This window comes from Povalibacter sp., from assembly GCF_036520495.1.
Lineage (GTDB): Bacteria > Pseudomonadota > Gammaproteobacteria > Steroidobacterales > Steroidobacteraceae > Steroidobacter.
In genome coordinates, this window is record NZ_DATDJO010000066.1 from 1 (window position 1) to 56322 (window position 56322).

General features: G+C 62.0%; 57 protein-coding genes and 1 pseudogene (1 of these 58 only partly in view). 44 read left to right on the forward strand and 14 right to left on the reverse strand.

The genetic code is table 11. The annotated features are described in order from the left end of the window. Nucleotides 1–59 precede the first annotated feature (59 nt). A complete protein-coding gene (lysS, locus tag VIZ63_RS22280; protein ID WP_331612017.1) occupies nt 60–1556 on the forward strand; it encodes a lysine--tRNA ligase in 1497 nt (498 codons plus the stop codon). 73 nt (nt 1557–1629) lie between these two features. Here the strand turns inward: lysS and VIZ63_RS22285 are convergent, their stop codons facing one another. Then, complete coding sequence (locus VIZ63_RS22285) at nt 1630–2496, reverse strand: hypothetical protein (RefSeq protein ID WP_331612018.1); 867 nt, start codon at nt 2494–2496, stop codon at nt 1630–1632. A gap of 84 nt (nt 2497–2580) precedes the next feature. Between VIZ63_RS22285 and VIZ63_RS22290 the strand changes: the two genes are divergently transcribed. The 24 genes from VIZ63_RS22290 to VIZ63_RS22405 all read left to right on the forward strand — a co-directional run bounded on the left by VIZ63_RS22290 (nt 2581) and on the right by VIZ63_RS22405 (nt 21614). Continuing rightward, complete coding sequence (locus VIZ63_RS22290; protein ID WP_331612019.1) at nt 2581–2799, forward strand: DUF1674 domain-containing protein; 219 nt, start codon at nt 2581–2583, stop codon at nt 2797–2799. A gap of 34 nt (nt 2800–2833) precedes the next feature. Continuing rightward, the gene (gene sdhC, locus VIZ63_RS22295) at nt 2834–3241 is read left to right on the forward strand and encodes a succinate dehydrogenase, cytochrome b556 subunit (RefSeq protein ID WP_331612020.1); all 408 of its coding nucleotides are present in this window, start codon (nt 2834–2836) and stop codon (nt 3239–3241) included. After that, nucleotides 3238–3624, forward strand: a complete 387-nt coding sequence (sdhD, locus tag VIZ63_RS22300; RefSeq protein WP_331612021.1) for a succinate dehydrogenase, hydrophobic membrane anchor protein — start codon at nt 3238–3240, stop codon at nt 3622–3624. The genes sdhC and sdhD overlap by 4 nt, the downstream gene beginning before the upstream one ends. After that, nucleotides 3621–5405, forward strand: coding sequence for a succinate dehydrogenase flavoprotein subunit (sdhA, locus tag VIZ63_RS22305; protein WP_331612022.1), 1785 nt, complete (start codon nt 3621–3623; stop codon nt 5403–5405). Before sdhD ends, sdhA begins: the two co-directional genes overlap by 4 nt. A 132-nt stretch (nt 5406–5537) precedes the next feature. After that, entirely contained in the window at nt 5538–6320 is a 783-nt protein-coding gene (locus VIZ63_RS22310) for a succinate dehydrogenase iron-sulfur subunit (RefSeq protein ID WP_331612023.1), read from the forward strand. 10 nt (nt 6321–6330) lie between these two features. Next, the gene (locus VIZ63_RS22315) at nt 6331–6576 is read left to right on the forward strand and encodes a succinate dehydrogenase assembly factor 2 (RefSeq protein WP_331612024.1); all 246 of its coding nucleotides are present in this window, start codon (nt 6331–6333) and stop codon (nt 6574–6576) included. After that, on the forward strand, nt 6542–7057 hold the full coding sequence (locus tag VIZ63_RS22320) for a hypothetical protein (RefSeq protein ID WP_331612025.1): 516 nt from the start codon (nt 6542–6544) through the stop codon (nt 7055–7057). Before VIZ63_RS22315 ends, VIZ63_RS22320 begins: the two co-directional genes overlap by 35 nt. Before the next feature lie 157 nt (nt 7058–7214). Further along, a complete protein-coding gene (gene rpoE, locus VIZ63_RS22325; RefSeq protein WP_331612026.1) occupies nt 7215–7790 on the forward strand; it encodes an RNA polymerase sigma factor RpoE in 576 nt (191 codons plus the stop codon). Between the two features lie 67 nt (nt 7791–7857). Further along, nucleotides 7858–8481 carry a sigma-E factor negative regulatory protein gene (locus VIZ63_RS22330; protein WP_331612027.1) on the forward strand — a complete coding sequence of 208 codons (624 nt, stop codon included), beginning with the start codon at nt 7858–7860 and terminating at the stop codon, nt 8479–8481. Then, the gene (locus VIZ63_RS22335) at nt 8481–9509 is read left to right on the forward strand and encodes a MucB/RseB C-terminal domain-containing protein (protein ID WP_331612028.1); all 1029 of its coding nucleotides are present in this window, start codon (nt 8481–8483) and stop codon (nt 9507–9509) included. The genes VIZ63_RS22330 and VIZ63_RS22335 overlap by 1 nt, the downstream gene beginning before the upstream one ends. Before the next feature lie 24 nt (nt 9510–9533). Then, nucleotides 9534–9770 (forward strand): glutaredoxin family protein, encoded by a 237-nt coding sequence (locus VIZ63_RS22340; RefSeq protein ID WP_331612029.1) that lies wholly within the window; start codon nt 9534–9536, stop codon nt 9768–9770. A gap of 89 nt (nt 9771–9859) precedes the next feature. After that, nucleotides 9860–11656, forward strand: a complete 1797-nt coding sequence (lepA, locus tag VIZ63_RS22345) for a translation elongation factor 4 (RefSeq protein ID WP_331612030.1) — start codon at nt 9860–9862, stop codon at nt 11654–11656. Nucleotides 11657–11663: 7 nt separating this feature from the next. Then, the gene (gene lepB, locus VIZ63_RS22350; protein ID WP_349261253.1) at nt 11664–12467 is read left to right on the forward strand and encodes a signal peptidase I; all 804 of its coding nucleotides are present in this window, start codon (nt 11664–11666) and stop codon (nt 12465–12467) included. A 51-nt stretch (nt 12468–12518) separates the two neighbouring features. Beyond that, nucleotides 12519–12887 carry a DUF4845 domain-containing protein gene (locus tag VIZ63_RS22355; protein WP_331612031.1) on the forward strand — a complete coding sequence of 123 codons (369 nt, stop codon included), beginning with the start codon at nt 12519–12521 and terminating at the stop codon, nt 12885–12887. Nucleotides 12888–12986: 99 nt separating this feature from the next. Continuing rightward, nucleotides 12987–13724, forward strand: coding sequence for a ribonuclease III (gene rnc, locus VIZ63_RS22360; RefSeq protein ID WP_331612032.1), 738 nt, complete (start codon nt 12987–12989; stop codon nt 13722–13724). Beyond that, nucleotides 13721–14659 (forward strand): GTPase Era, encoded by a 939-nt coding sequence (era, locus tag VIZ63_RS22365; protein WP_331612033.1) that lies wholly within the window; start codon nt 13721–13723, stop codon nt 14657–14659. The genes rnc and era overlap by 4 nt, the downstream gene beginning before the upstream one ends. 91 nt (nt 14660–14750) lie before the next feature. Further along, on the forward strand, nt 14751–15482 hold the full coding sequence (recO, locus tag VIZ63_RS22370; RefSeq protein ID WP_331612034.1) for a DNA repair protein RecO: 732 nt from the start codon (nt 14751–14753) through the stop codon (nt 15480–15482). Nucleotides 15483–15564: 82 nt separating this feature from the next. Continuing rightward, nucleotides 15565–16299: a pyridoxine 5'-phosphate synthase gene (gene pdxJ / locus VIZ63_RS22375; protein ID WP_331612035.1), complete on the forward strand. Its 735-nt coding sequence runs from the start codon at nt 15565–15567 to the stop codon at nt 16297–16299. Beyond that, a complete protein-coding gene (gene acpS / locus VIZ63_RS22380; RefSeq protein ID WP_331612036.1) occupies nt 16296–16691 on the forward strand; it encodes a holo-ACP synthase in 396 nt (131 codons plus the stop codon). Before pdxJ ends, acpS begins: the two co-directional genes overlap by 4 nt. Nucleotides 16692–16762: 71 nt before the next feature. Next, complete coding sequence (locus VIZ63_RS22385; protein WP_331612037.1) at nt 16763–17542, forward strand: 3'-5' exonuclease; 780 nt, start codon at nt 16763–16765, stop codon at nt 17540–17542. Next, the gene (gene rlmD, locus VIZ63_RS22390; protein WP_331612038.1) at nt 17539–18885 is read left to right on the forward strand and encodes a 23S rRNA (uracil(1939)-C(5))-methyltransferase RlmD; all 1347 of its coding nucleotides are present in this window, start codon (nt 17539–17541) and stop codon (nt 18883–18885) included. Before VIZ63_RS22385 ends, rlmD begins: the two co-directional genes overlap by 4 nt. A gap of 127 nt (nt 18886–19012) precedes the next feature. Then, entirely contained in the window at nt 19013–19480 is a 468-nt protein-coding gene (locus tag VIZ63_RS22395; RefSeq protein ID WP_331612039.1) for a CYTH domain-containing protein, read from the forward strand. Nucleotides 19481–19597: 117 nt separating this feature from the next. Then, complete coding sequence (nagZ, locus tag VIZ63_RS22400; RefSeq protein ID WP_349261254.1) at nt 19598–20641, forward strand: beta-N-acetylhexosaminidase; 1044 nt, start codon at nt 19598–19600, stop codon at nt 20639–20641. 31 nt (nt 20642–20672) lie between these two features. Next, nucleotides 20673–21614: a diguanylate cyclase domain-containing protein gene (locus VIZ63_RS22405; protein ID WP_331612041.1), complete on the forward strand. Its 942-nt coding sequence runs from the start codon at nt 20673–20675 to the stop codon at nt 21612–21614. Nucleotides 21615–21687: 73 nt separating this feature from the next. Here VIZ63_RS22405 and VIZ63_RS22410 read toward each other — a convergent pair whose 3' ends face one another. The 3 genes from VIZ63_RS22410 to VIZ63_RS22420 form a co-directional block, all read right to left on the reverse strand. Next, the gene (locus tag VIZ63_RS22410) at nt 21688–22308 is read right to left on the reverse strand and encodes a CsiV family protein (RefSeq protein ID WP_331612042.1); all 621 of its coding nucleotides are present in this window, start codon (nt 22306–22308) and stop codon (nt 21688–21690) included. Nucleotides 22309–22514: 206 nt separating this feature from the next. After that, a complete protein-coding gene (gene mfd / locus VIZ63_RS22415; RefSeq protein WP_331612043.1) occupies nt 22515–26009 on the reverse strand; it encodes a transcription-repair coupling factor in 3495 nt (1164 codons plus the stop codon). Between the two features lie 698 nt (nt 26010–26707). Next, complete coding sequence (locus VIZ63_RS22420) at nt 26708–26983, reverse strand: hypothetical protein (protein ID WP_331612044.1); 276 nt, start codon at nt 26981–26983, stop codon at nt 26708–26710. A 209-nt stretch (nt 26984–27192) separates the two neighbouring features. On the opposite strand from VIZ63_RS22420, the gene VIZ63_RS22425 reads away from it, so the two are divergent. From VIZ63_RS22425 to lolD, 4 genes are all read left to right on the forward strand, one after another. After that, complete coding sequence (locus VIZ63_RS22425; protein ID WP_331612045.1) at nt 27193–28122, forward strand: sulfite exporter TauE/SafE family protein; 930 nt, start codon at nt 27193–27195, stop codon at nt 28120–28122. Between the two features lie 83 nt (nt 28123–28205). Beyond that, entirely contained in the window at nt 28206–29471 is a 1266-nt protein-coding gene (locus VIZ63_RS22430) for a lipoprotein-releasing ABC transporter permease subunit (RefSeq protein ID WP_331612046.1), read from the forward strand. Continuing rightward, entirely contained in the window at nt 29464–30708 is a 1245-nt protein-coding gene (locus tag VIZ63_RS22435) for a lipoprotein-releasing ABC transporter permease subunit (RefSeq protein WP_331612047.1), read from the forward strand. Before VIZ63_RS22430 ends, VIZ63_RS22435 begins: the two co-directional genes overlap by 8 nt. 139 nt (nt 30709–30847) lie before the next feature. Beyond that, on the forward strand, nt 30848–31522 hold the full coding sequence (gene lolD, locus VIZ63_RS22440) for a lipoprotein-releasing ABC transporter ATP-binding protein LolD (protein ID WP_331612048.1): 675 nt from the start codon (nt 30848–30850) through the stop codon (nt 31520–31522). Between the two features lie 182 nt (nt 31523–31704). Here the strand turns inward: lolD and VIZ63_RS22445 are convergent, their stop codons facing one another. After that, nucleotides 31705–32229 (reverse strand): DUF2062 domain-containing protein, encoded by a 525-nt coding sequence (locus VIZ63_RS22445; RefSeq protein WP_331612049.1) that lies wholly within the window; start codon nt 32227–32229, stop codon nt 31705–31707. Nucleotides 32230–32380: 151 nt separating this feature from the next. On the opposite strand from VIZ63_RS22445, the gene VIZ63_RS22450 reads away from it, so the two are divergent. From VIZ63_RS22450 to VIZ63_RS25715, 9 genes are all read left to right on the forward strand, one after another. Next, nucleotides 32381–34660, forward strand: coding sequence for a DNA internalization-related competence protein ComEC/Rec2 (locus VIZ63_RS22450; protein WP_331612050.1), 2280 nt, complete (start codon nt 32381–32383; stop codon nt 34658–34660). A 121-nt stretch (nt 34661–34781) separates the two neighbouring features. Next, complete coding sequence (locus VIZ63_RS22455) at nt 34782–35399, forward strand: MotA/TolQ/ExbB proton channel family protein (protein WP_331612051.1); 618 nt, start codon at nt 34782–34784, stop codon at nt 35397–35399. Between the two features lie 7 nt (nt 35400–35406). After that, nucleotides 35407–35841, forward strand: a complete 435-nt coding sequence (locus tag VIZ63_RS22460) for a biopolymer transporter ExbD (RefSeq protein WP_331612052.1) — start codon at nt 35407–35409, stop codon at nt 35839–35841. Between the two features lie 13 nt (nt 35842–35854). Continuing rightward, complete coding sequence (gene msbA / locus VIZ63_RS22465; RefSeq protein ID WP_331612053.1) at nt 35855–37609, forward strand: lipid A export permease/ATP-binding protein MsbA; 1755 nt, start codon at nt 35855–35857, stop codon at nt 37607–37609. A 3-nt stretch (nt 37610–37612) separates the two neighbouring features. Beyond that, nucleotides 37613–38644, forward strand: a complete 1032-nt coding sequence (gene lpxK, locus VIZ63_RS22470; RefSeq protein WP_331612054.1) for a tetraacyldisaccharide 4'-kinase — start codon at nt 37613–37615, stop codon at nt 38642–38644. Between the two features lie 9 nt (nt 38645–38653). Continuing rightward, on the forward strand, nt 38654–38842 hold the full coding sequence (locus VIZ63_RS22475) for a Trm112 family protein (RefSeq protein ID WP_331612055.1): 189 nt from the start codon (nt 38654–38656) through the stop codon (nt 38840–38842). A gap of 3 nt (nt 38843–38845) precedes the next feature. Next, nucleotides 38846–39613: a 3-deoxy-manno-octulosonate cytidylyltransferase gene (gene kdsB, locus VIZ63_RS22480; RefSeq protein ID WP_331612056.1), complete on the forward strand. Its 768-nt coding sequence runs from the start codon at nt 38846–38848 to the stop codon at nt 39611–39613. Between the two features lie 340 nt (nt 39614–39953). Then, entirely contained in the window at nt 39954–40433 is a 480-nt protein-coding gene (locus VIZ63_RS22485) for a low molecular weight protein-tyrosine-phosphatase (RefSeq protein WP_331612057.1), read from the forward strand. Between the two features lie 124 nt (nt 40434–40557). Next, nucleotides 40558–40821: a pentapeptide repeat-containing protein gene (locus VIZ63_RS25715; RefSeq protein WP_414703829.1), complete on the forward strand. Its 264-nt coding sequence runs from the start codon at nt 40558–40560 to the stop codon at nt 40819–40821. A gap of 863 nt (nt 40822–41684) precedes the next feature. Here the strand turns inward: VIZ63_RS25715 and VIZ63_RS25720 are convergent. Further along, a pseudogene (locus VIZ63_RS25720) lies at nt 41685–43127 on the reverse strand (Rne/Rng family ribonuclease); the annotation flags it as partial. Nucleotides 43128–43760: 633 nt separating this feature from the next. Here VIZ63_RS25720 and VIZ63_RS22495 point away from each other — a divergent pair. Further along, nucleotides 43761–44750, forward strand: coding sequence for an RluA family pseudouridine synthase (locus VIZ63_RS22495; RefSeq protein WP_331612059.1), 990 nt, complete (start codon nt 43761–43763; stop codon nt 44748–44750). Here the strand turns inward: VIZ63_RS22495 and VIZ63_RS22500 are convergent. Beyond that, nucleotides 44747–45352 carry a Maf family protein gene (locus VIZ63_RS22500; RefSeq protein WP_331612060.1) on the reverse strand — a complete coding sequence of 202 codons (606 nt, stop codon included), beginning with the start codon at nt 45350–45352 and terminating at the stop codon, nt 44747–44749. The two genes, VIZ63_RS22495 and VIZ63_RS22500, sit on opposite strands and share 4 nt — an antisense overlap. Before the next feature lie 127 nt (nt 45353–45479). Here VIZ63_RS22500 and VIZ63_RS22505 point away from each other — a divergent pair, with 127 nt between their 5' ends. The 4 genes from VIZ63_RS22505 to VIZ63_RS22520 all read left to right on the forward strand — a co-directional run bounded on the left by VIZ63_RS22505 (nt 45480) and on the right by VIZ63_RS22520 (nt 48378). Beyond that, entirely contained in the window at nt 45480–46019 is a 540-nt protein-coding gene (locus VIZ63_RS22505) for a DUF177 domain-containing protein (protein ID WP_331612061.1), read from the forward strand. A gap of 46 nt (nt 46020–46065) precedes the next feature. Next, the gene (gene rpmF / locus VIZ63_RS22510; RefSeq protein ID WP_331612062.1) at nt 46066–46257 is read left to right on the forward strand and encodes a 50S ribosomal protein L32; all 192 of its coding nucleotides are present in this window, start codon (nt 46066–46068) and stop codon (nt 46255–46257) included. Between the two features lie 45 nt (nt 46258–46302). Beyond that, complete coding sequence (gene plsX / locus VIZ63_RS22515) at nt 46303–47325, forward strand: phosphate acyltransferase PlsX (RefSeq protein ID WP_349261255.1); 1023 nt, start codon at nt 46303–46305, stop codon at nt 47323–47325. A gap of 90 nt (nt 47326–47415) precedes the next feature. Then, nucleotides 47416–48378 carry a L,D-transpeptidase family protein gene (locus VIZ63_RS22520; protein ID WP_331612063.1) on the forward strand — a complete coding sequence of 321 codons (963 nt, stop codon included), beginning with the start codon at nt 47416–47418 and terminating at the stop codon, nt 48376–48378. Nucleotides 48379–48739: 361 nt separating this feature from the next. Here the strand turns inward: VIZ63_RS22520 and VIZ63_RS22525 are convergent, their stop codons facing one another. From VIZ63_RS22525 to VIZ63_RS22555, 7 genes are all read right to left on the reverse strand, one after another. Next, complete coding sequence (locus tag VIZ63_RS22525; RefSeq protein ID WP_331612064.1) at nt 48740–49051, reverse strand: alanine-zipper protein; 312 nt, start codon at nt 49049–49051, stop codon at nt 48740–48742. Nucleotides 49052–49290: 239 nt separating this feature from the next. Then, nucleotides 49291–49785 carry a type IV pilin protein gene (locus VIZ63_RS22530; protein ID WP_331612065.1) on the reverse strand — a complete coding sequence of 165 codons (495 nt, stop codon included), beginning with the start codon at nt 49783–49785 and terminating at the stop codon, nt 49291–49293. Then, on the reverse strand, nt 49775–53332 hold the full coding sequence (locus tag VIZ63_RS22535) for a pilus assembly protein (protein ID WP_331612066.1): 3558 nt from the start codon (nt 53330–53332) through the stop codon (nt 49775–49777). The genes VIZ63_RS22530 and VIZ63_RS22535 overlap by 11 nt, the downstream gene beginning before the upstream one ends. Nucleotides 53333–53372: 40 nt before the next feature. Further along, nucleotides 53373–53852, reverse strand: coding sequence for a pilus assembly PilX N-terminal domain-containing protein (locus VIZ63_RS22540; protein WP_331612067.1), 480 nt, complete (start codon nt 53850–53852; stop codon nt 53373–53375). A 10-nt stretch (nt 53853–53862) separates the two neighbouring features. After that, a complete protein-coding gene (locus VIZ63_RS22545; RefSeq protein ID WP_331612068.1) occupies nt 53863–54870 on the reverse strand; it encodes a PilW family protein in 1008 nt (335 codons plus the stop codon). Beyond that, nucleotides 54867–55352 (reverse strand): type IV pilus modification protein PilV, encoded by a 486-nt coding sequence (gene pilV / locus VIZ63_RS22550; RefSeq protein WP_331612069.1) that lies wholly within the window; start codon nt 55350–55352, stop codon nt 54867–54869. Before pilV ends, VIZ63_RS22545 begins: the two co-directional genes overlap by 4 nt. After that, nucleotides 55349–55945: a GspH/FimT family pseudopilin gene (locus VIZ63_RS22555; protein WP_331612070.1), complete on the reverse strand. Its 597-nt coding sequence runs from the start codon at nt 55943–55945 to the stop codon at nt 55349–55351. The genes pilV and VIZ63_RS22555 overlap by 4 nt, the downstream gene beginning before the upstream one ends. Before the next feature lie 253 nt (nt 55946–56198). On the opposite strand from VIZ63_RS22555, the gene lexA reads away from it, so the two are divergent. Continuing rightward, nucleotides 56199–56322 carry the 5' end (the start) of a transcriptional repressor LexA gene (gene lexA, locus VIZ63_RS22560; RefSeq protein ID WP_331612071.1) on the forward strand. 503 nt of this gene lie beyond the right edge of the window, so 124 of the gene's 627 nt are visible here — the first part of the coding sequence; it begins with the start codon at nt 56199–56201; its stop codon lies off the right edge, out of view.

The following is a 56322-nucleotide window of genomic DNA, read 5'->3' on the forward strand; positions in this document are numbered from 1 at the left end:
GATCTCTTTGATGCGGTCTGTCGCGGCGCCCCCACGTTCTTCCTACACGAATCAAACCTATGACCGACCAGACGCTGCCACCCGACGAGAACAAACTCATCGCCGAACGCCGGGCGAAGCTCGACAAGCTGCGCGCCACCGGTGCTATCGCTTTTCCGAACGACTTTCGTCGCGACGCGCTGGCGGATCAGCTGCTGACCGCTTACGGCGACCGCGCGCCGGAGTGGTTCGATCAGAACGTCGTGCCAGTGAAGGTGGGCGGCCGCATGATGGCCAAGCGCATCATGGGCAAGGCGAGCTTCGCCAAGATCATGGATCGCTCGGGACAGATCCAGCTGTTCCTGCAGCGCGATCCGCTCGGCGATGTCTACGAAGAATTCAAGGGCTGGGACGTCGGCGATGTGCTCGGCGCCGAAGGCGTGCTGTTCAAGACCAAGACCGGCGAACTGTCGGTGCGCGTGGACAAAGTGCGTCTGCTGACCAAGTCGCTGCGGCCTTTGCCGGACAAATGGCACGGCCTGTCGGATCAGGAAACGCGCTATCGGCAGCGCTACGTCGATCTGATCATCAGTCCGGAAAGCCGCGCGGTGTTCCAGACCCGCACGCGCATCATCAAGCATCTGCGTGCCTTCCTGGATTCCATGGGTTTTCTCGAAGTCGAAACGCCGATGATGCAGCAGATCGCTGGCGGCGCAGCGGCAAAGCCCTTCGTCACGCACCACAACGCGCTCGACATGGATCTGTACCTGCGCATTGCGCCGGAGCTTTATCTGAAGCGCCTGGTCGTCGGCGGCTTCGAGCGTGTGTACGAGATCAATCGCAACTTCCGCAACGAGGGCGTTTCCACCCGGCACAACCCCGAGTTCACGATGCTCGAGCTCTATCAGGCCTACGCCGACTGCGACGACATCATGAATCTGCTGGAGCAGATGTGTCAGGGCATCTGCGATGCCGTTCATGGCTCGCGTCAGGTGACGTACCAGGACGAGACTTTCGACTTCTCCCAGCCGTTCCGCCGCGCGACGATCGAAGACCTGGTCGTGCAATTCAACAGCGATATCGATCGCACGAAGATTCGCGATATCGACTATCTGCGTGCTTATTCCGACCGACTGGGCATTCCCTATGTCCCGGGCGACGGCGCCGGAAAGCTGCAGATGGGGATTTTCGACAAGACAGTCGAACACCATCTGCGTTCGCCCACCTTTGCCTGCGCCTACCCGGCGGAAGTGTCGCCGCTGGCGCGTCGCAACGATGCCGACCCTTTCATCACCGATCGTTTCGAGTTCTTCGTCGGTGGTAGGGAACTGGCGAACGGCTTCTCCGAATTGAACGATCCGGAAGATCAGGCCGCGCGCTTTCGCGAGCAGCTGGCGCGTAAGAGCGCGGGGGATGAGGAGGCCATGCAGTACGACGCCGACTACATTCGCGCGCTGGAGTACGGGCTGCCGCCGACCGGCGGTCTGGGCATCGGCATCGATCGGCTGGTGATGCTGTTCACCAACTCACCCTCGATCCGCGATGTACTGCTGTTTCCGTACATGCGGCCGGAATAAAGGCAAGTCACGAAGGTGACGAGGGTTAGGAGCGCGCTGTCTTGACCCTTGTGTCTTTCGTGACCTTCGTGACTTACGTCACCTCATACGGCATCTCGAGACGCTGCAACACCACACCGGAATCGGCCAGTCGTAACTCCTTCTGCAATTCCGCCAGGCTGACCACTGCCAGCAACTCGCATCCCTGTGGCGTCGCCACGGAGTCCACCACGTCGCCTGCGTGTGAGTCGCCGCTGAGAATGCGCGCAGCAGGCGAGGGCGGTGCACCGTCAGCTCGAAACGCGACCATGCGGCGCTTCACGGTGCCGCGGAAGTGTGTCCGCGCAATGATTTCCTGGCCGGTGTAGCAGCCCTTCTCGAAGCTGATGCCCCCCAGAAGGTCGACGTTGAGCATCTGTGCGACGAACAGTTCGTGCGTCTGCAAATAGACCTGCGGCAGCCCGGCGCGGATATCTGCCTGCTGCCAATCGGTGGCGAACTGTGCGTCGTTCTGCATGGGCGTGCCATGAGGAGCAACGATCAGCATTCGGTCTGGATCGGTCGGCCATTGGATCAGGCTGATACCGTCGCGTTCGAGATGTGATCGCGACGCCTGGGGTTCGCCGGTGGCGCGAACTCCGCCGATGACAAAGCGGTCCACGCCGGATTCGACCTTGATCCTGGCGCGCAATGCGTATTTGCGCAGCCGGATTACGACCGCATCGACGAGTTCGGCAGGAAGAATCAGCAGAATGGCGTCGCTGCGCTGGATCATCCACAGAACCGCCTGCACCCGGCCCTGAGGGGAACTGCAACTCGCCAGTTCCAGTCGCTGCGGCGTCAGTCGCTGCATGTCGAAGCTGAGCTGGCCCTGCAGGAATTCGCGGGCATCCGGACCGGCGACGAACACGCAGCCGAGGCTAGGCAGGAGATAAGGAGGAAAGGGGAGAAGCTCGCTCATTCGCTAAATCCGAAACGACCCATCGTGACTTGAGATACCGCTTTAGGTTCCTCGGTTTCAACCCTTCTGGCAGACTACGATGCCATGCCCATCAGCCGCCAGGAAACCACTTCCGACGTCGTCAGTACGCCTGCCGTTTCTCCAACGCACGCTTCGACATCGCAAGTCTCCCACATTGCGACCGAGCCCGTCGCAGTGAGCGGCCAGGCGTCTGCACCTGCCATTGAAATCGGCGGACGCGACGGTCCCGAACCGACGCGTTTCGGCGACTGGGAAAAACGCGGCCGCTGCATCGATTTCTGATCGGCCCCACGAACTCGCTTCAGGCAAACAAGTCATGAGTAGTCCAACACGATACGTCCGACCACTGTCGCCGTTCCTTTCGTACCGGTGGCAGTACACGATGGCGCTGTCGTTCCTGCATCGCGCGACCGGGTGCGCGATGAGCGTGGGGCTGCTGTTGCTGACGTACTGGCTGGTGGCAGCTGCGACCGGCGCCGATGCTTACGCGGAAGCGCAGCAGTGCTTCGCAAGTCCGCTGGTTCGCGTGCTGCTGATCGCATTCTCTTTCAGCTTCTTTTTTCACCTGCTCAATGGTGTCCGGCACCTGGTCTGGGACGCCGGTCATGGCTTCGAGAAAAAGACCGCGCGCATGAGCGGATGGGTCGCCTTTCTCGGAGCGGTCGTGCTGACGGCCTACTTCTGGTTCCTTGTCCTGGGTCGCAGCGCCGGAGGTGCAGCATGAGCTTGCGCAGCCCGATGGGGCGCGTGCTCGGCCTGGGATCGGCGAAGGACGGCGTGTCCCACTGGTGGATGCAGCGGGTCAGCGCCGTCGCGCTGGTCGTGCTCGGTTTGTGGTTCGCCAGTGCGCTGCTGCGTCTTGGCGATTTCAGCCACGCAGCGATCCTCGCCTGGATCGCCCTGCCGCTCAACGCAGTGCTGTTGTCCCTGCTGATCGGCACGGCTGTCTATCACTCGTATCTCGGCGTGCAGGTGGTCGTCGAAGACTACGTATCGAAGCACGGCCTGAAGATCGTGGCGATGCTGCTGGTGACCTTCGTTCACATCGTTCTGGCGGCACTGGGTGTTTTCTCCGTGCTGCGCATCGCTTTCGGAGCCGTGGCATGAGTGCGTATCAGTTCATCGATCATTACTACGACGTCGTGGTCGTAGGCGCCGGCGGCGCAGGCTTGCGTGCCACCTTCGGTCTGGCGCATTCCGGGCTGTCGACCGCGTGTCTCACGAAAGTATTTCCCACGCGCAGCCACACGGTTGCGGCGCAGGGCGGCATCAGCGCAGCGCTTGGCAACATGGGCGAAGACGACTGGCGCTGGCACATGTACGACACGATCAAGGGTTCCGACTGGCTCGGCGACCAGGACGCGATCGAATTCATGTGCAAGGAAGCGCCGGGCGCCGTGATCGAGCTCGAGCACTACGGTGTGCCGTTCTCGCGCACTGAAGACGGTCGCATCTATCAGCGGCCGTTCGGTGGCATGACCACTCGGTTCGGTGAGGGCACGGCACAGCGCACCTGCGCCGCCGCCGATCGTACCGGCCACGCCATGCTGCATACGCTTTACCAGCAGGCACTGCGTCACGAAGCTCAGTTCTTCATCGAATACTTCGCCGTCGACCTGATCATGGAAAACGGCGAATGCCGTGGCGTCGTCGCCATCGACATGGCAGACGGCACCGTGCACCGTTTCTTCGGGCATCAGACCGTACTGGCCACCGGCGGTTACGGCCGCGCCTATTTCTCCTGCACCTCGGCGCATACATGCACCGGCGACGGCGGCGGCATGGTGCTGCGCGCAGGCTTGCCGATGCAGGACATGGAATTCGTGCAGTTCCATCCGACCGGTATCTACGGCGCAGGTTGCCTGATCACCGAAGGCGTGCGCGGCGAAGGCGGCATCCTGCGCAATTCCGCCGGCGAGCGCTTCATGGAGCGCTACGCCCCCAACGCGAAGGATCTCGCCTCGCGCGACGTCGTCAGCCGTGCCATGACCATCGAGATACGCGAAGGTCGCGGTGTCGGCGCGCACAAGGACCACATTTTCCTGCATCTCGAACACCTCGGCGGCGAGACGATCAACGAAAAGCTGCCGGGCATTGCCGAGACGGCGAAGATTTTCGCGGGCGTCGATGTCACGAAGCAGCCGATTCCCGTCCTGCCGACGGTTCACTACAACATGGGCGGTGTGCCGGCGAACTATCACGGCGAAGTCGTGACCATGAAGGACGGCAATCCCGACACCGTGGTGCCGGGCCTGATGGCCGTCGGCGAAGCTGCCTGTGTATCCGTGCACGGCGCGAACCGCCTCGGTTCGAACTCGCTGCTGGATCTGGTGGTGTTCGGTCGCGAAGCGGCGCGCCATTGCGCCGAAATCGTCAAGCCAGGCACCAGGCATCGCGCGATTGCCAAGGACGCCGGGGACTTCGCGCTGAGCCGCATCGACAAGTTCCGCAACGCCAAGGGCTCGCTGCGTACCGCCGATATCCGCCTGAGCATGCAGAAGGTCATGCAGGGCCACGCCGCGGTGTTCCGCACGGGCGAGTCGTTGCAGGAAGGCGTGCAGAAGCTGTCGGAAGTATTCAACTCGTTTGCCGACGTCAACGTGACGGATCGTGGCATGGTCTGGAACACCGACCTGATCGAAACCCTGGAACTCGACAATCTGCTCGGCCAGGCCGTCGCGACCATGCACTCGGCGAGCAATCGCCAGGAGAGCCGTGGCGCGCATGCCCGCGAGGATTTCCCGAATCGCGACGACCAGACCTGGATGAAGCACACGCTTTCCTGGGTCAGCCAGCATGGCGATGTGCAGCTCGACTACCGTCCGGTGCACACCAATACGCTGACCAGCGATGTCGAGCCGGTGCCGCCGAAGGCGAGAGTGTATTGAGATGGCCAACTGGCTGACTGGCCAACCGGCAAGCTGGCCAGAGGGAAATCTGCAACTTTCCGTAACGTCTGGCCAGTTAGCCGGTTGGCCAGTTGACCAGTCGGCCCAGCGAACATTTGTGAGCGTTTAGACATGGCCCAATTCCGCTTACCTGCAAATTCCAAGATCAAACCCGGCAAGGCTTTCAAGGCCGCTGCGGGTGCGAAGGACGTGCGTTCGTTCCGCATCTACCGTTTCGATCCGGAGTCGGGCGAGAACCCGCGGGTCGATACCTACGAAGTGGACATGGCAACGTGCGGGCCGATGGTTCTCGACGCTCTGATCAAGATCAAGAACGAGATCGATCCCACACTGACGTTCCGTCGTTCGTGCCGCGAAGGTATCTGCGGCTCGTGCGCGATGAACATCGACGGCGTCAACACGCTGGCATGTACGCGCGCCTGCGATGACGTGAAGGGCGATGTGAAGATCTATCCGCTGCCGCACATGCCGGTGGTGAAGGATCTGGTGCCCGATCTCACGAATTTCTATGCGCAGTACGCTTCCGTGAAGCCATGGCTGCAGACCCGCACGCCGGCTCCGCCCGATCGCGAGCGTCTGCAGTCGAAGGAAGATCAGGAAAAGATCGATCGTCCGTCGGCCTGTATTCTCTGTGCGTGCTGCTCGACGTCCTGCCCGAGCTACTGGTGGAACGGCGATCGCTACCTGGGTCCGGCGGCACTGCTGGCGGCCTATCGCTGGATCATCGATACGCGCGATGAAGCGACGGGCGAGCGCCTCGATGCACTCGAGGATCCGTTCAAGCTCTATCGCTGCCATACGATCATGAACTGCACGGAAGCGTGCCCGAAGGATCTGAATCCGGCGCGCGCGATTGCCGAAATCAAGAAATTGATCGCCGAACGGCGTCACTGAGCGTAACGCCATGGAAGGTACGAATCTTTCCCGCCTGCGCTGGCGCTGCCGTCGGGGCATGCGGGAACTCGATGTCGTCCTGCAGCGGTATCTGGATCAACGCTACGCTCTGGCACCGGAAGCGGAGCAGCGCGCATTCGAATCATTGCTCGACGCGCAGGACCCTGTGCTGCTCGACTACCTGATCGGCAGGGACCATCCACAGGATCCGCAGCAGGCCAATGTCATCGCACGGCTCGCCCACGCTGGTACTTGAATTGCGCCGCTGGCCCAGCGAGCAGGTGCTCACGCTGGGCCTGTTGCTGGCGGTAGGTCTGGCTGCGGCGCTGCTGTTTCGCAGCATGAATCCCCTCGTGCTGTTCCTGGCCTGCGCCATCTCGCTGGCCGGGTTGGCCGGTGCGTTTCGCAGCGCGGGTTGGCTCGGTGGCGCGTATTCCGTCACGCGCGTGACGTGGCGGGCGGACGGGGTCTGGCGGCTGACCTTTGCCGGGGGTACCGAGCTCGAAGGGCTGCTACTGCCCGAATCGAGAATGAGTCCAGCTGCTATCTGGTTGCGCTGGTCCCTGGAATCCCCCGCACCCACGGATGCCGGCCGTCGTGACAGGCGATGCCCCAGAACGCGGACCCTCCTGGTGGTCCCCCGCGATCTTTCCCGGGCGGATTTCCGTCGGTTGCTGGTCCGTCTGCGGCTGGATCGGTCAGAATGCGTGCCGACTGCGACGCAGGCGAATTCATGACTCTGTTGGCCATCCCCAGGTTCCGTGATCCGATTCACGTTGCATTTCGTTACGAAATGCAACGGTCGCCGAACTTTCCCCGGACCTGTCAGTCTATCCGTGCAGCCTTGGCCGGGTGGTCCGTTATCGGTGATGCGCCTGGTGGGGTCGTTGGTCAATGATCGAGGACGATACTGACCAGCAACTGGTGGAGCGGGTTCAGAAGGGCGACAAGCGCGCCTTCGACCTGCTGGTTCGCAAGTACCAGCATCGGGTGCTGAAGCTGGTCGGTCGGTTCGTCAATGATGCCGCGGAGGCTGAAGACGTCGCCCAGGAAGCATTCCTGAAAGCGTACCGGGCGTTGCCCGCTTTTCGGGGTGACAGCGCGTTCTACACCTGGCTGTACCGCATAGCGATCAATACGGCCAAGAACACGCTGGTCTCGAATCGTCGTCGCCCGGTGGATTTCGATCTCGATCTGCAGGATCCGGATCAGCACGACCGGCAGGCGAGACTCCGGGAGGGCGATACACCGGAAGGCGTGTTGCTCACGGAGGAGATTCGCGGTGTCGTGGAAGATGCATTGGCACAGTTGCCCGAGGATCTGCGCACAGCCATCGTCCTGCGCGAACTCGAGGGGCTCTCGTACGAGGAGATTGCAGAGGCCATGGATTGCCCGGTCGGTACGGTCCGTTCGCGCATTTTCCGCGCGCGCGAGGCCATCGACAAAAAGCTGAAACCGTTGTTGGATTAGCGGTGTCGGCGCGGTTGTATGTGGTGTCGAAAGTAGTGTTCGGGATCAAGAGTGCGGTGATGCAGATATGACCGATCCGGTGAAAGAGCAGCTGTCGGCTTGCCTGGATGGCGAACTACCCGAGACTGAACTCGATCTGCTGTTGAGGCAGGTGCAGCGGGATGTGCAGGTGCTGCAATCGCTGGACCGCTATTCGTTGATCAGCGAAGCGCTCCGCGGACCCGCCCCGGTAGCAGTTTCCCGGGGATTCGCCGATCGTATCGCCGCCGCTATCGAGGCCGAGCCATTCGCCCGGACGGCTGTCCAGCGCCCGTCGCAGGCAGCCTTCATGCGCTGGATGCGGCCCGCAGCCGGGATCGCGATTGCTGCAGGCGTGGCCGCCGTCGCGGTGATTGCCCTGCAGCCTGTCGCCACTGATTCCCCGCAGCTTGCCCTGGTGGCAGACAACTCTGCGGTGAGCGAATCCGCTCCGAGCTATACGGTTCCCACCAATGTCGCCACCCGGGACAACGGCTTCATTCCCGCGGCACGTCTGACCAATTACGTCGTGGCACACAGCGAATATTCCTCGCCGTTGGGCCGTCGCACCGTACTGAGCGGTGTGCTTTCCGACGATCAGGACCAGGATCAGGACCAGGATGTGGCCGTGAACGTGTCATCCACGGGTGGCTCTGCGGAGCCGCAACGCTGATGTCATTGCCCCGGCTCTGGCTCGTTGCACTGTGCTGCGCCGTCATCCTGCCGGTGCACGCCAGCGACCCTGAAGCGCGCGAATGGCTCGAGCGCATGTCCCGGGCCCTGTCCACTCAGAACTACGACGGCCGTTTCTTCCACCTGCGGGACTCGCGCTCGGAATCGATGCGCATCATCCATCGGGTCGACAAGGGCAAGATCACCGAACGGCTGGTCTCGCTCGACGGCAGCGGTCGCGAGATCGTGCGCAATGCCACCGAGGTAATCTGCTTCCTGCCGGACAGACGCGTCGTACTGGTCGAGAAGCGCACTGACGACAATTCGCTGGTATCGGCGCTCCCGGTCTACAACGAATCGCTGGAATCGCTTTACCAGATCGAGCGCTCGGGCGGCATCGTCAAGGCGCATGGCCGCAAGGCCCAGATCATCGAGGTCAAACCGCGCGACCAGTACCGGTATGGCTACAAATTGTGGCTGGATCAGGAAACGGCCATGCCGCTCAAGTCCCAGCTCTGCGACCAGGACGGCAAGGTCATCGAGCAGATCCTGTTCTCGGAACTCAATCTGCGTGAACGGATCCCGGCCGATGAACTGAAGGCGTCAATTTCTGGCGATGGCTACAAATGGCTGCGACAGGAAGACACCCTGCCGCCCCGCATGGCCAATGCCGTGATGGGCTGGAGCGTAGCCCGACTGCCGGCCGGCTTTCGCCTGACCACCTGGCGTATCCAGCTCATCGCAGGCTCGCCGACGCCGGTCAGGCACCTGGTGTATTCGGACGGCCTGGCGTCGGTGTCGGTCTTCATCGAGCCGCGCGATTCGCAGTCGGCGCCGATGCACGGCCTGGCCAAAGTCGGGGCCGCATTCGCCTATTCGCTCGATCTCGACGGACACCAGGTGACGGCTGTCGGTGAGGTGCCGGCTGCCACCGTCGAAGCGATTGCCGCAGGCGTCAAGCGCGAAGCCGACACTCCTGAGCAAGTGCAGCCGCAGGCCGCCGATGCGGCCCAGCGGATCACGCGCTGACCTCCCGGGTCAGCCTGCCTCTGCATGACGACCTGGACGGTCTACACACGGTCTGGCTGTTCGCTTTGCGAGCAGCTCATGGCCGAACTCGCCGATCTTCTTGGCCCGGCGGCAGCCGACGTTGCGGTGGTCGACATTGCCGATAACCCCGAACTCGAAGGCAAGTACGGCCGTCGCATTCCTGTGCTGCTGGCGGACGGCGACTTCGTTTGCGCCTATCGCCTCGATCACGAACGCGTCCAGGCCTACCTGACGGCCTGATCCTGTTCGCGGCACACTGTGGCTGTGCGGCATTCCGCTATAATCCGCCGCCGTTCGCCGTCGCCCCCCCTCCTTAAAGTCCCCCCCTGATGAAGCTGATCCGCAACTTTTCCATCATCGCGCACGTCGATCACGGCAAATCCACGCTCGCCGACCGCTTCATCCAGTCGTGTGGCGGCCTGGAGCTTCGTGAAATGGAAGCCCAGGTGCTGGACTCGATGGCCCTGGAGCGGGAGCGGGGCATCACCATCAAGGCCCAGAGCGTGTCGCTGCGCTTCCGTTCGCGCGATGGCGAGACCTACCAGCTCAATCTGATCGACACGCCGGGACACGTCGATTTTTCCTACGAAGTGTCACGGTCGCTTGCTGCCTGCGAGGGGGCGCTGCTGGTCGTCGACGCGGCGCAGGGCGTCGAGGCGCAGAGCGTGGCGAATTGCTATACCGCGCTGGAGCAGGGACTCGAAGTCGTTCCGGTGCTGAACAAGATCGATCTGCCGTCAGCCGAACCTGAGCGAGTGATCAAGGAGATCGAGGAGATCATCGGTATCGAGGCGGAGGACGCGCTGCGCGTGAGCGCGAAAACGGGTGAGGGTGTCCAGGACCTGCTGGAAGAACTCGTCCGCCGGGTGCCTGCCCCCAAAGGCGATCCGGACGGTCCGCTGCAGGCATTGATCATCGATTCCTGGTTCGACAACTACGTCGGCGTCGTGTCGCTGGTGCGGGTGATGAATGGGTCGCTGCGTTCCGGCGCCAAGATCCGCATCTGGTCGACCGGACGCGCCCACTCGGTGGACAAGCTCGGTCGGTTCACGCCCAAGTCGCTGGCCGCCGAGGCGCTCTACACCGGCGAGGTCGGGTTCATCATCGCCGGCATCAAGGAAATCAACGGCGCACCGGTCGGTGACACGATCACCCTGGACTCGCGTCCCTGTGATGCGCCGCTGGCGGGTTTCAAGCAGGTTCAGCCGCGCGTGTTCGCGGGCGTGTTTCCAGTCAACACCGAAGACTACGAATCGTTTCGCGATGCGCTGTCCAAACTGAAGCTCAACGATTCGGCGCTGCACTACGAGCCGGAAGTGTCGACTGCGCTCGGTTTCGGATTCCGCTGCGGCTTTCTCGGGCTGCTGCACATGGACATCGTCCAGGAGCGTCTGGAACGCGAATACAACCTCGATCTGATCACCAGCGCACCCACGGTCGTCTATGAGGTCGAGCGTACCAATGGCGAAGTCGAATACGTCGACAATCCCGCCAAGCTGCCGCCGAGCAATGAGATCGCCGATCTGCGCGAACCCATCATCACGGCCAATCTCCTGTTGCCGCCCGAATATGTTGGCGCGGTGATCAAGCTCTGTACGGACAAGCGCGGCAAGCAGACCAAGATGCTGTACGTCGGCAACCAGGTGTCGATGCAGTATGAAATGCCAATGGCGGAAGTCGTGCTCGATTTCTTCGACCGGCTGAAGTCGGTGAGTCGCGGCTATGCCTCGTTCGATTACGAGTTCAACCGCTTCGAGACGGCGCCGCTGGTGCGGCTCGACGTGCTCATCAACGGTGATCGCGTCGATGCGCTGTCGATCATCGTTCACCGCGACAATGCCTACTCGCGCGGTCGCGAACTCGTCGACAAGATGCAGGAGCTGATTCCGCGGCAGATGTTCGACATCGCCGTGCAGGCCGCCATCGGCAGCCAGGTCGTCGCGCGGGCATCGGTAAAGGCGCTACGCAAGAACGTGCTGGCCAAGTGCTACGGCGGCGACGCGTCGCGCAAGCGCAAGCTTCTTGAGAAACAGAAAGAAGGCAAGAAGCGCATGAAGCAGATTGGCTCGGTGGAAATTCCGCAGGAAGCCTTCCTCGCGGTGCTGAAGATCGGCAAGGACAAGTGAGCAGCTCATGATCTTTGATTTTTCGTTCATTCTGTCGGTGGCGACACTCGTGACGGGCGTGATCTGGGGCCTGGATGCGTGGCTCTGGAGACCGTCCCGACTGCAGCGGGCGGCAGCAGCGGGGACTGCACCGGAAAACGTGCGTGAGCCGGTCATCGTCGAGTACGCGCGCTCGTTCTTTCCCGTCATCCTGATCGTGCTGGTGATCCGCTCGTTCCTGTTCGAGCCGTTCCGGATCCCTTCCGATTCCATGATGCCGACCCTGCTGGACGGCGATTTCATATTTGTGAACAAGTTCGCCTACGGACTGCGCCTGCCTGTGCTCAATTCGAAGTTTCTGGACATCGGGCAACCCAAACGTGGCGACGTCATCGTTTTTCGTTTGCCGAGCGATCCCTCGGTGAACTACATCAAGCGGTTGATTGGCATGCCCGGCGATCATGTGTCGGTGCGTAACCAGCGCGTCTTCATCAACGGCGAGCCGATGACGGTGACGCTCGATGGGCGCTATATGGGGCCCAGAAATACCGGAGCGCAGGCGGATGCCCAGCAGGGAGTCGAAGATCTCCTGGGGGTGCAGCATCGCGTGCTGTTCATTCCGGAACGCCACTCCGACGACTACGATCAGGTCGTTCCGGCGGATCACTACTTCTTCATGGGCGACAATCGCGACAACAGCCGCGACAGCCGTTTTTTCGAAGTGGGCTTCGTGCCGGAGAAGAATCTGGTCGGCAAGGCGGTGCGGATCTGGCTCAACTGGGACCTGCCGGCTGCGCCGATCTGGAGCCGGATCGGCGATGCGATCAAATAGACGGTTGCGGCAACACTAATTACAACTCACCGGACAGTCAGGAGAACTCCAATGTTCGCTCGTCAGCGCGGCGCGACGTTTCTCGGCATGGTCATCATCCTGGCAATCCTGGGTTTCGCGCTGTATGCCGGAATTCGCCTCACGCCGCTGTACTTCGAATACATGGCCGTCGTGCGTGCCATGGACCAGACCGCGAAGGAAAGCGAGGGCGATCCCACTTCGCCACAGCAGCTGCGCAGCGCGCTGGATCGCCGCTGGACCATCGAGGACATCAAGAGCCTCGATCCCAAGGACATCGAAATCAAGAAGAGCGCGGGCGGATTCACGATGCGCGCGTACTACCGCGCCGAGGCCCCGTTCGTCGCCAACGTCTCGCTGGTCGTCGATTTCGACAAGAGTGTGGATGTCAAAGGCCCTTAGCGCACCGGCAGTCAGACGGCTGGCGTCGACAGGCCCGGAAGCGCAGAGTGCGGCCCACAGCCCGCTACCGGGTGTGGACCTCTCTGTACGGAATCTGCATTGAAAACCGCTGCTGCCTGGCTTCTCGAAGCGCTCGACTACGAATGCCGCGATCCCACCTTGCTCGAGGCCGCGCTGACGCACCGCAGCGCCGGCGGGCCGCATAACGAGCGCCTGGAGTTTCTCGGCGATGCCATCCTCAACTGCGTCGTTGCGCAACTCGTATTCCAGGAGTTCGCGGCCGCCGATGAGGGCGATCTGTCGCGTTTCCGCGCAAGCCTGGTCAGTGGCGAAGCCCTGGCCGTAATCGCCCTGGAGATCGACCTGGGGCATCACGTCCGCCTGGGGTCGGGTGAACTCAAGTCCGGCGGCTTTCGCCGCAAGTCCATCCTCGCGGATGCGCTCGAAGCGCTGTTCGGAGCCATCTACCTGGACGGCGGGTTCGACGCGGCATCGCGCGTCATCGAGCGTCTTTTCATGCCGCGAATGGATAAGCTGCCGAGTGCCGCGGAGCTCAAAGATCCGAAAACCCGCCTGCAGGAAGCGGTGCAGGCCCAGGGACTGCCGCTGCCGACTTATACGGTCGAATCCATCAGCGGCGAGGCGCACAATCAGATTTTCGAAGTCAGCTGCTCGGTCGAGCTGCTGGCGCTGCGGGCCGTTGGCGTCGGGCCGAGTCGCCGGCGCGCCGAGCAGGCCGCCGCCAGCGAAGTCCTGAATGCATTACCCACGGGCCGCAAGCGATCCGCATCCAACGCTGCCATTGATCCGACGAGTTCCAGTTCCAGCCAATCATGATTGATCAAGAGTTACCAGAATCACCAGAAACCGCTGCGACGCCGCAGCCCGTATTGCGTTGCGGCTTCGTCGCGATCGTCGGCCGTCCCAATGTCGGCAAATCCACGCTGCTGAATGCGTTGCTCGATCGCAAGGTCAGCATCGTGAGTCCGAAGCCGCAGACGACGCGGCACCGGATTCTCGGCATCCGCAGCAGCGAGGAGTCGCAGATCATTTTCGTCGACACGCCGGGCCTGCATGCCGGCGGCAAACGCGCGATGAACCGGCACATGAATCGCGCGGCCGTGATGTCGCTCAACGATGCCGACGTGAACCTGCTCGTCATCGAAGGGCCGCGCTGGCTCGATGAGGATCAGCGCATCCTCGATCAGCTGGTCGCCCGCGGACGTCCCATCATTCTGGCCGTCAACAAAGTGGACAAGATCACGCCGCGCGAGCGGTTGCTGCCGTTCATCGAAGAGCTGGCCCGCAAGGCGCAGTTCGTCGAAATCATTCCGATGTCGGGATTGAAACGCAGCAATATCGAATCGCTGCCCGGGCTGATCGCGAAGCACCTGCCGCTGTCGCCGCCGCATTTTCCCCTCGATCAGGTGACCGACCGCAGTCCGCAGTTCCAGGCATCGGAGATCGTGCGCGAGAAGCTCACGCTGCGACTCCATCAGGAACTGCCCTACGGGCTTACTGTGGAGATCGAACGATTCGCCGAGGAAGATGGCAGGCTGCTGATCAACGCCGTCATCTGGGTGGAGCGCGCCGGTCAGAAGGCCATCGTGATCGGTCACGGCGGCGAGCAGCTCAAGGAAGTGGGCCGCTCGGCACGCATCGAAATGTCCGAACTCTTTGGCCGCTCCGTCCACCTGGAACTGTGGGTGAAGGTGAAGGAGAACTGGTCGGACAGCGAGGCGGCATTGCGACAGCTGGGCTACGAGTCATAGGAGAACGTGACGAAAGTCACGTAGGTCACGCGAGTGACGGAGAACGCCAGGATCCCTCGTCACTTCCATCACCCGCGTAACCTTCGTCACCATGTCTTTACGCCGCATCCAGCTGCATCCCGCTTACGTTCTGCATCATCGGCCGTATCGCGACACGAGTCGCATCCTCGAGCTGTTTACTCGCGATCACGGCCGCATCACGGTGTTTGCGCGCGGCGCGCGCGGCAGCGGACGCAAGGGTGCGTCGCCCATGTCCATGCTGCAACCGTTCAATCGGGTGCTGGTTTCCTGGACCGCGGGCGCCGATGCCGGAACCTTGAATGCGGTGGAGTTCGACGGTGGGTATAGCGCCATGCCCCCGGACAGATTGGTCAGCGGCTACTACCTCAATGAACTGGTACTGAGCCTGTTCGCGCGCCATGACCCGCATGCGGACGTCTTCGGGTTTTATGCCGGCAGTGTCGATTCGCTCAAGCTGCAGGCCGATCCGCTGCCGGTCCTGCGTGTCTTCGAGAAGCGCCTGCTCGAAGCGATTGGTTACGGACTCAGCCTGAATCACGACGCCGGCACCGGTGCGGCCCTGGAGCCAGACCGCCTCTATCGCTATCGACTCGAGCAGGGTGCGGTAGAGGCGCAGGAAGGCGCGGACGACCCGATGGTCTTCCCCGGCGCTGCGCTGCTGGCGCTCGCTGCCGAGCAACTGGACGACCCCGCGATTTGCCAGCGTGTCCGCCTGTTGTTGCGAGCAGCGTTGGACCGGGCGCTGGAAGGGCGCGAGCTGAAGAGTCGTCAGGTGATGATGGCGTTGCGGCGCACGACATAGGCGCACGGGGCTGGCGAGCCAGCGTCGCCACGAGGCAAACTGCACGCCCGTCAGCGCCGCGCGCGGCGACAACAGTAGTCCCATGACCAACACCCTCCATCTCGGCGTCAACGTGGATCACGTAGCGACATTGCGCCAGGCGCGTCGTACCACGTATCCCGATCCGTTGTTTGCGGCGCTGATAGCCGAGCAGTCCGGCGCCGACAGCATCACGATCCATTTGCGTGAGGATCGCCGGCACATCCAGGACCGCGACGTGTACCTGTGCCAGCAGGCATTGCAGACCCGGGTGAATTTCGAGATGGCGGCGACCGAGGAGATGGTCCGCATCGCCTGCGAAGTGAAGCCGGCGGATTGCTGCCTGGTGCCGGAACACCGCGCTGAAATCACGACCGAAGGCGGACTGGACGTCATCGGCCAGGAGGCCGCGCTCAAACCCATCTGTGAGCGGCTTGCGGCAGCCGGGATTCGCGTGTCCCTGTTCATCGATCCGGACGTGGCCCAGCTGGATGCCGCAGCTCGAGTCGGCGCCGCTGTCGTTGAATTGCACACCGGCGCGTACGCGGACGCGACGGGCGAGCAGCAGGCCCGCGAACTATCCCGTATTCAGCATGCCGCGCGTCATGCGGCGCGTATCGGTCTGCGCGTGCATGCGGGCCATGGACTCAACTATCACAACGTCCAGCCGATCGCCGCCATCACCGAGATCGTCGAACTCAACATCGGCCATGCCATCGTGGCCCGGGCCGTCATCGACGGCATGAGCGTGGCCGTCGCCGAAATGAAGCGTCTGATGCTGCAGGCTCGCGGCGGATGATTCATGGCATCGGCACGGACGTGGTCCAGGTGGAGCGCGTCGAGAAGATCTTTGCGCGCCATGGCGGGCGTTTCGTCGAGCATCTGCTGATGCCGCAGGAGCGGGCCGCGTTCGATGGCCACAAGCGTCCCGTCCGCTTCCTGGCGATGCGGTTCGCGGCGAAGGAGGCCATCGTCAAGGCGATGGGGACGGGATTCGCCGGGGGCATGTGGATTCGCGATTGCGGTGTCGCGCCGAATGCCCTGGGCAAGCCGGAAATCATCTGGTCGGAGCGCGGACGCGAGCGCTGCGCAGAGCTCGGCATCGGGGAAGGGCATGTCACGCTGACGGACGAGGCCGGCCTGGTCGTCGCAGTAGCCGTCCTGATGAAGGGCGATCCGGCGATCAAATGATCATGTGATCGGGGCAGGGGTTAAGATGCGCGCCATCTCTGCCTGATTCATCTGATCGCGAAACTCCCCCTATGGCTGTTTTTTCCTTCGACATCGAAACCATTCCCGACGTAGAACTCGGGCGCCGCGTCTATGACCTGGACGGACTGACCGATAAGGAGATCGGTTACGTCATGCAGGCAAAGCGCCGCGAAGCCACTGGTAATGAATTCCTGTCGTATGAGCAGCAGCGCATCGTCGCCATTTCGGTCGCGTTGCGTACCGGCGATACGTTCAAGGTCTGGACACTGGGAGAACCCGGCGCGCCGGAGGCCGAGATCATCCAGCGCTTCTTCGACGGCATCGACAAGTACACGCCGAATCTCGTCTCCTGGAATGGCGGCGGTTTCGATCTGCCGGTGTTGCACTATCGGGCCCTGCGTCACGGCATTCAGGCGCCCCGCTACTGGGAATCCGGCGACTCGGACCAGGCCTTCCGCTGGAACAACTATCTGAATCGCTATCACTCACGCCACCTGGACCTGATGGATGTGCTGTCGAGTTTCCAGGCGCGGGCGCGGGTCAGCCTGCAAGCGGCCGCGATGCTGCTCGGCCTGCCGGGCAAGCTCGGCATGAGCGGCGACAAAGTCTGGGATGCTTATCTGGATGGACAGATCGATGCCATCCGCAACTACTGTGAAACTGACGTGCTCAATACTTTCCTCATCTACCTGCGATTCGAGTTGCTGCGCGGCATGCTGTCACGCGAGGAATATCAGGCCGAATGCGCACGCGTTCGCGACGCGCTGAAGGCGCAGTCGAAGCCGCATCTCGACGAGTTTCTCGCGGCCTGGCAGGAGGTTCAGATTTGAACGCCCGGTCCCGGGCCCGCGTCTCGTCCGCGCCGCAGATTTCCACGATCGAGGACCTGTCGCACGAAGGTCGCGGTGTGACCCATCACGACGGCAAGGTCGTCTTCATCGAAGATGCACTGCCGGGTGAGCGGGTCGAATGGCTGCGCACGAAGCGCGGACCGAACTTTGACGAGGCGCGTTTGTTGAAGGTGCTCGAGCCTTCGCCGGATCGCGTCACGCCCAAGTGTGTTCATTTCGGCGTTTGCGGCGGCTGCGCTTCGCAGCATCTGTCGTCGGACCGCCAGATCGAATTCAAGCAGCGTCAGCTGACGGATGCCCTCGCGCGAATCGGCAAGGTGAGTCCGCCACGGATACTCGAGCCGCTGCAGGCCGATGCCTGGAACTATCGTCGTCGCGCGCGCCTCGGTGCTCGCTGGGTGCCGAAGAAGCAGCGGGTCGTGGTCGGCTTCAAGGAACGCTCGACCAGCTACATCGCGGATCTGCAACGTTGCGAAATCCTGCGTCCGCCGGTCGATGCCATGATCCCGGCGCTGTCGGCATTGCTGACGTCGCTGAGCATTCCGAATCGCATTCCGCAGATTGAAGTCTCGGTGGCGGATGCGGCGGTCGCCTTGGTGATTCGCGTGCTCGAACCGCTCACCGCAGCGGACATGGAGCATCTGCACGCCTTCGAGAAGGCACATGACGTTCGCATCTATCTGCAGCCCGGCGGCTATGAAACCGTTGCTCCGCTGCGCAGTGATCTGCCGCCGCTGACCTATGCACTGCCGCAGTTCGATGTGACCTTGCAGTTTCTGCCCACGGATTTCGTCCAGGTCAACGGACCGCTGAACGAACTCATGGTCGATCGCGTGATCCAGTTGCTGCAACTGACGGCCGAGGACACTGTGCTCGATCTGTTCTGTGGCCTCGGCAACTTCTCGCTGCCGCTCGCGCGTCGCGCGAAGCATGTCGTTGGCGTCGAGGGCGAGGCGAGCCTCGTGGCGCGCGCCCGTGACAACGCCGCACGCAACGGGCTGACCAACACCGAGTTCTTCACCGCCAATCTCGCCGCAGAAGATCTGCAGACGTCCGGCTGGGCGAAGCGCCGCTACGACAAAGTGCTGCTCGATCCACCGCGCGCCGGCGCGCTGGAAGCGCTGCCGGTCGTTGCTGCTACGCGTCCCAACCGTATCGTCTACGTCTCCTGCCACCCGGGAACGCTGGCGCGCGACGCCGGCGTGCTCGTGAATCAGCTCGGCTACGAGCTGACCGAGGCGGGGGTGATGGATATGTTTCCGCACACGGCTCACGTCGAGTCCGTGGCGGTATTCGAACGAATTCAGAAGAAGAAAAAATAGAACACGAATTCTCCACGGGGATCACTGGGAACACGGGGCAGATGAACAGCGTCGACATCCGGATGCCTTTGATCCCCGTGACCCCCGTGGTGAGTCTCTTTCCGCTCCTGCTCTGACGCTCATTCCCATGCCCCTCGAAATAGAACGCAAATTCCTGCTGAAGTCCGACGCCTGGCGCGCTGAGGTCGATAGTCGCGAACTGATGCGACAGGGGTACCTCAGTTCGGGGGCCGCCTGTTCGATCCGCGCGCGAATTTCCGGCGAGCAGGCCTGGCTGAATCTCAAGGCCAAACGGTCCGGCATGACGCGGCTGGAATTCGAGTACGCCATCCCACGCGCCGACGCGGACCAGATTCTCAATGAGCTGTGCACCGGCCCCCTGGTCGAGAAGTACCGGCATCGAATCGCGATGGGCGAACTGGTCTGGGAGATCGATGAGTTTCTCGGCGCCAACGCCGGCCTGATCGTCGCCGAGATCGAATTGCCGACCGAGGACGCGGACTTTGCCCGACCGCCCTGGCTGGGCGAGGAAGTCACCGACGACGAGCGGTACTACAATTTCAACCTGGCGCAGAAGCCGTACCGGGAGTGGTGAGATGAGATCGGCTAACCGGCTGACCGGCCAACTGGCCAACTGGCCACAGTTGAGAGCGTTTCAATCCTCCAGTTCTGGCCAGTTCGCCAGTCGGCCAGTCGGCCAGTCGGCCTCCCCATGACCCTCGGCCCTCTCATGATCGACGTTGCCGGCACCGAGTTGACCGGCGAGGACCGGCGCCTGCTGGCTCATCCCCTGGTGGGCGGCTGCATCCTGTTTAGCCGCAATTTCGACAGCATCGAACAGCTCGAGGCCCTGGTCGCCTCCATCCGGGCGGTCCGGACGCCGCCGTTGCTGGTGGCGGTGGATCACGAAGGGGGCAGAGTGCAGCGCTTTCGCAAGGACTTCACGGTCCTGCCACCCATGCGAACCATCGGCCGCCAGTACGACATCGATCCGGCGGCGGGACGGCAGCTGGCCCGTCAGGCAGGTTGGCTGCTCGCTGCTGAACTGCTGGCAGTTGGCGTCGATATGAGCTTCGCCCCCGTCGTCGACCTCGACTACGGCGTCAGCTCGGTGATCGGCGACCGGGCCTTTCACCGCGATCCACGGGTGGTGGCGGAGCTGGCGATTGCCTTTGCCAACGGCATGCGGGATGCGGGTATGTCCGCGACGGCAAAACATTTTCCGGGGCATGGGGCGGTCGTTCCGGATTCCCATGTGGCGATGCCCGTCGACCGTCGGCCGCTGGCCGACATGGACGATGACATCTATCCCTACCAGCGCCTGATCGACAACGGTCTCGCCTCGATCATGGCGGCCCATGTGGTTTTTGCCGAAGTCGATCCGCTGCCGGCCGGATTTTCCCGCAAGTGGCTGCAGAATGAGCTGCGTGGCCGGCTCGGTTACAGCGGCGCCATCTTCTCCGATGACCTCTCAATGGCCGGGGCCGGGATCGTCGGGGACATGCCGGAGCGGGTTCGGGCTGCACTCGCTGCCGGCTGCGACATCGTTCCAATTTGCAACAATCGCCAAGGTGTGCTCCAGGTCATCGAATCTTTGCGGGGAAGCGGAGATCCTCTCAGCCACATTCGATTGGCGCGTCTGCACGGCAGGCAGGGTCTGAACCGGATGGCGCTGCGCAGCTCGGCCGATTGGCAGAGCTGCGAGCTGGCGATCCGGGGCAGCATGGAAAGACCGGACCTCAAGCTCGGCGCATAGGAGCGTTCCGCGGTCCGCTGGCGACGGTGAGATGAGTACGGTAAATCCAGATCTGTTCAAGACGATGGTGGAGTCCTCGCCGGAGGCCGTGACGCTATGCGAAGCGGCGTCGGGCCATTGGCACGTGACCTACGTGAACTCTGCGATGGAGCAGCTCACCGGCTACTCCGCCGACTCGATACTGGGTCGCAACCTGCGCTTCCTGCAGGCTGACGACCACGACCAGGAAGGCCTGGTCCGCATCCGCGAAGCACTTCGCGATGGCGGCACGTGCCGGGCGACAGTCCGCAACTATCGCAGCGACGGCACGCAGTTCATGAACGAGATCATGCTGTCACCCCTGCGCAATCCGGATGGACAGATCACGCACTACGCGGGCTTTCATCGCGAGAGCGGCGTGCGGCCGGAGCTGCGCCCCGAACCGCGGGATCCGACGATGAATACGCAGACGATGCTGGCCTATCTGCGCGACGACAAGCTGACCGGCCTGTTGCGGCGGCCGTACTTCGAAGAGTTGATCAAGCGGGACTGGGGTCTGGCGCAGCGCGAATCGCGCCGCCTGAGCTTTCTGCTGTTCGATGTCGATCAGTTTGCCCACTATCGCGACGTATTCGGCCGGCAGGGGGCGGATCAATCGTTCCGCCGCATCGCGCGGGTCATCGGCGGTTGCTTCCGTCGCGCCAGCGACCTGTGTGGACGCTTCGATGACGATCAGGTCGCCGCGCTCACGACCGGACTCGATCTCGTGCAGGCGTCGAAGCTGGCCGAGGCCGTTCTCGCACGCGTGCGGGATCTGTCGATCCATCACCCGCGGTCGTCGGTCTCGCGCTACGTGACCATCAGCGCCGGCGTCGTATCGCTGGTGCCAGCGCACGATGCACCACCGGCGAAAATGTATGCCGCCGCACTCCAGGCGCTGAAAGATGCGAAGGACCTGGGCCGGAACAAGGTGGTGAGCAGGGAGTGCGAGTAACCAATTAACAATGGACAATTGATAATTGATGAAGCTCACGCTCGGTCATTGTCAATTATCAATCGTTGATTGTTCACTGGCTTTCCGATTGCGTGATCAGCGCAATCACGCCGAACTTCGGATGATCGATGTAGTGACGTTCGTTGCTGCGCATTCTGCGTGTCTGCCGCAGCACGTAGCTTTCGCCCGATCCTGCAGGTTGCAACGTCAGGTCCAGCGTGAGATGCAGGTAGCGTCCGCGTGACAACGCGACCCGGCCGGTGAGTCCCGTTTCCGCGCCGATCTTCGAATCGATCGACATGTAATGCGCCTCCGTGCGCGGAAAGCCGGGCTGCGTCCAGCCGAAGTGCGCCACCGTCTGATAGCCGCGGCTGCGCTTGAGCTGCTCGGCAATGGCGCCGAGTTTCATCTTGCCGGCAGGCAGGGCGGGAAACGATTCCGTTGCGGTGGCGGGCGGTGCGACTTCAATGGCTGCGCCGCTCGCTGCCTCTTCATCGTCTCCCGGCGTCACGTTCTGTGAGGTTGCGCCGAGCGCTTTCGACCAGTCCTCGTTGGTTGCATTCGAAGACAGATTACGGAAGACGACCAGCTCGACGTCGTAGGACTGCATCCCCGCCTGCTGTGCGCTGGCGGAGCCGATGATCAGTGCCAGCAGGGCGGTCGCAGCGTTTTTTGCGATTGCGATTCTGTTCATGGGTCGCAGTGTAGCAAGCACGGAGGAAGAGGTTCACACGGAGGTCACGGAGAGCACGGAGGTCGGACGAGGCGAAGAATCTCCAGGGCATGCGGAGAATCACCAGGGGGCGACTTCCAATTCCGCCAGTGCCGCCCCTGTATGCGGCGGCGTGTCCGACCTCCGTGTACTCCGTGCCCTCCGTGTGAAATCCCACTCCGGAATTCCTACTTCTTTTTCCCGCTTTGCCTTGCTTCAGCCACCGGAGCCTTCTTGCCGAGCGCCTCGACGAGTTGCTCCGCAGTTTCGAAGCGGCGCTCGTCGGTGTCCAGGTTCAGGGTGAAGCGCAGTTTGACGCCGCCTTCGAGGCGATGCGTGCGCGCGTTCTGCTGGACGTAGCGGATCAGCGTTGCCGGATCGACGTTCGTGTCTTTCTCGAACGTCACGGAGCCGCCGCCCGGGCCGATGTCGATCTTGCGCAATCCCAGCGCCTTGGCCGCCAGCTTGATCTGAGCAAGACGGAATAGATTCTTTGCCGGCACCGGCAGCAGGCCGAAGCGGTCGATCATCTCGACTTGCAGCTCACGCAGCTCGTCGTTCGTGGGAGCGGCAGCGATGCGTTTGTAGAGCACCAGGCGCAGATGCACGTCAGGGAGGTAGTCGTCTGGCAGCAGTGTCGGCAGGTGCAGGTCCACCTCCGGACCCTGGTGCATGGCGCCTTCGAGGTCAGGAATCTTGCCGGACTTCAGCGCCGTGACGGCGCGTTCGAGCATTTCCATGTACAGCGCATAGCCGATTTCCTGGATCTGGCCCGTCTGCTCTTCGCCGAGCAGTTCGCCAGCGCCGCGAATTTCGAGATCGTGCGTGGCCAGCGTAAATCCTGCGCCCAGGTCTTCGAGCGACTCGATGGCTTCGAGGCGCTTCACCGCATCGCCCGTCATCAGATTGCGCGGCGGCGTCAGCAGGTACGCGTAGGCCTGATGGTGCGAACGGCCGACGCGTCCGCGCAGCTGATGCAGCTGCGCGAGGCCGAGCTTGTCGGCGCGATCGATGATGATCGTGTTGGCGGACGGCACGTCGATACCGCTCTCGACGATCGTGGTGCAGACCAGCAGATTGGTGCGTTGATGATAGAAATCCAGCATGACCTGCTCGAGATCGCGCTCGCGCATCTGTCCGTGGCCGACAGCGATGCGCGCTTCCGGCACCAGCTCGGCCAGCGTCTGCGCCGTCTTCTCGATGGTGTCGACGCTGTTGTGCAGGAAATACACCTGGCCGCCGCGGCGCAGCTCGCGCAGGCACGCTTCGCGAATGGTCGCCGTGTCCCATTGCGAGACGAACGTCTTGATCGACAGTCGCGACACCGGCGGTGTGGTGATCAGCGACAGTTCGCGCAGGCCGCCCATCGCCATGTTGAGCGTGCGCGGAATCGGCGTTGCGGTGAGCGTGAGCACGTCGACTTCGGCGCGCAGTTGCTTGAGCCGCTCCTTGTCCTTGACGCCGAAGCGATGCTCCTCGTCGATGATGACCAGGCCGAGTCGCGCGAACTTGATGCCCGCCTGCAGCAGGCGGTGCGTGCCGATGACGATGTCGACCTGGCCGCCTTCCAATCCCTGCAGAACCTGATCGACCTCGCGGCTGCTGCGGAAACGTGAGAGCGATTCGACGCGCACCGGCCAGTCGGCGAAGCGATCGGCGAACGTCTGGTAGTGCTGTTGCGCCAGCAGAGTAGTCGGCACCAGCACGACCACCTGCTTACCTGCCTGCACGGCGACGAATGCTGCGCGCAGGGCGACTTCGGTCTTGCCGAAACCCACATCGCCGCAGACCACACGATCCATCGGTCGGCCGCTGCCGAGATCGGCGATGACGGCTTCGATCGCCTGGGCCTGATCCGGTGTTTCCTCGAACTTGAATGCCGCTTCGAAGGCACGTAGTTCGTCTTCATTGGCCGCAAGTTGTTCGCCTTGGCGTGCGGCGCGGCGCGAATACAGGTCCAGCAGCTCTGCCGCGGTATCGCGAATGCGTTGTGCCGCCTTCTTGCGTGCCTTCTGCCAGGCGTCGCTGCCGAGTTTGTGCAGTGGTGCATTTTCCGGCGCCGTTCCCGTGTAGCGGCTGATCAGGTCCAGCGCCTGCACCGGCACGTACAGCTTGTCCTTGTCGGCGTACTCCAGCACGAGGAATTCGTTGGTGAGCCCGCCGACATCGAGCGTCTGCAATCCCAGGAAGCGACCGACGCCGTAATGCTCGTGAACCACCGGTGAGCCAGCGTGCAGATCCGTGAGATCGCGAATGATCTTTTCCGGATCGCGTTCCGGCCGGCGTCGGCGGCGCTCCTGACGGGCGCGTTCGCCGAACAGTTGTTCCTCGGCAATGAGCGCGACGTGCGGCTGGTCCAGGACGAATCCCGTGCTGATCGGCGACACCGTGATGCCCAGCGGCGTATCGCTGTCGCGAAATCCTGCCCAGGTATCGACGAGGGCGGGTTCGACGTGACGTTTGCGCAGGATGTCGAGCAGCATTTCACGGCGGCCGGCCGATTCCGCGGCGATCAGAACGGGGCCCTTGAACTCCATGAGGAATGCCGCGAGGCCACGGGCCGGATCGTCACTGCGCGGATCCACGCGCAGATGCGGCGGCGGCTTGGTGCCGAAGTTCTGATGCGGCAGCGTCTGCGTCAGCGGATCCAGTTCGACGCGCGACAGATCGATGCGTCGAAACGACGACTGGCGCTGCTGCAGTTCGTCCGGCGACAGGAAGACTTCCGCCGGCGTCAGGATCGGTCGCGATGCGTCGTGGCTGCGCTGCTCATAGCGCGATTGAATTTCTGCAAAGGCTTGCGAGGCGAGCGAGTCGATCTCCGCGTCGGCGACAACGAGCGTATTGGCCGGCAGGTAGTCGAACAGGGTTGCGCTCGAATCGTAGAAGAGCGGCAGGTAGTACTCGATACCCGCAGGCGGCGAGCCCTCGGCGATGTCCCGGTAGACCGACATCTTGGTGAGGTCGCCCGGAAAGCGGTTGCGGAAGCGACGCTTGAAGGCCTGAATGCCTTCGGCGGTGAGCGGAAATTCGCGGGCGGGCAGCAGGCGCAATGCGGGGACCTTGTCGCCGGAACGCTGCGACTCCGGATCGAACACGCGGATGCTCTCGACTTCGTCATCGAACAGATCGATGCGGTACGGCGTCGCACTGCCCATGGGGAACAGATCGATCAACGAGCCGCGCACCGCGAATTCACCCGGTGCGATCACCTGCGAACTGGCCACATAGCCGGCGCCTGCGAGCCGTGTGCGGAAGTTCTCGATATCGAGGACTTCGCCTGCCGACAGGTCGAAGGCATGGGCATCGATATAGGTGTGCGGCGCGAGTCGCTGGAGCAGGGTCTCCAGGTCGACGATGACGATCCCTTTGGTCAGGCGCGGTACCGTCGCCAGCATCCGCAGGCGCTGCGAGACGATGTCGGGGTGTGGCGAGAACAGGTCGTAGGGCAGGGTTTCCCAGTCGGGAAAACTCTCGATGTACAGACCGGGTTCGCAGAAGAACTTCAGCTCGTCTTCATAGCGGCTCGCCTGGCGCGCGTCGGCGGCGATGAGCAGCAGCGGAGCGGATGCCCGACGCGCGGCTTCGGCCAGCCAGAGCGACGTCGCGGAGCCGTAGAGCTGTCCCCAGCGCACCCGCATGCGGGCCTTGCTGGGAAGGAGGGGTTCGTCGTGGGGAGACATCGGATTCGGTTTCGTCTGCAAATAGAAAACACTCGGGCGGACGCGTTGGCGTCCCCGAAGGGGCGGTCAGGGTAACAGGTGGCGGCGGGGCGGCTCCAGAGCAGCGGTTTTTGAGACTTACTCGCTGCGTCGGGTCCGGGCCTTGCGTCTTGCCGGCTTTCGGGGACGGCGTCCCCCTCCGGGGATTCCGCGGCATCATGAACCCATCCCTGGGGCCTGTGACGAAAACATCCTGTTTTCGACAGCCCCGAAAGCCGGCAAGGACGCAAGGCGCTCAGCAGCTTCGATGGGCATTAGGAGGGGACCCCGAAGAAGACACGTCACCGTCAGCAGCGCGCGCTCTGCGACGGGAAGGATGGGGTGAGGAGCTTGGCGGACCCGGTCAGAACCGGGAAACACAACGCAAGTGGCTGCTCTGAAATCAGGATGGCGCGACTCAAGCGCGGTGTGCGAAGCGAATCACCACGACAGATCGCCACTGCACAAATGCTGCGGCGACCGCTTCAATGCCGTGGTGAACCCTACCGAAGGTCTCGCCAAGCCCCTCACCCGTCCTCGTCACCTCTCCGGGTGATTTCCGGCGCAGCCTCCTCCCGTCGCACGGCCGACAGGCGCGCGCGGCCATGATGCTGCCGTCGCCAGATGAAAAGGCCGGCAATGCCGGCCTTCGTGTTCTGAACTAACCGCCAACCGCTTTCCTAGCCCTTGATCACCGTATGCAGCACGATGTTGTTCTCGAAGTAGACGACGTAGCCGGGATATTCCCAGCGCGTGATCGGCGGTTGACCGACGGCGGCCTCGCGGTTGGCCGGGGCGCCGAAGGCGGCTTCGACCTTATCCATCGACATGCCACGGCTCGGCGTACTGGAACTCGCTGACGTGGACGCGGGCATCTGAAGTTCGTCGGCATTCACGGGCGCGAACGCGGGGGCGAGCGCGGCCAGTGTGGCAACAATCCAGGGCGCAGAGCGCATGGGAAACCCTCCAGGTAACAACGCACTCACTCTATAGCAGCGCTTACATAAGGACCAAGCGCGCAGCCGTGGTTTGGTGCCCCAGGTCACACTTTCCCATGACGCCGGAAGACTGGCCTGCCAAGGGAATGCCGCTGGCTTTTCAGGCCCGTTCCGCCCTAAGGTTCCCATCGAGCGGTCGTGCCGAACCGCGGTCATGAACCCAAGGAATGATGACCCTGAGTTTCACTGCCCAGATCCTGCTCGGTCTGCTGGTCTTGCTGGCGCTCCTCTTTGGCTGGCGTTGGTGGACCGCTGCGCGAGTTGGCCAGGGCCGTGCCAGGGGCAAGGGCAGCGGTGAGCGTGTGATGCCGTCGCCGCTGCGAGTGGCGATCGGATTCGTCACCAATTTCTTCGACACCCTCGGCATCGGCTCTTTCGCGCCCACGACGGCGCTGTTCCGTTTGCTGCGAGTCGTGCCGGACGAGCTGATTCCGGGCACGTTGAACGTCGGTCATGTCCTCCCGACGCTGCTGCAGGCGCTGATTTTCATCGCCGTCATCGACGTCGATCCATTGACGTTGGTGACGATGCTAGCCGCGGCAACCGCAGGCGCCTGGCTCGGCGCCGGTATCGTGACGCGGTTGCCGAAGCGAGCCATTCGGGTCGGCATGGGCATCGCATTGCTGGCAGCGTCGCTGCTGTTCCTGCTTGCCAATCTGCAGTTGTTTCCCGCGGGCGGTGCTGCGTCCGGTCTGCGCGGCGCGGCGCTTGCGTTCGCCGTCGCGGTGAATTTCATCCTGGGCGCCTTCATGACGCTGGGCATTGGACTGTATGCACCGTGCCTGATCCTGGTCAGCATGCTCGGCATGAATCCGATCGCTGCGTTTCCGATCATGATGGGCTCCTGCGGCTTTCTCATGCCCGTCGCGGGATCGCGCTTCGCCGCGAGCGGCCGCTACGATCTGCGCGCTGCGCTGGGATTGTTGATGGGTGGCGTGCCAGCCGTCCTGCTCGCTGCGTTCATCGTGAAACAGCTGCCACTGTTCTGGCTGCGATGGCTGGTGGTGGTCGTGACCATCTACGCCGGCATCCTGATGCTGCGCGGCGCTTTCGGCGCACGAATGCAGGTACCGCGCGGGGACGTGGAACCCCTATAATCCGTCGCGCATTCGTAGCCGAAGGACGCTGCCCGCCTGCTGCGTCGGCTTCCAACAACTCCACGGACCCACTCAGCCGACGCATGTTCCATCCGCTGCCCTTGTTTCTTGGCCTGCGCTACGTGCGCAGCCGCGGTCGCGGTTTCTTCGTGTCGTTCATCAGCTGGATCTCGATGCTTGGCATCTGCGTCGGGGTGGCCGCGCTCATCACGGTCATTTCAGTCATGAACGGACTGGAGTCGGAGTTGCGGACGCGATTGCTGAGCCCGGCATCGCATGCAACGCTCGCTGCGCCCCCCGAACGCATGCGCGACTGGCAGGCGCTGGCGGATAAGGCCCGACATGAACCCGGCGTGACCGGCGTGGCGCCGTATCTCGATCTGCAGGGCATGGTCGGGCGCGGCCAGGAGTTGCGTCCCGCGCTGATTCGCGGCATCGATCCGTCGGTCGAACCGCAGGTGTCTGACATTGCAGCGCACATGACGGCGGGATCGCTCGACCTGCTCGTTCCCGGCGAGCAGCGCATCGTGCTCGGGTCGGGGCTCGCCTGGTCGATCGAGGCGCGCGTCGGCGATGAAATCACTGCGCTCGTTCCCACCCGGTCCGCGGCGGGTGAGGGCATGGTCGCGGGCATCGATCTCACACCTCGCATCCAGACATTCAAGGTCGTTGGGATCTTCGAAGTGGGATTGCAGGAACACGACACGCTGCTGGCGCTCGTCAGCCTGGAAGACGCCTCGGCGTTTGCCGGAACCGGCGGTTCGCCGACCGGTCTGCGTCTCAAGTTCGCCGACGTATTCGCTGCGCCCGCGCGTGCGCGACAGATCGCGACCGAACTCGGCGGCGGCTTCGATATCAGCGACTGGACCATCGAGAACGCCAGCTACTTTCGCGCTGTCGGCATCGAGAAAAAAATGATGTCGCTGATCCTCATGCTCGTGGTCGCGGTGGCTGCGTTCAATACGGTCTCTGCGCTCGTGATGGTCGTGAACGAAAAGCGCACCGACATTGCGATCCTGCGCACTCTCGGGCTCTCGCCGCACGCGATCCTGTCGGTCTTCGTCACGCTGGGCGTCGTGATCGGCTGGTTTGGCGCGCTGCTGGGATGCCTGCTTGGATTGCTGCTCGCCTTCAACGTGGAGAGCATCGTGCCGGTGCTCGAGAGTATGCTGGGAGTCCATATCTTCGATCCGACGGTCTACTACATCACCGAGGTGCCGTCGGAGGTTCACTGGCCGCAGGTCATCGCGATCACAGGCACAGCGCTGATTCTCACGGTGCTGGCGACGATCTATCCAGCGCTGCGCGGTGCGGCCACCGAACCGGCCGAGGCGTTGCGCTATGAGTAGGTACGAACTGCTCATCGGCCGGCGCTACCTGCGCGCGGGCCGCGGCAATCGGTTCATCTCGTTCATCTCCGTGATCTCGATGCTCGGCGTCGCGATCGGCGTGGCCGTACTGATCGTCGTGCTGTCGGTCATGAATGGTTTCGAGCAGGAATTGCGTGTCCGCATTCTGAGCCTGACCTCGCATGCGTCGATCAGCGGATTCGGCACGGGTCTGGCCGATTGGCAGGGGCTCGCGGCCAGGGCGCGGGAGAATCCGGAGATCCTCGAGGCAGCGCCGTATGTCGAAGATCAGGTGCTGCTGGTCGCACGCGACAAGAGCAGCGGTGCGGCAGTGACGGGTGTGCTGCCGGAGCAGGAGCACAAAGTCTCGGCGATCTCCGACAAGATTTCAGCCGGTTCGTTTGACGATCTGGCGGCCGGCAAGTACGGCATCGTGCTCGGCTCGGAACTGGCGAAGGCGCTCGGCGTCGCTCTGGGCGATCGTGTCGTCATTGCGACTCCGCAGCCGGTGATCACGCCAGCGGGCGTCATGGCCCGCATGCGCGGCTTCAAGGTCGTGGCTATTTTCTCGTCAGGAATGTACGAGTTCGATCGCAACCTGGCCTACGTGCACATGGCCGATGCCGCGAAGCTGTACCGGATGGGCGATGAAGTCACGGGCCTGCGGCTCAAGCTCAAGGACATGTTCGTTGCGCCGCGCGTGGTGCGCGACCTGGCCACGTCGCTGGGCGGCGGTTACTACATCGACGACTGGACGCGCAAACACGCCAATTTCTTTCGCGCCATTCAACTCACGAAGTCCGTGATGTTCGTGATCCTGCTGCTGGTCGTGGCAGTCGCTGCGTTCAACATCATCGCGACGCTCGTCATGGTCGTGAAGGACAAGCAATCGGATATCGCGATCCTGCGGACCATCGGCGCGACGCCGCGCAGCATCCTCGGTATTTTCGTCACGCAGGGCACCGCGATCGGCCTGATAGGCACGCTCGGTGGTGTGGCGCTGGGCGTCCTGATCGCCGTGAACCTGGAAAATCTCGTGCATGGACTGGAGTCGCTGCTCGGTATCCAGTTCATGGATGCCAAGGTCTACTACATGAGCGACCTGCCGGCGAAAGTGCAATGGGCCGATGTATTCAAGATCAGCCTGACGTCCTTCGGGCTGTGTTGTCTCTCGACGATCTATCCCTCGTGGCGCGCGGCCAAGACGCAACCGGCGCAGGCGTTGAGGCATGAGTGAGATCGGTCAACTGGCGAACCGGCCGACTGGCCAACGGGCCGGAGTCCGAAGCGGTGCCGATCGCAGGTGCGTTTCTTGTTCTTTCTGGCCAGTCGGCCGGTTGGCCAGTTAGCCAGCCGGCCCTGCAAAGGTTTTCCCAATGTCCTCTCCCGTCCTTTCCTGCTCCGCGCTGACCAAGCACTTCCAGCAAGGCGATACGCGCGTCGATGTGCTCAACGGCGTTGAGCTCGAGGTTGCGCCGGGTGAGCGGCTGGCCATCGTCGGCGCTTCCGGCTCTGGTAAAACGACGCTGCTGCAGTTGCTGGGCGGACTCGATCTGCCCAGTTCCGGCCAGGTGAAGATCATGGGTCAGTCGGTGAGCGATCTGACCGATGCGGCCCGCGGCGAGTTGCGCAACCGCTCGCTGGGGTTCGTGTATCAGTTTCATCATCTGCTGCCGGAATTCAGCGCGCTCGAGAACGTGGCCATGCCGCTGCTGATTCGACGTACATCCGTCGAAGAAGCCAAATCGCGAGCGCGCGAATTGCTCAAGCGAGTGGGGTTGGAATCGCGCTTGGAGCATCGACCGGCGCAGATGTCGGGAGGTGAGCGGCAACGCACCGCAGTCGCGCGTGCGCTGGTGACGAATCCCAACGTCGTGCTGGCGGACGAGCCGACAGGAAATCTGGACGGCAACAATGCGCGTCAGGTATTCGACTTGATGCTGGAACTCAACCGCGAACTTGGCACGGCGTTGATCATCGTGACGCATGCACCGGAACTCGCCGCCAAGCTGCAGCGAACCCTGACGCTGCAGGACGGTAAGCTGGTCTAGGCGGATGGCGCTTGCAGTGCACGCACTCCAGATCCAAGGATAAGAAGTCTCCACGGGGTGACACGGGGTGAGGGCAAGGAAAGGATGCGTTCTTCTGACCCCGTGTGTTCCCGTGTACCCGGTGGAAATCTCCGGTTCTTCTTTGCTGTGCTTACTGCGACGCTTGGCTAAGTGCCATTGGTCTAGGCGTCAGTTCTTGGCTTTGCCTTGCGCGCGCGATATTTGAGAACCAGTCCCAGATGCCAGACGGTGCCCAGCAGCACGTAGCCCAGCGTTGCGCTCACGCAGCCCATCACGAAGCAGCCGAGCAGGAAGGGTTTCCAGATCGGTAGCAGCTCCGTCGACAGCCAATTCCACGTCAGCTCGAAATGCATCGGTTCGGGATGGATACCCAACAGCATGCAGCCGACCCAGTAGGCGAACATATAGAGCGGCACGATGGTCAGCGGATTCGTTATCAGGGTGCCCAGCACGGCGGCCGGAATGTTCAGGCGCAGCGCCAGCGCGGACACAGCTGCCAGAACGATGTGCAGCGGTACCGGTGAGAAGGCGAGAAACAGTCCGAGCGCGAACGCACGCGTGACATTGCGCCGGTTCAGCGACCAGTAGACAGGATGCTCCAGCAGCAGCCGGAAGGGCCGCATGAACCAGCGTTCCTTCCAGCGATGACGCTGCCGGCTGAGGGGTTTGAAAATGCGTCGGGGCATGTGACAGGCAGTTGGACCGTGCGCAGGCTTCAGGCAAAGTAGCCCTGCGTCTGCAGGCGCCTGCCGAGGCGTTCAGTGGGGGCGCAAGTATCGCAGGTCGGCGCGTTGGCATCAGCAGGGAAGCACGTTCCCGTTCCGCAGGGAGGCGGACATGCTGCGATTCGCAGTCTCATTTCTCATCGGTATCTGTTGTATCCACGCCTTGCCGGGCCTGCCCGACCCGTGGCCATGGGCGTTGGCCGCGGCCTTGCTGCTGGGTACGGCGCTCGCCTTACGCTCGGTAGTCGTTACGGCATTGGTCCTGGGGCTTGCGTGGGCCTGGTTCGGCGCGGCATCACGTCTTGCAGACGATCTGCCGTCGCAACTCGAAGGCGAGGACCTGCTCGTGCGCGGCGATATTGCCTCGCTGCCCGATGCAAGAGGCACCGATGTGCAGTTCGAGTTCGTCGTTACGCAGGCCGCAGCTGGAGTGCCCTCGCGGATCCGACTCTCCTGGTACGACGCTGGTGAACTGCCGCGCCCCGGCGAGTCGTGGCAACTCAACGTGCGGCTCAAGCGTCGCAACGGGTTTGCGAATCCGGGCGGCTACGACTACGAAGCGCAGTTGTTCCGGCAGGGAGTCGGCGCCACCGGCTACGTCAGAGACGATTCGCGCAATCGCCGACTGTCGCCGCCCCAGACTCGCTATGCCGTGCTGCGGGTGAGGTCGTGGCTGGCCGCGCGTATACATCGTGCGGTCGGCGACGATCCGATGCTCGGCATCCTGCAGGGGCTGGCCGTCGGGGAAACGCAGGCCATGTCCGCAGCGCAGTGGCGGGTGTTCGCGGCGACCGGCATGACGCATCTCATGGCGATTTCCGGCCTGCACATCACGATGGTAGCCGCGCTCGCAGCCTGGGCGGGAGGCAGCCTGGTTCGCTGGCGGCGCGCACAACGGTATCGACTGACGGCAATCCATGGGCAAGTGATCTGCGGCGTCCTGGGCGCGCTCAGTTACTCATTGCTTGCCGGCATGTCGGTCCCGACGCAGCGGACGCTGGCCATGCTGTGCGTGGCATTTGCGGCGCGGTTGCTGCGACGGGAATGGGGGATCGATCGTACGCTGGCGCTGGCACTGCTGGTCATTCTGCTGATCGATCCGCTGGCGCCGCTCGCGCCGGGCGCGTGGCTGTCCTTCGGCGCGGTGGTGGTCATCCTGCTGGCGACGAGTGGTCGTCGTGAACGCGACGGCGTACTGCAGAATTTCACTCGCGTGCAGCTCGCGGTCACCATCGGACTCGTCCCCGCAGTCATCGCGGCGTTCGGCAGCCTGTCGCTGATCTCACCGTTGACCAATGCGATCGCCGTGCCGTTGTTCACGCTCATCATCGTGCCGCTGCTGCTGGCGGGATCGTTGCTCGCTGCACTGTGGATGCCGGCGGGAGCTTTGGTGCTTTCCGGAGTTGCGCAATTGCTGAACTGGATCTGGCCGGCATTCGAGCAGGCGGCCGCGCTGCCGCTCGCGATGTGGCATTTCCCGGCGTTGCCGCTGCCTGTGCAACTTGCGCTTCTGTGCGGCGCGCTCGCATTCGTGCTGCCGGGAGTTGCGCCGACCCGTGCTGCAGCGGCGTTGCTCTGCCTGCCGGCGCTCATCTGGCGTCCCGCAGCGCCAGGCGAGGGTGACTTCAGGATTACGTTGCTGGATGTCGGGCAGGGACTCGCGACCGTCGTGCGTACTCACTCGCACGTGCTGGTGTTCGACGCGGGTCCGGCCTTCCGCAGCGGCCGCGATACCGGCGAAATGGTGGTCCTGCCGTATCTGCGCAGCCAGGGTCTGCGCAAGGTGGACACGCTGATGGTCAGTCACGGCGATCTCGATCATCAGGGCGGCATGGTGTCCATCATCGACGGCATGCGGGTCGAGCGGCTGCTGGCCGGCCCGTCGGTCAGTCAGGCATCGATGCCGGCCGATGTCTGTGCCATGGGTCAGGCGTGGCGCTGGGATGCGGTCGACTTCGAGATCCTGCATCCGGCCCCGGACGCCGCGGGTCATTCCGATAACGAGTCGTCCTGTGTCCTCAGGGTGTCAGGCATCGGCGGCAACGCGCTCCTGACCGGCGATATCCAGTACGAGAGCGAGGCGGCGCTCGTGTCGGCGGGACTCGGACAGATCGATATCGTCGTCGCGCCTCATCATGGCAGCCGGACATCGTCGACACCGGTGTTCGTCGAGGCAACGACGCCGGGCTTCGTGCTGTTCGCGGTCGGCTATCGCAATCGCTGGGGCTTCCCCAAGCCGGATGTCGTCGAACGCTGGCAGGGCAGTGGGGCGCGCGTATTTTCCACGCCGCGAAGCGGCGCCATCGAGATCGACGTGGCAGCGGATGGCGTGCGGCCGCCCCGGGAATTCCGTCAGGAACATCCACGTTACTGGCGTGCGCGAGAACCTTAAGTGCACCGGCCGGATTTCGTTGCCTGATCCGCAGAATGAGTGACGGATGTCATCAGACTCGGTTGGGGCGTCAATGTTAGTATGCGCGCCGACAACAAAGGCCTGACAACCGAAGACCCGCATGTTCGAAATCGTCAAAGCCGGCGGCATCGTAATGGTGCCGATCATCCTGGCCTCCATCGTCGCCGCCGCTATTTTTCTGGAACGCCTCTGGACCCTGCAGGCGCGACGCGTCGTCCCCGCCGAGCTGACCGACAAGGTCTGGAAATGGGTGGAGTCGGGCCAGATCAGCGACAAGCACGTCTATGCGCTTCAGCAGAATTCGCCGTTGGGCAAGATCCTCGCGGCCGGTCTCGCCAACCGCCATCGCGATCGCGCGATCATCAAGGAAAGCATCGAGGATGCAGGCCGTCACGTCGTCCATGAGCTCGACCGCTTCATTGGTACGCTGGGGACGATCGCCTCGCTGTCGCCGCTGCTCGGACTGCTCGGCACCGTGACCGGCATGATCAAGACATTCAACGCGCTCTCCACGCAGGGCACGGGCAATCCCATGGTGCTCGCGGGCGGCATCGCCGAAGCGCTGATCACCACGGCTGCGGGCCTCACGATCGCGATTCCGGCGCTGCTCGCTTACAAATACCTGCGAGGCCGCGTAACCGGCCTGGTGGTGCAGATGGAGAAGGAGGCCATCAAGCTGGTGCAGGCCATCGACGATACCGAAGGCCGCGGCGCATGACACCCTCATGAAGCTCCGGCCTTCCCAGGACGAAGAACCCGAACTGAATCTCACGTCGTTGATCGACGTGGTGTTGCTGCTGCTGATCTTCTTCATGGTGTCCACGACGTTCGTGGATGAGTCTCGTATCGAGATTCAGCTGCCGCAAGCCAGCGCGGAAGCGCCGCCTGAAGTTAAAAGTGCGCCGATCGAAATCACGGTAACGGCGTCGGGCGAGTACCGGGTGAACGGCAAGACCCTGCTCAACAACAGCCAGACGACCCTGTCGGCCGCCATCGCGAAGGTCGCGGGCGAAGAGCGCGACAATCCCGTCACCATTCGTGCGGATGCGCGTACCACCCACCAGTCGGTCGTGACGGCGATGGACGTGGTCGGCCGGCTCGGCTTCCGCGGCATCAATATGGCGACCGTCAACGAAGCCGTCGGCACGTCGACGCCCTAACGATTCTTTTCCCATGACATCTACGGAACACCGGTCCAAGGCTTCTTCGAGCTGGCAGATCTATCGCCGCCTGCTCACCTATCTGAAACCGCACCGGGGCATGTTCGCGCTGGGGCTGTTCGGTGCGACCATCTATTCGGCGAGCATGGTGAGCTTCACCATCTTCGCCAAGTATTTCGGTGACGGCACCTTCGAGCAACGCGATCCGCGCACTATCGTGCTGCTGCCGATCGCGCTCATCGTGCTGTTCTTTTTCCGCGGCCTGGGTGATTTCACGCAGACCTACTGCATGGGCTACGTGGGTCGCCGCATCGTGAAGCGCCTGCGTTCCCAGATCTTCGAGCGCGTGACGCAGCTGCCGGTCGGCTACTACGACCGGAATTCGACGGGTGCATTGCTCTCGCGGCTGACATTCAACACCGAGCAGGTGGGACAGGCCTCGACCGACTCGATCACCGTCGCGGTGCGTGAATCGCTGACGCTGTTCGGTTCGATTTTTCTGCTGATCTATCTGAACCCGCGCCTGGCGTTGATCACGCTGACGATGGGCCCGATCGTGGCGTGGCTCGTGACCATCATCAATCGCAAGTTCCGCCGCTACAGCCGCCGTATTCAGGACTCGATGGGTGATGTCACGAGTGTCGCCAAGGAGACCCTGGAGGCGCCCCGGGTCATCAAGGTGTACAACGCCCAGGACTACAAGAACGCGCAGTTCGAGGTGGTCAATGAACACAACCGACGCTCGAACATGCGGCTGGTGCTGACCAAGGGGTTGTCCAACCCGGTCGTGCAGATGGTGATGTCGTTCGGTTCGGCGTTCGTGCTTTCGATTGCGATCTCCGATGCGATCAACAATCGCATGAGCATGGGCGATCTGCTGGCGTTCCTGGTGGCCCTGACGCAGATCGCGCAGCCGTTGCGCAGTCTGGTGAGCGTTGCTGGTCCCATCCAGCAGGGCATCGCCGCGGGCGAGAGCATTTTCGATCTGATCGACGAACCCGCGGAGCCCGCAGGCGGAACCTTCAAGCCGGAACGTGTCAGCGGAGCGATCCAGTTCGCAGACGTCAACTTTGTCTATCCGGCCGGCACCGGGACCGCCCTCAACAGCGTGAGCTTCGAGGTGGCGCCCGGCGAAATGATCGCGATCGTCGGACGCTCCGGCAGCGGCAAGTCGACGCTGGTGAACCTCCTGCCGCGTTTCTATGACGCCACGTCGGGCTCGATCCGCGTCGATGGCCACGATGTCCGCGAATATGAGCTGCGCGCATTGCGCGAGCAGATCGCGCTCGTCAGTCAGGACGTCGTGCTTTTCAATGACACGATCCGCGCCAATATCGCCTTCGGACGCGATGCCACGCGCGAGGCGATCGAAAGCGCCGCGCGCGCGGCGCACATACTGGAGTTCGTGCGCGAACTTCCGGCAGGTCTCGACACCGTCGTCGGCGATCGTGGCGTGCTGCTGTCCGGCGGACAGCGGCAGCGTATTTCCATCGCACGCGCCTTGCTGAAGAACGCGCCGATTCTCATTCTCGACGAAGCGACCTCGGCCCTCGATACGGAATCGGAACGCATCATCCAGGGCGCGCTGGAAAGCCTGATGCTCGATCGCACGACACTGGTGATCGCACATCGCCTGTCGACGGTGGAGAAAGCGGACCGCATCCTCGTGATGGAGGCTGGTCGCATCGTGGAATCCGGAACGCATCGCGAGCTGGTGGCGCGCAACGGCCAGTATGCCGCGCTGCATCGCATGCAATTCAGCGCCTGACGCGTGAAGGCCGACCCGTTCCTGCAACAAGTCTGGTACCGCGGGCAGGCGCGCTGGCTGCTCGTTCTGCTGCTGCCGCTGTCAGCGCTGTTCTGGCTCGTCGTGAAGCTGCGTCGGGCGGCATACCGGGTCGGGCTACTGCGCTCACACACGGTCGGTAAGCCCGTCCTCGTGATCGGCAACATCACCGTCGGCGGCACCGGCAAGACCCCTTTTGTCATCTGGCTGACCGAATGGCTGCAGGCCAGGGGCATTCAGGTCGGTATCGTGCTGCGTGGCTACGGCGGTCGCTCGACGCACTGGCCTCGCGATGTCCATGCGGATACGTCCGCCGAAGAAGTCGGGGACGAAGCGGTGCTGCATGCGTCGCGCACCGGTGCGATCGTGGTTGCAGGGCCTGATCGCGTTGCTGCCGCGACGCGCGCCATCGAACGCGGCGCAGCCATCGTGCTGTGCGACGACGGGCTGCAGCACTATCGCCTGGCACGCGATGGCGAGATTGCGGTGATGGATTCGCAGCGGGGCCTCGGCAATCGTTGGTTGTTGCCTGCCGGACCGTTGCGTGAACCCGCATCGCGATTGAACACGGTGGATCTGATCGTCAGCACGCAACGATCTGATGCTGGTCGGATGGCGTCCGGCGGAGCGACATCGGTGACTGCAACGGCGCGTCTCGCCGATGCAATTGCGCTGCGGAGCGGTGAACGGCGCGCGCTGAGTTCTTTCGCAGGCTCGCCTGTCCATGCTGTGGCCGGTATCGGCAATCCTCAGGCTTTTTTCGATGGCCTGCGGCAGGCGGGACTCAGCGTAGAGGGGCGAGCGCTGCCCGATCACGCAGCGTTCAGTCGCGCGGATATCGAGTTCGGTGATCAGGCGCCCGTACTGATGACAGAGAAGGATGCAGTCAAATGCCGCGATCTCGCCGATCATCGACACTGGGCTGTGCGGCTCGATATCGATGTGGCCGAAGCGGATCTCGCCCGGGTCGAGGCACTGCTCGAGCGTGTTATGGGCGCGTCCCGGCGAACGGGTTAAGCTTCGCTCATGGATACCAAGCTTCTCGATATTCTGGCGTGTCCGGTCTGCAAGGGACCGCTGCAGTACTCAAAGTCCCGGCAGCTGCTGGTCTGTCGCGCGGATCGGCTGGCGTTTCCCATCCGTGACGGCATTCCCGTGATGCTGGAGGACGAGGCGACGCGGCTGGAGCCGACCGACGCACTGCTGCAGAACTGACCCATGTCGTTCAAGGTCGTCATCCCCGCGCGCTACGCGTCCACGCGGTTGCCTGCCAAGGCACTCGCCGACATCGGCGGACGACCGATGGTGCAGTGGGTCGTTGCTGCCGCCGGGAAAAGCGGGGCAGATGAAGTTCTCGTCGCCACCGATGATGAACGCGTTGCTGCCGCTGCTATCGACAGGTCGGGACGCAACGTCGGCATCATGACCCGGGCCGATCATCAATCAGGAACGGATCGCATCGCCGAGGTTGCGACGCAGCGCGGCTGGTCCGACGACACCATCGTCGTGAACGTGCAGGGCGACGAGCCGAAGCTGCCGTCAGTGCTGATCGATCAGGTGGCGGAACTGCTGGCGAAAACGCCTGCGGCTGATATCGCGACCCTGAGTACGCCGATCACCAGCCTCCACGAATTTCTCGACCCGAATGTCGTCAAGGTCGTCACGGCCCGCAGCGGGCTCGCGCTGTATTTCAGTCGCGCGCCGATCCCGTGGCATCGGGACGGTGCCTCACGGGGACTGACGAGCCAGACCAGCATTCAGGGCGCGCAGCGTCATCTCGGCATTTATGCCTATCGTGTCGCGGCCTTGCGTTCGCTGACCGCGATGCCGCCCAGCGATCTAGAGATGACCGAGAGACTGGAGCAACTCCGCGCGCTCCAGACCGGAATGCAGATCGCGGTCAGTGTGGCCAGCGAAGTGCCGGGTGTCGGCGTCGACACGCCCGAGGACCTCGAGCGCGTACGCGCGCAATTACACCCGGTCTGATTTTCCGGGTGCGGCTTTACCACGGGAAAGTTGGTCCTACAGAGAATCACTCAGACTGTCCCTACTTCCGCAGGGTTCGACTCCGATCGAAGGGAGCCCGCGGGAAAGTCCGACCCCGCTGAACAAAGATACGGCGCCCGCACTCGGCATGGTTGCGTTCGCGGGTGGCAGGAATGCGGTAGCGAATGCAGATGTGGGCCTGCGACCGCAGCCGTGTGAAGGCAATGCTCTACCGATGCCAGGGCCCCCGGCCTATCGCTAATATATGTCTTCACGAGGGGTGTCGGCGGACGACACGACGCCCATGTTCCGGATATTCACTCTTTGAGCATCCAAGCCTATGCGCATCCTCTTCGTCTGCCTTGGAAACATTTGCCGTTCCCCTACCGCCGAAGGCGTGTTCCGTCGCTTGCTCATGGAGCGTCAGTTGGAGCAGCGCTTCGAGGTCGATTCCGCCGGCACGCACGACTATCACGTCGGAAAGCCACCCGATGCGCGTTCGATTGCGGCGGCGCGACGGCGCGGTATCGACCTGTCGGGCCTGCGGGCGAGAGCGGTCGATGCGCGCGACGCCGAGCGCTTCGATCTGATTTTGGCGATGGATGACGAAAATCTGGATGAACTACGCCGCCGTTTCGATGCGACGTATCACCATCGGCTGGCGTTGATGATGAGCTATGCGCCTGACGCGCGGACGAATGCGGTGCCGGATCCGTATTACGGCGGCGAGCGAGGTTTCGAGGAAGTGCTGGACCTGCTGGAGCAGGCGGCTGAGGGCTTGCTCAGCGACCTGTTGAGTCGCGACGCCAATTCGAAGTAACAGCGTGGGCGAGGGGCCGGGGAGGCCCCTCGCGTTGCTGTCGTATTACTCGTCCCGGCGTGGTGTGGTGCCGGGCGCTCCGCCCCAGGAGCTCGAGCTGCTGCCGGGTCCCGACGACCACACAGTGAACTGCTGGCCACTTTCGGGCGCAGGCGGGCTGCTGTTAGAGGGCTCGGCTGCGCGAGGTGCGGGCGCTGACGAGGGCTCGGGCCGTGACTCGCGCGGTGCGGATTCGGTCCGGGGTTCGCGAGGTTCGGGCGCAGCTGGCGGCAGATCGAGGCTCTGCTGTGGCGCCTCGCGACGCGGCGCTTCGCTGCGAGGAACTTCGCTGCGGGGTGCCTCGTTGCGCGGTGCCTCACTACGAACATCCGCCGATTCCCCGCCTTGATGGTCGAACGATGCGGCGGGTGAATCGCCGTGCTCGCCAGCGCTGGCATTGCCGCCAGTCGCTCCGTCTTCGCCACGGTCTTCACCGCGACCACGACCGCCGCGACGACGACGGCCGCGACGGCCGCGACCACCGCGTTCGCCGCGACCTTCGCCTGCTGCACCTTCCGGACGCTCGCCAGGGCGGTTGGCCGCCTGCGGCTGTTCCGGGCGTTCGGACTTCACTTCCGGCTTCAGTTCGGGCTTCAGCTCGGGCTTCAGTTCCGTTTTCTGCTCCGGACGTTGTTCCGGGCGCTGGTCCGCGCGCTGCTCGGGCCGCGCCTGCGGCTGTTGCTGACGCGGAGGGCGCGGGCCTTCATGGCGCGCTTCGCCGCCTTCTCGCGGTTTGCGATCGTGACGCTGCTGCGAGTCGCGACGCGCTTCCTGCGGGGCGGGCCGATCGCCGGGCTTCTGGTCGTGGCGGGGGCGATCGCGATCGCGTCCATGTCGGTCGCGGCCGGAGCTGGGACGTCCTTCGTGCCGATCGCGACGCTGACTGTCGCGGCGCGGCTGCGGTTCCGGCTTCACCGGTTGAGCTACCTGGCTCGCGCCACCGAAGAAGAAGCGCCAAAGCTTCACGAAGATGCCGATCTGTTCTTCCGGCGCGGCTGCTGCCGGAGCGGCCGGAGCGGCTTCGATCGCGATGCTGGCTGGAGCGGGAATGCTCGGCAGGGCGGAGGTGAGCACCGCAGGCGCCGCGGTGGCGACCGGCTTATCGACGACCGTGCTTTGCTGGACGGAGGGCGTCGGTACCACCGGGATCTGGTGGCTGATGAAGTTGTTCTCCGGGAACTGCGATTCATCGTCGCGCACGCGGCGAATGTCGTAGGCCGGGGTCTCCATGTATTTGTTGGGTACCAGAACGACTTCGGCGCTGCTCTTGGACTCGATGTTGTTGAGCCACTCGCGCTTCTCGTTCATCAGGTACGTCGCGACTTCGACGGGAAGCTGTGCGATCACCTTGACGGTGCGGTCCTTGCGCGCCTCCTCGCCGATGAGACGGAGCAGGGCGAGTGCCAGGGATTCGACGCCGCGAATCGTGCCCATGCCGTTACAACGCGGACAGTTGATATGAGCTGCTTCGCCGATGGAGGGGCGCAGCCGCTGGCGTGACAGCTCCAGCAGGCCGAAGCGCGAAATGCGTCCGATCTGGATGCGGGCACGATCCTGCTTCACGGCATCGCGCAGACGATCTTCGACGGCGCGCTGATTCTTCTGCGACTCCATGTCGATGAAGTCGATGACGATCAGGCCGCCGAGGTCGCGCAGGCGCAGTTGACGTGCAATTTCGTCGGCGCCTTCGAGGTTCGTGTTGAGCGCCGTCGTCTCGATATCGCTGCCACGGGTGGCGCGAGCGGAGTTGATGTCGATCGATACCAGTGCCTCGGTCGGGTCGATCACGATCGAACCGCCGGATGGCAGATTGACCTTGTGCGAGTGGGCCGACTCGATCTGGTTCTCGATCTGGAAGCGCGTGAACAGCGGGACCGGATCCTCGTAGAGCTTCAGCTTGCGCAGGCTGGCTGGCATGAAGCGCTGCATGTACTGCTGGGCTTCATTGAAGACTTCCTGGTTGTCGACGAGGATTTCTCCGATGTCGTCAGCGAGGTAGTCGCGCAGGGCGCGGATGATGGCTTTCGATTCCTGATAGATCAGGAATGATGCTGGCTTGCTCTGCGCTGCCTCGACGATGGCATTCCAGACTTCCTTGAGGTTATCCAGATCCCACTGCAGTTCTTCGGCAGTGCGGCCGACACCGGCGGTCCGGACGATCGCGCCCATGCCCTCGGGGATCTGCACCTGATCGAGCGCTTCGCGCAGCTGCTCGCGGTCTTCACCTTCGATCCGACGCGATACGCCGCCCGCGCGGGCATTGTTCGGCATCAGGACCAGGAAGCGGCCAGCGAGGCTGATGAACGTGGTGAGGGCAGCGCCCTTGTTGCCGCGCTCTTCTTTTTCGACCTGCACCAGGATTTCCTGGCCCTCGTCCAGCAACTCGCGAATGTTGCGATTGCCCGGCGCACCGCCGCTCTTGAAGTATTCCTTCGAGACTTCCTTCAGCGGCAGGAAGCCATGGCGATCGGCGCCGTAATCGACGAAGCAGGCTTCGAGACTGGGTTCGACGCGGGTGATGCGTCCTTTATAGACGTTGGATTTTTTCTGTTCTTTGGATGGTATTTCGATATCTAGATCGTAGATTTTCTGTCCATCAACCAGAGCGACTCGCAACTCTTCTTCCTGAGTTGCATTGACGAGCATTCGCTTCATGAGACCCTTCTGAATAACCAGGGGCCACGAAATCACGCCAGGCGGACGCCAGCGAAGGAGCAAAGGATCGATCGGAAAGTGAGGTCATCCGATAGTTACCGGCACAGGTTCGTATCCTGCACGTTGTTTTAATCCTGCCGCTGCGGGCCCGCTCAGTGACGCTGCGTCGACCCGGATCCCGAGTTGCGGGTCCGGCATCGCCGTTCGCGTGGCCGAGCGATGGCCTTGAGGGGAAGTGGCGAGCCGGAAATCCTGGCGATGGAGGGGTGCAGCGTCGGGCCACCAATAGTTGTGGCCGAGGTGCCGTACGAACCTGCAAGCGCGTCGACCGGAACTGTCTTCAACGATCGGCGCGAACATCATCCATGGATCTTCAGGGAAGCAGATCCCATCAGGACCAACTAAGATGCAACGCCTCCTGTGACTGGCCCCGGGGTAATTGGCCCGTAGGGCACGGCCTTGAAACGCTGCGTTGGTGCTTGAGTTCAGCCGATCAGTGCTACGTGATCTGCGAACGCCAGCGAAAATCGCGACGGAATATAACAGGCCACCTTTTTTCAATCAATGGCTTACGCACACTTTGTGCGCCCAGAGCAAATGCCCACCTCGACGCGATCCGATACCCCCGACCCGATGAAGCCCCAGGAAGCTGTTGCCCGCCCGATTACGGGCCTCGATCCCGGCAAGGTCAGTCAGCTCGAAGCCGGCCCCGGCGAAGACGGGCAGCGCATCGATAACTTCCTGCTGCGGATTCTCAAGGACGCGCCGCGCAGCCTCGTGTATCGCATCCTGCGCAGCGGCGAGGTGCGCGTGAACAGCAAGCGCATCGGTCCGGACTATCGATTGGTGGCGGGTGATCGAGTGCGCGTGCCGCCGGTCAAGCTCAAGCCGCGTGAGCCAACGGATTCTCCATCGCGATCGCTACGTGATTTCATCGCAGCAGCCGTGATTCATGACGATCGCGACCTGCTCGTGATCAACAAGCCGGCCGGTGTCGCCGTGCATGGCGGGAGCGGATTGAGTCACGGAGTCATCGAGACATTGCGAGCTCTGCATCCGGAACTCAAGGAATTGGAGCTGGTGCATCGACTGGATCGTGAGACCAGTGGTTGCCTGTTGATCGCGAAGCGGCGTGCCGTGTTACGTGAGTTGCATGCGATGTTTCGCGAGCGTGAGATGGCAAAGCGCTATCTGACGCTGGTCTGCGGCAAATGGCCGTTCGGCAAGAAAACCATCGACCTGCCATTGAAGACAAACCAGAAGCAGGGCGGTGAACGCGTCGTGCGCGTGCATGCAGAAGGGCAGGCCGCGGTGACGACATTCAAACCCGTCACGCATTTCGGCAAGCTGGCAACACTGCTCGATGTCGATCTGGGAACGGGCCGTACACATCAGATTCGCGTGCATGCCGCGCACGCCGGGCATCCGGTCGCCGGTGACGAGAAGTACGGCGATCGCGAGCGGGATGCATTGCTCAAACCCTTCGGTCTGAGTCGCATGTTCCTGCACGCCCATTCGCTGAGCTTCGAGCGCGCGGGTCAGCCGTTCACCATTACGGCGCCGCTGCCGCCTGAGCTGCAGTCGGTGCTGGACGCGCTGGCGACGAAAGCCAAAGGTTCTTAAGGAAGGCAGAATCCTGCGCGCCTTAATGCGCCCGATAGCCAGATCAACGGCAGGCCGATGAGTGCGGTCGGGTCCTGCGACTCGACCCGATCGAACAGCGTGATGCCGAGTGCCTCGACCTTGAATCCGCCTGCGGAATTCACCGGACGTTCGCGGGCCACATAGCGATCGATCTCCTCGTGGGTGAGCTTGCGGAAGTGGACCGTCGTCACGTCGATATGACCTTCATTCGATCCCGTATCTGAATTCACGACGTGCACAGCCGTGTGAAATGTCAGCCGCTGGCCGCTGAAAGCGCGCAACTGCTCGACGCAGCGCTCGGGGTTGCCCGGCTTGCCGATGACTTCCTTGCCGAAGAGCGCGACCTGGTCGGAGCCAACCACCAGGCTGCCCCGATGCCGGTGCGCGACGATCTCGGCCTTGGAGCGGGCCAGCCGGCTGGCGAGGTCGATAGCGGTTTCCCCAGGCAGAGGTGATTCGTCGGCGTCCGGTGCGGCCACCGTGAAGCGGATTCCAAGGCGTTCCAGCAGCTGGCGGCGATATTGCGAGGTCGAGGCGAGAACCAGTCGTGTGGCGCTCGAGGTGGCGGCAGGTCGGGTCATGCAGACGGACTCCGGATCAGGGTTGATTTCCAGGTGATCGAATGCGAATCGATCTCCTAGAAAAACAAGCATTTATCAGGCTTTTTCTTTTGACAGCCCGGGGGGTCGCCGCTAGTATACGCGCCCCATGTCGCGACCCTATGGCGTCCAAGCCGCTGTTTTAGCCGGTAATTCAATCGACGCCTCGATCTGCGCGCATTCGGGAACCACGGTTGAGCGACGCTTTGCGGCTGCGGATCTGCCACGACTGCGCGATGCGGGCGCACTGGACGGTTCGCAGCTTACTGCCCGATTCGCCTTTTCGCGGTTCGAAGGTCGGATTGCGATCGATGGCGAGTTGCAGGGAACGATTGCATTGCCTTGCCAGCGCTGCGCGAAGCCGTTCGAGTTGCCGGTGGACGAGCAGTTCCGGCTGATCGTGGCGCGAGAGGCCAAGGATCTCGACGAGGAGCCGGGCGGATACGAAGCGGTGCTGGCCGATCCGGTACGGCTCGATCTGCAGGTACTTGCAGAGGATCAGGCGCTGCTCGCGTTGCCGCTCGTGCCGAGGCACCCGGTGGAGGATTGCGACGCGCAGATCGCTGCTGCAGTCGAGCCTGCCCCGGTCGAAAGCCAGCCTACGCAGAAGCCCTTTGGGGATCTGCGCGACCTGATGCGCAAGCGCTAAGGCGCTGCAGAGACGAACAGATACGTTTGCTACGGAGTGATCAGTCATGCCTGTCCAGAAAAGCCGAAGAACCCCGTCGACCCGCGGTATGCGCCGCGCTCACGACAAGCTGAGCCGTCCCGCCATTTCCGTGGACGCGACTTCAGGTGAGAGCCACACGCGCCATCGCATCACGCCGGACGGTTTCTATCGCGGCAAGAAAGTAATCGCCAGTCGCAGCAAGTCCGACAGCGAATAGTCCTTAGCGTGCCGTGATCTCGCGGCACCCCTTGATTCTCGTACCTTGGGTACACGGCGGACCGTCACGATCGCAGTGGACGCAATGGGAGGCGATCACGGCCCGGCCGTGACCGTCCCTGCGTCGCTGGATGCGCTCGCCCGCGCGGAGGACCTGCGCATCGTCCTGGTCGGCCGGAGCGATGCGGTTGCACCGCATCTGACGAGCGATGCGGCCCGGCGCTTTGGCGATCGGATACGACTGCAGGAAGCTTCTCAGGTCATTACGATGGACGAGAAGCCGCAGGATGCGTTGCGCAAGAAGAAGGATTCTTCGATGCGTGTCGCCATCGACCTCGTCAAAGCGGGGGAAGCAGACGCCTGTGTCAGTGCCGGCAACACCGGCGCATTGATGGCCACGGGCCGGTTCGTCCTCAAGACGGTCGAGGGCATCGATCGCCCGGCGATCATCTCCCGCATCCGCGCGCGCCATGGGCATACCCAAATGCTCGACCTCGGCGCCAATTCGCAATGCACCGCTCAGCACTTGTTCCAGTTCGCCGTCATGGGAGCCGTCGTGGCGTCCGACATGCACGGCGTCGCCAATCCCCGGGTTGGTCTGCTCAATATCGGCGAAGAGGAGACCAAGGGCGGCAGCGTCGTCCAGGAGGCGGCGCAGCTCTTGAGCGCGAGCAAGCTCAATTACATCGGCTTCGTCGAAGGCAACGATATTTTCTCGGGTGAAGTCGACGTCGTCGTTACGGACGGGTTTACCGGCAATGTGGCGCTCAAGTCCATGGAAGGGCTGGTCAACATGCTTGTTGGTGCGTTGAAAACCGAATACACGCGTAATCCGTTGCGTTACCTCGGGGCGCTCGCGTCCTGGCCGGTGATTCGCTCATTGCGACGCGAGTTCGATCCGCGAACCTATAACGGTGCCAGTATGGTCGGACTCACTGGGGTCGTGATCAAAAGCCACGGCAGCGCAGACGGGGTGTCCTTCGGCAATGCGATCCGCGTCGCGCTGATCGAGGCCCAGAAGGGCGTACCGACACAGATCTCCGATCTGCTGAGAGCGCAGGCACAATAGTCAGGCGCTGGCCCGGTCTGCGGTGAACTTGCCTGGCGCCTGACGGTCAGGTCGTGTAGATAATCGGGGCCGCGCTTGCTGGGTGAACCAATGCTGTTACGCAACTTCCTGCTGTCGATTTCCGCTCTTGTTTCGTGGCAGCTCGTGTCACCCGTGTTGGCGGCGACCTATCCGATCCCTGCAACGGGCTCTGTGCTCGGGCAGATCCAGGTCGTGACTGCGAAGTATGAGGATACGTTTCTCAGCCTGGGGCGCCGCTACGGCGTCGGCTACGAGGAAATTGTCGCTGCGAACCCGGGCGCGGATCCCTGGTTGCCGGGGGAGGGCACGCAGATTGTCATTCCTTCCCGCTACATCCTTCCCGACGCGCCCCGCGAGGGGATCGTGGTCAGCCTGGCTGAGCACCGCCTCTATTACTTTCCTGCTCCCAGGGCGAATGAAGTGCCGGTGGTCATCACTTATCCCATCAGCGTCGGCAAGATGGACTGGAAGACCCCCTTGGGCCTGACCCGGATCACGGATAAGCGCACGCGTCCGATCTGGTATCCGCCCGAGTCGGTTCGCAAGGAGCATGCTGCTGACGGCAGGCCGTTGCCGAAAGCGGTGCCGCCGGGCCCCGACAACCCGCTGGGCAACTACGCAATGCGTCTGGGTATACCAGGTGGGGCGTATCTGATCCACGGGACGAATCGTCCCGAAGGTGTTGGCATGCAGGTTACTCACGGCTGCATCCGCATGTACCCGGAGGACATCGAGCAGTTCTTCAAGATGGTGAATGTGAACACGTCCGTTCGCATCATCCATCAGCCATACAAGATGGGCTGGATTGGCGATGAGCTCTACATGGAAGTTCATGCTCCCCTGGAGGGCAGTTCAGAGCAGGATGCCCGTAGCCTGACGCAGATCACGCGGTTGCTCGTGACTGCGACTCAGGATCGCCCGGGCGGCGTTATCGATTGGGCGAAAGCAGAAGAGACTTTCAGTCGGGCAACGGGAATTCCCGAGGCCGTCATGCTCGGCACACCGACATCGCAGTTGGTCGATACGCCCTGATCGATCGCGTGATGCGGCGGGATGATTCCGCGGCATAGTGATGAACGATTCCTGAGAGGCGGCAGGTGTGTGGCTGCTAGAATCGCGGCCGCGGACCCTGCGGTACGAGGCTATCCTTTCCACCGAGTTAGTCCATGGCTGAGGCTGTGGGGTCCGCCTTCTCTTGGCCTGATGGCGGACTGGTCGATGGCCAATTTGGCCAGAGGCAGATTATCTCTTTCGTATTGAGAAAGCAGATGAAGCGGGCCCCGGTCCGGCGCCACTTCATCCCAAGGCAAGTGCGCAACGTTCGACAGATGGCAGAAAAGAAAACGCCGCGCAATGCGCGGCGTTTTCATATCGACCGAAAGTTCTTGCCGAATTACTTCGACACGGACTTCTTGAATGCGCGGTCGATCTTCTCGTTGGTCGCATCACAGCAAGCCTGGCTGGCCTGGGCGGCCTGCAGAGCCTGGTTGGCGGCGCTCTGCGCGCTGTCAGCCGACGACTTTGCGGACTGAGCGGCGCTGGCAGCGGAATCAGCAGCAGCCTTCGCTGCAGCAGCATCCTGCACGGCCTTGTCTGCCGTTGCCTTGATTTCATCGACGTACTTCTGCGATACGCAGCCGCTGGCCGAAACGAGCACGAGGGCAGCAATGCCTGCCTTGAGCGCGGTGGAGATGACGTTCTTCATGATTTCTTTCCCCTTCTTCTGGGTCGGACAAAAAAGGACCGGAGCGAAAATTTCACGCCTCTTAATCCGCGAGTCTCATGGCTTGTTCCCGCAGATATCGCCTCAGAAGCCTTTTATTTGTAAAAGCTGCCAGGCCGAGTCGAGCGCGGAGAATACAAGATTGACAGAGCGCGATAAAGCTTATGTCGATGGGCGTCGGGACAAAGAGACAGGGTCTCAGATAACGAGGTGGCCCTGAACTACTTCCAGCAGCCCGCGCTGTCCGCCGGGGCCCTGGTGCCGTTCTGATCTATCTTTAAAGTACGGCAGACGACCTTGTCATCCGTCTGACCGCCTGTCGCAGTCGCCACGGCGGTATAGGTGGTAGTCGTATAGTTGTCGATGCCGAGAGTGTAGTAGCCGCTCGGTGTTGTAATAAGAACGCCAAGACCATTTGGGGGTGCAGTTGCCCATTCGTCGATATCGGCATAGCGATTATTCTGCAGAAAAAACTTCTCTTGAGCTGCCTGGACCCGTAGCAGTGCCATTCGTGCTTCGGTGCGATTTGTCCTGATCAAATAGCTGCGATAACTGGGAATGGCGATAGACGCCAGGATGGCCACAACTACAATAACTATCATCAGCTCGATTAATGTCACGCCTCGCATGGTTTGACGAGGCTGCATGTCTTTTCCCATGCGTGCCATCGCCGGACGAGCTTGGTTGACACACCAAGTGTGGAGATCAATTCGCATTTGAATCCCGCCAATAGGTTTTTACGCGACTGTTGAAGTTGGTGCAGGCTCCCAGCACTTCCACGCCTGACAGACAGACAATCTTGTTCGGTTCGGGGAAGAGGAAGGAGATTTCCGGAGCGATTCCGCCCTGATTCAGATCTGTATACCGATCCTCGGGGGTCAATTTGTCGTCGTCGCCTCCGGTACCCGTGTCACCGCCAGTACCGGAGTCGTTCTGATGTTGGATGGGTGATCCATCGAGTGCATTTACAACGAATGCCCTGTTGGCGCCGGTGCCGGCGGAATTGGATGTACATGCATTGGTTGCCGATCTCGACGGCCGATAAGTGGTAAAGAATATCTTGTTGTCGAATGTATTGGCTGCGGACAGCACCTTCTCGCCCACCCAGGAATCGCCCGGTTGGTTCAAGAGTATTTTCCAACCAGGGGAGTCTGCAGGAATGGTGGGGTTTACGTTCTTGGTGACGTCAAGCAGGTCGCCGTCCTTAATGAATGTACCTTCGTTGTCCAGCAGAGTGTTGTACTGAGCCTGCGTCATCGGTGTGAACGGTTTGTGATCGCGCAGGGCGTAGAAGCGATCCTGGTTAACCTCATTCAGCGGATGACCGCGGTACCCGGACCCAATAGCAATGTTCAGGAATGGCAGCTGGCCTTGCAGTTGCATCGCCGCGACGTCAGGGGCGTTGTAGAACCGCCGTGCATGCTCCTCGGTGTGCGGATTCTCGTCGTGGGATCCGAGCGATGCAATCACGCCGCCGGCAACGAGAGAGTTCGGGGCGTTGCCGTTGGTGATATCGAAACGCCAGATCTGAGCTGCCATATCGCCGACATACATCCGGTCAGCGTAACCATCCTGATTCGTGTCCAGCACCGTCACGCGGCTGGGAATGCTGTGCTCCATGCGCGCTAGTTTCAGGTTTGCATTCGATGCGGAAGAGCCAGCGGACCAAAGCAGCGTGCCTTTAAGGGCATCGACTATGTAAATACGATTGCCGGAGGCCGCGCTGGTAACGTACGCCGCGCCGTCCTCGCCGGAGTCATAGCCACCCCCGATGATCAGCGCCAGTTTCTGGCTGTTCTGGCTCACGCCCGCGACGTTCACGCGAGCTACGACTGGTGTCGACCATGCCTGCCCGATGTTCGGCAAGACCGATGAATTGATTGACCACATGAACTTCGGGGTTGTCTTGGAAGTGACATCCAGTGCGTAGTAGGTGCTGCCGCCACGCCCCTGACCGAAATATAGGATGACTCTGTCACCTGCATCGCTATCGATGATGCCATCTGCGTTGATGTCGTACTTTAGAACCTGGATTTCACCGTCCAACGCATACTGCTTGGTCGTTGTCTTCTGATTCTGATAGAGACCTTTCAGCTGTGGTAACACCTCATAAGGAATGAAAGACCATAGTTCCTTTCCTTCCTGGGTATCCACGGCATGCAGATATCCGTCATTGGTAGGAATATAGATCACTGCATCGTCCAGGCTGGGGGTCGAGGTGGTGCCTCCATAGATGACCACCGCCGGCTGCGCATGGATAGGATCACCCATCACATGTCGCGTTTCCGTGTTGTTGCCATTCACTGGATCAACGTCGCGCACGTCCTCGCCGAGTGCCCAGTCGAACAAGTCATCGCGAGTTGGATCGCCCGATCCGCCGATGCCTAGCCAGGTGTCGGTGATTGCGCTGTTGGCGCTTCTGAACGCGTGCGAGTTGCCGGTGAGATCCACCATGCTGGACGGGGTGCCCACGCCAACGTATGTATAGATCTTTCGTGAGCCCGGATCAGGAATGAGCGACGCCGCTCCGCCTTTGGAAACATCGTAGCCGTCCGTAACGCCCGACCACAGACTGCGTGCGCCTGGTTTGAAAAAGCCTGTACTCGGGTCGACGGCCGCTTGGCCGTTGTCATCCTGAATGACGCCATTGTCGACTTTGTACTTTTTCAAGTTACCCGGCCAGTGACGATTCAAGCTTGGCTGGAATACAGATACATATAAGTCGCTGAGAGTCTGTGTGCGGTTGAACGCGTTCACCGCAACCGTCGGTGATGTGAACGTCGTGTTGGTGTCGACGACTTCGTTAACAATCGAATTGAACGCTCCCTCGAGTTCCGACAGACTCCCGGCCTGATAGGCCCTGCCGCCGCCCACCTCGGCTGCGTTGTTCAGATATGTGAGCGAGTTGTTGAGGTTTCCCTGAAACTCGTCGCCGAAACCAATGAAATAAGTTTTGACGTTTTGTTTGCCCTCGACGTTGCCGCGCAAATCCTGCTCATACATGTACCTTGACATGGCGCTCAAGCATTTTCCGGCGCTGGATGGGCTGGCTCCTGACGGGCCAGAGGCATCGCAAGTCGCTCCGAGGCCCGTGATCAGGGTATCCGCCTGATTGTCTGAGTTAGGTAAGCCGTCTGTCAGGAATACGATGTAGTTGTTCTGGCAGCTGGCATCCGCCGGGCTGTCGTAATCGCTGCTCGCCGAAGTGGCTGGAAAACGCGACGATGGTACGCTCGGCGCCGCCACTTTCGACCCAGTAGGGCAATTGGCATTGTTAGCCGCAACGCTGCACACCTTGGAGTTCCCGCCGTATTCAACCGCCCCTCCGGAAAAGTATCTATAAGCCTCAAACAGCGTTTCTGAGAGCGGTGTATTGCCTGCTTCATTGAAGCCGTTGATGAGTGCGATCAAATCGGCGCGATTGGTTCCCGCGTCGATCGGTTTCGCGGGTGCCAGGACCATGCCACCGTTTCCGTCGGTGTCGTAACGCATGATCCCCACATTCATATTACTGACCTGACTCAGCAGGCTGGTTGCTGCCTCCTTTACTACTTCCATGCGTGTCTGGGTCGTTGCGGGAGGGGACCTGGAATAAGCAATGTAGTTGGGGCTCCACAGAATATATTCCTTGCCAATATTGGCGTTGCTCCACCATGTTTGGCCCGCGCTGCCCCAGCGCCCGACCGTGTCGCTTGTGGGGCCCGAGCGTGGATAAGGATTGGAATTGCTCAGATTGCCGTCGGTACCCGCATCGGCAAGGCACTCGACGCTGGAAGCGTTCGTGGACACATCGAGTGTTGCATTCCAGTTGCGGCTGCTGCTGCTGCCCCCCCAGCGAATGAATCTATCTCGATAGAAGCCTGCTCTTTCACTGTAGCCTGGCCCGTACTGCAGCGCAGATTGACTGGCTTTGCATTTGTTGTGGGTGGTGCTCGGACTAGCAATGTCGTACGTGATGAAAGACAGTCCAGTGCAGGTGGTTGGTGGCGTTGTGTTGAGCGGATCTGTCGGTCGATAGTAAAGGCGGCCAGACTGGCAGGAAGCTCTGCTCAGTGTGTACGACAGTGTTGAATCGTAGGGTTTCGGGGTCGAGGTCGCGGCATTTCCCATACTTCCGGAGGTATCCAGGACCAACATCAAGTTGGCATCGCCACCACTTTTAGTTTCCGTGAAGAATATTTCTGTGTCGTCCGCTCGTGATGTGCTGGTCATGAAGACTAGCGCCATGACGGAATTGAAGGCTGTGCTGGCGAGGCGACGCATTTTAATTCCTCTATCCTTAATATCTTTGGTCAATCGCGTATCAATTCAGCGCGGTCGTTGATCCGGTAGGTGTTACTGTCGAGTCCGCAGGTGAAATGATCGCAACACCTTGGAAATTTGTTGCTTGTGCATTTCGTCCAGACACTCCAGCGCTGCGTATCTCGAAGTGATACGTCGAGAATGCATCCCAACTCGAGCCCCACATCGCAGGCTGTGCCGCACCACCTAATTGCGGTGTGATGGTGGTGGTGTATTTATCCGGCTCGGCAACAGTCACGGTCGTGGGTCCTTCGATGCCGGCGCTAGGATTGAAACCGCCGTGCTGCAGTGAATGACCGATGCCCGCTTCGGCAGCCTGAAAGGCGTTCTGGCCGTATTGCGTGTTGCCGGCCATGACCAATTCAAGACTGGCGGTGTTCATTCCCGAGATCGCCAGAAGCGTCAGAACGAGTAGCAGCAATAGGCCAACAACCAACGCCGCACCGCGTTGCGATTGTCCTGTTCCACCGTGACTGATCATTTGTGGTTACTCACGTGCCTATGGCGTTACGGATCTGGATGGTGCGCGAGACCAACAGTCTGCGGAAACTGTCGGCGGGCGCATAGGCGCAAGTAGCGGCGTCGGTTGCATTGAGATCGGCTGTGTTGCAATTGCCATTTTTTTCGCCGATGCGATCGCCGTATTCGTAAACACGACCATCGATGAAACCGACTTCCGGGTTTTCGGCGCGCACCAATATCCAAATACGCACGGCTACGATCTGGGCACCCGTCGGTAGTGAGCCGGGGTTAACATATCGCGAAGCAATGGCGCTTGTTCCCGTAGTGTCGATTCCAAATTGGATCTGCATGTCTTCAACGCCGGGAATGATCTCCTGAGAGCTGAAGCTCGGTCCTGCAGCAAGTGACCAACGGCGTAACGCTGGCGCGTCTTCCTGCTGTACCGAATCGCGGTCTACGTAGTAGGTATTGACGATGAGGTCGTTAACTTGTCCTGCTGGTGCAGCAGTACACGGACCGCCATCACTGAAGAGCCGCCCCATCATCCGCGTAGAGCAGATCTGCAAAGTTCCCGCTGTGGCCGCCGCGATGGTGGTCGCTGCACGGCGCACGGTCAGTGTGTCCGCTGATTCCACCGCGCCAGCGCCATATGCATCGCAGCTGAGCGAGTAAGAATTGTTCGTTCCCTCAAGATTGGTCAGTAGATCGCGCGCATGGTTTATCCCGCAGTTGTCTGGCCCGCCTCCTGGTGCTTCGGACGCGGAGGCTTGGTTGGCGATCACTCCAGATCCCTTCACCAGTCCCCAGTAGTTGGACATCCGGACATCTGGCTCGATCACTGCGATCGCATAGCGCGCGGTTTCTTGAAGCCGCGCAACAATTTCACTGGTCTCGTAAGTCTTACGGCTGTCGACGTACACCTGTGTCGCGCCAAATATGAGGATCGCACCAATCGTTACCGCCACCATCAGCTCGATAAGGCTGACGCCTGCTTGGTTCGGTGAGCAGAAGGATGTGATTTCAAAGGATCGCTTCATATCTGCAATCTCATTACGTAGCTGAGTTGTTCTGGTGGGTTACCCGGTTCGGTCCAACTCACGGTAATGCGGTAAGTAATCGGATTAGTGGTGTTATCAATGACGACGGTGCCTGTCGCGTCGCCTGGTAATGCGGCTGCAATCTGCTGTTGCCAGGTGAATAAGTCATGAGCTGCCATTTGGGTTGGATTGCAAACCGCAGAGTCGCCGACGCAGCTGCTGCCGGTAGTGGCTGGCGCTCCTTCATAAGCCTCGCGAGCCGTGCGATTGGCGCGGATGCGGTCTCCCAAGTCGCTGGCCAGATTCACCGCTTGCATTCGCGAAATCGCGCTGCCGCTGGAGCGCAGCGTCACCACATATAGACTGGCGATGCCCAGCATTCCAACGCCGAGAACGATCAGGGCAACAAGCACTTCGACCATGCTGAAACCGCCAATGCGTGAGCCGCGATTGGTGGTCTTTTGCGCCATCATTTGTGTCATGGGCAGGTGTCCCCCACAGAATCCAGTGCGTTCGCGACTTCTTTCAAGTTCTTCGTTACGCGGGTTCTGCCGGTGGCTTCTATCAGCACGGCTCGGGCGCTGGAATTGTCTCCAATCGCCTTGTTGCCACGTTCGTCGCAGATCACGACATTCCGTGACGGCGATTTAGCTCCAGCGGGATTGCCGAAACCGCTCGTTGCAAAGCTGAGGATGCCGTCGTGATCGTTGATGACCGTGATGGAAGTATCGATTGCTTCGTGGCGTTCGATGATTGAGTCACCGTCGCTGAAGTGCCAGCTGTTGTCGGCGTCTTCAAAAACGAGCCATCCAGTGAAGCTGCCATAGCTGCAGCTCGGAGTCGTATCGCGAGGAGCGCTGGATGCACAGACCACAACGTTGCGTTGGCGCTTGATGGCCTCCGAGCGCGCCACTTGGGTGGAGCGAAGAAGGTCGTTTGCCGCTGCGGTAAGCCGATTGTTGCGAATGAAGTCGCGCATGTTGGGTATCGCCACTGCTGCCAACACGCCGGCAACCGTAATGGTAAGCATCAGCTCCAGGATGGTGAAGCCTGCAGCTACTGGTCGAGTGGGCATGTTTCGAGTTCCTTGCATGGTGCGAACTATAAAAATCAGCATTCGGTTGCGCTGTGGCAGCCGACCGGCGGCAAGCCAGTCGTGATAGGCGGTAGTCCACAGTCACTTCTGTAAAAACGCAGCCAGTGTCCGCGCGCACAGTCCCAATTAAAGTGTGATGTGCTTCTCATTGAAATTGGCTTCCTGAGGTGTTGCGTTGGATGAGGATCCTGTATATAAACACAGCCACTGACAATCCATACAGGCCTGATGCATGTCCGACCTCACGCCACGCCAGCGGGAAATCCTCAAGCTGATCCAGGAATCGGTGTTGGAGTCCGGCATGCCGCCGACACGCGCAGAAATTGCACAGGCATTCGGATTCAAATCACCGAATG

Coding starts and splice junctions, on each gene's coding strand:
- sdhC (WP_331612020.1), top strand. CDS start 2,834: ATGAGTAGTCCAACACGATACGTCCGACCACTGTCGCCGTTCCTTTCG.
- VIZ63_RS22330 (WP_331612027.1), top strand. CDS start 7,858: ATGACCGATCCGGTGAAAGAGCAGCTGTCGGCTTGCCTGGATGGCGAA.
- VIZ63_RS22340 (WP_331612029.1), top strand. CDS start 9,534: ATGACGACCTGGACGGTCTACACACGGTCTGGCTGTTCGCTTTGCGAG.
- nagZ (WP_349261254.1), top strand. CDS start 19,598: ATGACCCTCGGCCCTCTCATGATCGACGTTGCCGGCACCGAGTTGACC.
- VIZ63_RS22315 (WP_331612024.1), top strand. CDS start 6,331: ATGGAAGGTACGAATCTTTCCCGCCTGCGCTGGCGCTGCCGTCGGGGC.
- VIZ63_RS22430 (WP_331612046.1), top strand. CDS start 28,206: ATGTTCCATCCGCTGCCCTTGTTTCTTGGCCTGCGCTACGTGCGCAGC.
- sdhA (WP_331612022.1), top strand. CDS start 3,621: ATGAGTGCGTATCAGTTCATCGATCATTACTACGACGTCGTGGTCGTA.
- lepB (WP_349261253.1), top strand. CDS start 11,664: ATGATCTTTGATTTTTCGTTCATTCTGTCGGTGGCGACACTCGTGACG.
- VIZ63_RS22335 (WP_331612028.1), top strand. CDS start 8,481: ATGTCATTGCCCCGGCTCTGGCTCGTTGCACTGTGCTGCGCCGTCATC.
- recO (WP_331612034.1), top strand. CDS start 14,751: ATGTCTTTACGCCGCATCCAGCTGCATCCCGCTTACGTTCTGCATCAT.
- VIZ63_RS22525 (WP_331612064.1), bottom strand. CDS start 49,051: ATGAAGAACGTCATCTCCACCGCGCTCAAGGCAGGCATTGCTGCCCTC.
- VIZ63_RS22320 (WP_331612025.1), top strand. CDS start 6,542: ATGTCATCGCACGGCTCGCCCACGCTGGTACTTGAATTGCGCCGCTGG.
- VIZ63_RS22500 (WP_331612060.1), bottom strand. CDS start 45,352: ATGACCCGACCTGCCGCCACCTCGAGCGCCACACGACTGGTTCTCGCC.
- lepA (WP_331612030.1), top strand. CDS start 9,860: ATGAAGCTGATCCGCAACTTTTCCATCATCGCGCACGTCGATCACGGC.
- VIZ63_RS22310 (WP_331612023.1), top strand. CDS start 5,538: ATGGCCCAATTCCGCTTACCTGCAAATTCCAAGATCAAACCCGGCAAG.
- VIZ63_RS22395 (WP_331612039.1), top strand. CDS start 19,013: ATGCCCCTCGAAATAGAACGCAAATTCCTGCTGAAGTCCGACGCCTGG.
- era (WP_331612033.1), top strand. CDS start 13,721: ATGATTGATCAAGAGTTACCAGAATCACCAGAAACCGCTGCGACGCCG.
- VIZ63_RS22435 (WP_331612047.1), top strand. CDS start 29,464: ATGAGTAGGTACGAACTGCTCATCGGCCGGCGCTACCTGCGCGCGGGC.
- VIZ63_RS22545 (WP_331612068.1), bottom strand. CDS start 54,870: ATGAAGCGATCCTTTGAAATCACATCCTTCTGCTCACCGAACCAAGCA.
- VIZ63_RS22445 (WP_331612049.1), bottom strand. CDS start 32,229: ATGCCCCGACGCATTTTCAAACCCCTCAGCCGGCAGCGTCATCGCTGG.
- VIZ63_RS22555 (WP_331612070.1), bottom strand. CDS start 55,945: ATGCCCACTCGACCAGTAGCTGCAGGCTTCACCATCCTGGAGCTGATG.
- VIZ63_RS22285 (WP_331612018.1), bottom strand. CDS start 2,496: ATGAGCGAGCTTCTCCCCTTTCCTCCTTATCTCCTGCCTAGCCTCGGC.
- VIZ63_RS22460 (WP_331612052.1), top strand. CDS start 35,407: ATGAAGCTCCGGCCTTCCCAGGACGAAGAACCCGAACTGAATCTCACG.
- VIZ63_RS22455 (WP_331612051.1), top strand. CDS start 34,782: ATGTTCGAAATCGTCAAAGCCGGCGGCATCGTAATGGTGCCGATCATC.
- VIZ63_RS22540 (WP_331612067.1), bottom strand. CDS start 53,852: ATGATCAGTCACGGTGGAACAGGACAATCGCAACGCGGTGCGGCGTTG.
- VIZ63_RS22450 (WP_331612050.1), top strand. CDS start 32,381: ATGCTGCGATTCGCAGTCTCATTTCTCATCGGTATCTGTTGTATCCAC.
- VIZ63_RS22475 (WP_331612055.1), top strand. CDS start 38,654: ATGGATACCAAGCTTCTCGATATTCTGGCGTGTCCGGTCTGCAAGGGA.
- VIZ63_RS22385 (WP_331612037.1), top strand. CDS start 16,763: ATGGCTGTTTTTTCCTTCGACATCGAAACCATTCCCGACGTAGAACTC.
- lolD (WP_331612048.1), top strand. CDS start 30,848: ATGTCCTCTCCCGTCCTTTCCTGCTCCGCGCTGACCAAGCACTTCCAG.
- VIZ63_RS22520 (WP_331612063.1), top strand. CDS start 47,416: ATGCTGTTACGCAACTTCCTGCTGTCGATTTCCGCTCTTGTTTCGTGG.
- VIZ63_RS22530 (WP_331612065.1), bottom strand. CDS start 49,785: ATGCGAATTGATCTCCACACTTGGTGTGTCAACCAAGCTCGTCCGGCG.
- VIZ63_RS22505 (WP_331612061.1), top strand. CDS start 45,480: ATGTCGCGACCCTATGGCGTCCAAGCCGCTGTTTTAGCCGGTAATTCA.
- VIZ63_RS22405 (WP_331612041.1), top strand. CDS start 20,673: ATGAGTACGGTAAATCCAGATCTGTTCAAGACGATGGTGGAGTCCTCG.
- acpS (WP_331612036.1), top strand. CDS start 16,296: ATGATTCATGGCATCGGCACGGACGTGGTCCAGGTGGAGCGCGTCGAG.
- VIZ63_RS22420 (WP_331612044.1), bottom strand. CDS start 26,983: ATGCGCTCTGCGCCCTGGATTGTTGCCACACTGGCCGCGCTCGCCCCC.
- rpmF (WP_331612062.1), top strand. CDS start 46,066: ATGCCTGTCCAGAAAAGCCGAAGAACCCCGTCGACCCGCGGTATGCGC.
- VIZ63_RS22355 (WP_331612031.1), top strand. CDS start 12,519: ATGTTCGCTCGTCAGCGCGGCGCGACGTTTCTCGGCATGGTCATCATC.
- VIZ63_RS22425 (WP_331612045.1), top strand. CDS start 27,193: ATGATGACCCTGAGTTTCACTGCCCAGATCCTGCTCGGTCTGCTGGTC.
- VIZ63_RS22485 (WP_331612057.1), top strand. CDS start 39,954: ATGCGCATCCTCTTCGTCTGCCTTGGAAACATTTGCCGTTCCCCTACC.
- VIZ63_RS22410 (WP_331612042.1), bottom strand. CDS start 22,308: ATGAACAGAATCGCAATCGCAAAAAACGCTGCGACCGCCCTGCTGGCA.
- pilV (WP_331612069.1), bottom strand. CDS start 55,352: ATGACACAAATGATGGCGCAAAAGACCACCAATCGCGGCTCACGCATT.
- VIZ63_RS22290 (WP_331612019.1), top strand. CDS start 2,581: ATGCCCATCAGCCGCCAGGAAACCACTTCCGACGTCGTCAGTACGCCT.
- lysS (WP_331612017.1), top strand. CDS start 60: ATGACCGACCAGACGCTGCCACCCGACGAGAACAAACTCATCGCCGAA.
- VIZ63_RS22495 (WP_331612059.1), top strand. CDS start 43,761: ATGAAGCCCCAGGAAGCTGTTGCCCGCCCGATTACGGGCCTCGATCCC.
- rpoE (WP_331612026.1), top strand. CDS start 7,215: ATGATCGAGGACGATACTGACCAGCAACTGGTGGAGCGGGTTCAGAAG.
- sdhD (WP_331612021.1), top strand. CDS start 3,238: ATGAGCTTGCGCAGCCCGATGGGGCGCGTGCTCGGCCTGGGATCGGCG.
- pdxJ (WP_331612035.1), top strand. CDS start 15,565: ATGACCAACACCCTCCATCTCGGCGTCAACGTGGATCACGTAGCGACA.
- kdsB (WP_331612056.1), top strand. CDS start 38,846: ATGTCGTTCAAGGTCGTCATCCCCGCGCGCTACGCGTCCACGCGGTTG.
- VIZ63_RS22535 (WP_331612066.1), bottom strand. CDS start 53,332: ATGCGTCGCCTCGCCAGCACAGCCTTCAATTCCGTCATGGCGCTAGTC.
- mfd (WP_331612043.1), bottom strand. CDS start 26,009: ATGTCTCCCCACGACGAACCCCTCCTTCCCAGCAAGGCCCGCATGCGG.
- msbA (WP_331612053.1), top strand. CDS start 35,855: ATGACATCTACGGAACACCGGTCCAAGGCTTCTTCGAGCTGGCAGATC.